We start from the raw sequence: 57,671 nt of genomic DNA on the forward strand, positions 1-57,671 counted from the left end.
CCGCGACCAAGGAAACGATCATGGAATACGCGACCGGAAGCGCCAAGGGGGGTAAGGGTCATGAATAAGAACGCCGTTCTCAATTTCATCAAGAACAACGCGACCCTCATCGCGCTGCTCGTGCTGGTCATCGGCCTTTCCTTTGCCGACGATTCCTTCTTTACCGCCCGAAACCTCTCGAACCTGGCCCGGCAGGTGACGATCATAGGCATCATCGCCGTCGGCATGACCATGGTTATCCTGATCGCCGGCATCGATCTGTCAGTCGGTTCCGTGGCCGGCCTTTCAGCGATCGTGGTCACGACGCTGATGCAGAACGACATCAATGTCTGGATATCTATCGTCCTTACCCTGGCTGTGGTCGGCGGGCTGATCGGCGCCTGGAACGGCTTCTGGATTGCCCACTACAAGATACCACCTTTCATCATAACGCTCGGCATGCTGACCATCGCGCGCGGCTTGGCGCTGACCATCTCCGACGGCAGTTCCGTGCCGGTCACCGACAAGATGTTTCCGCAGATCGGCGGCGCCTACATCCCGCCAATGGCCTCGACGGTCATCATCGTCGCCATATTCGCGCTGATGCTCTACACGACCTTCCGCGGCGCCGCGCGGGCAAGAAAGGTCGGGGCTGAGATCGATACGATCCAGATCGTCTCCAACCTCGTCATTTCTGGCGCTGGCCTGGCGCTCGCTCTGTATGTGTTCGGCAGCTATGACGGCATTCCGGTTCCGGTGGCGATCTTCGCCGTTATCGCAGCCGCTGGTATCTACATCCTCGGCCAGACCCGCTTCGGCCGGCGCCTCTATGCGCTTGGCGGCAATGAAGACGCGGCCAGGCTGTCCGGCATCGACGTCTACAAGACCAAGCTGATCGTCTACATAACCGTCTCGGTGCTGTCGGCGCTTGCCGGCATCCTGCTCGCCTCCCGCCTCAACGGCGCCTCGCCAAATCTCGGCACCATGTTCGAACTGGACGCCATCGCCTCGGTCGTCATCGGCGGCACCAGCCTCGCCGGCGGTTCGGGCACGATCGGCGGCACCGTCATCGGCGCGCTCATTATCGGCGTGCTCAACAACGGCATGAGCCTGCTCGGCGTGTCGACCTTCTACCAGCTCATCATCAAGGGCTTCATCATCATCCTCGCCGTCTGGTTCGACGTCTTGCAGAAGCGCAAGTGACCGAACCGGCCTGCCGCGGGCGCTGACTCCCTGCGTCCGCGGCAGGGCACCACAGATGCCCGAACGATCTGGAGGAAAAGCCATGAAACCTGCTTCAGAAACGCAATCCATGACGATCTTGTGGCGAATCGCGGCCGTTATCTTCGTTCTGGCCATTACGGCGGCGGCTGTAATGGCCCAGGATGTGAAGCCGAAGGTCGCCTTTCTTCTGAAAACCATGCAGGAGGAGCGCTACGAAACCGACCGCAAGCTGTTCACGCAGCATGCCGAGCAGCTCGGCGCCGACGTGATTTTCGATTCCGCCAACAACGACGAGGAGCTCCAGCTCAGCCAGTTCGAGAAGATACTCGATGGCGGTATCGACGTCATTGTCTTCCAGCCGGTCAACACCGGTACGGCCGGCGCGCTGGTTGCGATGGCCAACCAACGCGGCGTGCGCGTCGTCGGTTACGATTCCATGCTGACCGGCGGCCCGCTCGACGTCATGGTGATGCAGGACAGCTGGGCGGTGGGCAAGCTGCAGGGCGAGGCGATGGTCGAGTGGCTGAAAGCGCACAAGGGCGGCAAGGCCGAAGGCAACGTCGCCCTCATCATGGGCCAGCCGGGCGATTCAAACGCCCAGGCGCTGTCGAGCGGCGTGCTGCAGGTCATTGCGCAGAATCCGGGATTGCACCTTGTCGCCCAGCGCTCGCATGAAGGCTGGTCGCCGGACGCCGCGCGCGAGACCGCCGAGGCGCTGCTGGTCAAATACGACAACAAAATAGACGCCTTCATCTGCAACAACAGCGGCATGGCTTATGGCGTCATGGGTGCGTTGCAGGCTGAAAAGCTGGCTGACGGCTCGAAGGTGTTTGTCGCCGGGGCCGATGCCGATTTGAGAAACGTCCGGCTGGTGGCCGAAGGCAAGCAAAGCATTGACGTGTGGAAGAAAATCGAGCCGCTGGCCAACCGCGCCGCCGAGGTGGCCATCGCGCTCGCCAAAAACAAAGACAAGCCGGTCACCGAACTCGTCACAGGATTCACGCTTCGCAACAATGGTGCCGTCGACGTGCCGACGATCGTCACCCCGGTCGTGGTCATCACCAAGGACACAATCGACTCATCGCTGATTGCAGAAGGTGCCTTCACGCGCGAGCAGATTTACTCTCAATAGCCGCCGCAAGCGGCATCGACTTATCGCGCGCAATCGTTTGGTGAGGGGCCATGGCTGAGACTTTCAAGGTGGCGGTGCTGGGTCCGATCCCGCGCGACCGCATCACGACCTACCAGAACGAGAGGTTCGAGAAGTATGGTTGCGCGCTCTATACTGTGGCTGCGCTTTCGGCACTGCTCGGCGACGCGGGCGACGTTTTCCCGATCTGCCATGTGCGCCAACGCGACGAAAAGCCTATCAGGGAAATCCTGTCCCAATTCACCAATGTCGACGTCTCGGGCATCACCTCGAAACTCGACCAGGGCGACGTGGTGCAGCTCGACTATGTCGACCAGAACAAGCGCATTGAGCGGCAGACCGGCTTCATGGATCCGATCTTGCCGGAAGATATCGACAGCGTGCTCGATGCCGATGCGTTCGTCTGCGTTCCGATCACCGACTACGAAGTTAGCCGCGCGACGCTGAAATACATCAAGGACAATAGCCGCGGCATCGTGCTTCTTGACGCTCACGGCCCGACCAACACGCTCACTCGGAAGGGCGAACGCTTCCATCGCTTCTGGGTCGAACGCGATAGCTGGCTACCTTACATCGACATTCTGAAGATGAATCTTGAGGAGGCCGGTTGCAGCTGGTTCGCGTCCGAATACGAGGCGGCCGAGCTCGAAAATGTCGGTCAGCTTGCCATGGACGAACTGCCCAGATTCGCGCAGCACTGCCTTGACCGCGGCGTCAAGGCGCTGTGTGTGACCCTCGACCAGCACGGTTGCGTCGTCTACTTCAAGGATGCTTCCGGCAAGATTCGAGAACATGTCGTCAAGCGCGTACCGGTCGATCACGTCGTCGACACAACCGGGTGCGGCGATTCCTTCGCCGGCGGAATGGCATTTGGCTATTTGAAGCATCGCGACTTCATCAAGGCCTGCCAGTACGGCAACGCCATGGGCGCGCAGCGCTGCGTCGGTTCGCAACTCGCCATCTATAAATCCCTCGAAGAGACCGACCGTCAGATCTTGGACGCCTACGGTTTCTGAGAGCGGACAACCTTCAACTTCCTTCGCTTTTGGAGTAGACGATGCGTGACCAATTGAATGCGGGCGAGTGGCTTGTCGAGGAAGAGGGGTTCGATATCGGCAAGGCCAATGTCTTCGAGACGCTGTTCACACTCGGCAACGGCTATCTCGGAACGCGCGGCACGCTGGAGGAAGGCTTCAAGGGCGAGGTTTCCGGCACCTATCTCAACGGTGTCTTCGACGCGCATGATTCGCCGGTCATCGATCTGGTCAACGCGCCGGACTGGCTGGCATTCGCGGTGCAAGTGGACGGCATCCGTCTCGACGTGCAGTCCTGCAAGGTTGTTGATCACAACCGCGCACTCGACATGCGCCAGGGCGCCCTGTGGCGCAGCACTGTGTTTGAAGACGGACATGGCCGCCGCACGCGGATCGAAACGTTGCGCTTCGCGTCGCTCGACGACCAGCACTTTTGCGGGCTGAGAGTTGAGATCACGCCCGAAAACCACGACGCGCCGATCATCGTGGAAAGCGCGCTCGACGGCCGGCGTTTCAATCTGGAACGCATGCCGGCCTATGTCGGCAAGCCAGAGTTCCATCCGGAAGTGAAGTGGGAGAAATGGGCCAAGTCGAAGCATCTGGACGAAGTGACCAAGGATCACTCGCCCGAGGCCATCTATCTCGAGATGCGCACCATCGATACAGGCATCACGATCGGTTACGCCGCGTCTACAGTTTCATCGTTGGCGCCGCGCCAACGGACCGTTCACCAGAGCTACGAACGGATCGGGGAGCAACTGGAGTTTGCACTCGGCATTGGCGAGACGGTGCGGCTAGACAAGCTGGTGACCATCTACAAGTCGCGCGATTCTACCAATGGAAGGGTAAGCACGCGCTGCCTTGAAGCGCTGGCTGCGCACCGCGCATCTGGCTTCGACGTCGCCTTCGAACTGCACCGTGCAGCGTGGCTCAGGAAATGGGCCGATTGTGATTGCGTGATCCTTGGCGATGCGGAGGCCAACAACGCCGTGCGTTTCAACATTTACCATCTGCTGATTGCAGCCAACGAAGGCGATCCAACTGTCAACGTCGGCGCAAAGTCCTTGTCGGGCGAGGGGTATCGAGGTCACATCTTTTGGGACACTGAGATATTCATGCTACCCTTCTTCCTCTACACGCAGCCGGCTACGGCCAAGGCACTAATGCTCTATCGCTATCATACGTTGAAGGGCGCACGTGAGAACGCCCTGCGGAACGAATTCAGCGGTGCTCAGTTCCCTTGGGAGTCGGCCGATACTGGACTGGAGACCACGCCGAAATGGACACCTGACGGCGTGCACCGCATTTGGATGGGGGAAGAGGAAATCCATGTCACGGCAGACGTGGCTTACGGGTTGCTGACTTATGTGGCCGCAACCGGAGATATGGAATTCATGCTCGATTTCGGCGCCGAGATCCTGTTCGAGACCAGCCGCTTCTGGGTTGAACGGCTAGAGTATGTGGAGATGCGTGACCAGTATGTGTTGACTCGCGTCATGGGCCCTGACGAATTCCACGAGCACGTTGACAACAACGCGTTTACGAACCGCATGGCGCAATGGCACCTGGTACAGGCGGCGCGGGTGCATGCCGAATTGGCACGGCATCATTCGAGGGCGCTCATAAAGATTGCTGGCAAGATCGGGCTTCATCCAGATGAAGTCGAGCGCTGGCGGGAAATTGCCGACAAGATACTGATCCCCTTCGACGCCGACCGCGGTCTGATCGAACAGTTCGAAGGCTATTTCCAGCTCAAGGAGGTGCCGGTCACCGAATGGGACCAGAACGGTATGCCTTGCTATCCACAGGGCTACCATCACTTCAACGCCGGCGAGACGACGCTGCTCAAGCAGCCGGACGTTATCATGTTGATGTACGTCTTGTCCGACGAGTTTGATGCTGCGGTCAAGAAGGTCAACTACGACTTCTACGAGCCGCGCACCCTGCACAAGTCCTCGTTGAGCCCCGCAATCCATTCGATCATGGGCATCGAAGTTGGCGATCCGGGCCAGGCGCTGCAATACTTTCACCGGACCGCATTCGTCGACCTTACCAACAATCAGGGAAACACCCACGAGGGCATCCATATCGCCGCCGCCGCCGGAGCTTGGCAGATACTGGTCTTTGGATTCGGCGGTTTCCGTGTCATGCACGGAAAGATGACGTTCAGGCCATGGCTGCCACAACAATGGCAGGAACTGCGTTTCCGGCTCAAGTGGCACGGCAATACGGTCGATGCGAAGATAAGACACGGCGAAGTCTCCTTCCAATTGCAGGCACCTGACGGTGCAAACGAGACCATCGTGGTGTTCAACGAGGCGGTTGCGCTCGCTGCAAACAAAGAGACTTTCGTCCGCTTCCCGGCCATGGCAGTTGCCTGATGAGCTTGCGAGGGATTATTCTCGACCTCGACGGTGTCATCGTCGACACGGTGCCGGCACATTATGCCGCTTGGCAGCGGCTGTTCGCCGAGGAAGGCTACCACTTCGACGAGCAGGTCTATCACGACAAGGTCGATGGCCGGCGCCGGGAAGATGGTGTGCGGGGGGTCATGCAGAATGCGGACGCCGAACGGATCCACGCCGCTGCGGAACGAAAGGACAGCTACTTCATAGACCTGATCAATCAGGGCGGGTTTCAAGTTTTCGAGAGCTCAGTGACGTTCATGAAGATCTGCCGCGCAGCAGGCATTCGTCTTGCCACCGCGTCCAGCAGCAAGAACGTCCGCTACATTCTCGAGAAGGTCGGCATCATAGACATGTTCTCTGCAGTCGTCGGGGGTGACGACGTCGAGCACGGCAAACCCGATCCTCGCATATTCCTGACTGCCGCTGCGCGAATCCACCTCGATGCGAAGAGTTGTCTGGTGATCGAGGACGCGAGTTCTGGCGTCCAAGCCGCCAAGGCAGGAGGCTTTTTCTGCCTTGGCATCGATCGAACCAACCGGCCATGGCGTTTATCAGGGGCGGATATGATCGTCAGAGACCTGAGTGAGGTTGATCCGCAGGAGCTTATTCAAATTTTCGAGCGAGACGCGAGACGATAGGCATTTGGCCTGCTGCCGGTTCAGTGGACAGGCACTTAAGCGAACATCGCTATCTCCTCGAACTCAACTGGGCTGAGATAGCCCAGTTGAGTGACGCCGCTTGGGATTGTAGAAGCGCTCGATGTAGTCGAACACGTCCGCCCTGGCTGCATCCCTCGTCCTGTAGACCTTGCGGGCCGTCCGCTCGGTTTTTGAGCGACGAGAAGAAGCTCTCCATCGCCGCATTGTCCCAGACGTTGCCGGACCTGCTCATCGAGCAGGTGGTGCCATGGTCGGCCATCAGCCGCGGGAACTGCGCGCTGCCCTGATCGGAATGATGCAGCAGACTGTCGGGCTTGCCTCTCCTCCAGATCGCCATGATGAGGGCGTCGGTGACGAGCTGGGCCGTCATCTCGGCCTTCATTGACCAGCCGACGACGCGGCGCGAGAACAGGTCGACTACTGCGGCGACGTGCTTCGAGACGAATTTCCATTCAGATGGCCACCATCAGCGAATCGGTGGTTGCGCCTCTCTGCAACCAACATACTTTCCTACGCCTCTGCGTCGTTGCTTTCGACGATGTGACGAGGCGAGCAGAGCAGAGCAGAGGGCCGGCGATGCTGCATCGCCGGCCCTCTCGATTGTGCCTCCCGCAGTACCTATGCGACTTCCTGGACAAGATGGCCGGGGCCGACCTCGCGGTAGACGCGTTTTGGCGGAATGTAGCCGGACGGACGGATAGGGCTTTTGATCTCGTCGACCGATAGCGCGCGCCGCAACCCACGCCGTGCCGGATCCGGTACGGGAACCGCCGTCATCAGCTTCTTCGTGTATGGATGCTGGGGCGAGTTCAACACGGAATCGCGTGGACCTATCTCGACTATCTCGCCAAGGTACATGACGGCTACGCGGTGGCTCACCCGTTCGACCACCGCCATATCGTGAGATATGAAAAGAAAGGCCAGCTTCAGGCTTTGCTGCAGGTCCATCAGCAGGTTGCAGACCTGCGCCTTGATCGACACGTCCAACGCGGAAACAGACTCGTCGGCGATGATCATCTTGGGATCGAGTATCAATGCCCGCGCCACGCAGACGCGTTGCCGCTGTCCGCCCGAAAATTCGTGCGGGTAGCGCCGCATCATGTCGGCCGACAGTCCGACCCGTTCCAAGAGCGCCGCTGCCTTGTCGGCTGCCTCCGACTTCGAGCCCAGGCCATGCTCCAGGAACGGCTCCATGACGGCGTTGCCGACGTTCATCCGCGGGTTGAGGCTCGCGAACGGATCTTGAAACACCATCTGCACGGACCTGCGCATCCGCCGCAGGCTCGAATGGCCAAGCGCAAGCACATCCTGCCCGTCCAGCGTGACGGAGCCGCTGGTTGGTTCCGTCAGCCGGATCACCGACCGGCCCGTCGTGGATTTCCCGCAGCCGGACTCGCCGACCAGCGACAGCGTCTCGCCTTGCAAAAGGTCAAACGACACGTCCTCGACGGCGTGGACCGCACCGACCTTCTTGCGGAACAGTCCGGATCGGATGTCGAAGCGGGTCGTCAGGTTCCGCACGGTGAGCAGCGGCGTCTTGGAATGGTCGACGGTTCCAGATACTTCCGCATCCGGGCCGGCCACGCCGGTCGCAATGTTGATGATCGGAAATTTTCGCGGCAGGGGAGCACCTTCATGGAACCCAGTGTCGGCACTGCCGAAATCAGCGCCCGCGTATACGGATGCTGGCCGCGATGGAAAATCTGCTCAGTCGTTCCCGTCTCGACGCAGTCGCCGCGGAACATGACGATGGTGCGGTCGGAGATTTCCGCGACGACCCCCATGTCGTGGGTGATGAACAGGACGGACATGCCGTCCTCGTCCTGAAGGTTCTTAATCAGGTCGAGGATCTGCCCCTGGATCGTCACGTCGAGCGCCGTCGTCGGCTCGTCGGCGATCAGGAGTTTCGGCCTGCCGGCCAGCGCCATTGCGATCATCACCCTCTGGCGCATTCCCCCCGAGAACTGATGCGGATACTCGTCGTAGCGCGATTTCGCGTTCGGGATGCGGACCTTGTCGAGCAACCGGAGCGTCTCAGCCTTCGCGGCCTCGTTCGAGACTTTGTTGTGGCACGTTATCGCCTCCGAAATCTGCATGCCGATGGGAAGGATCGGATTGAGGCTGGTCATCGGCTCCTGGAAGATCATCGCGATCTCCTTGCCGCGTACTTCGCGCATGCGTTCCTCGGGCAACGACAGGAGGTCGCGTCCGCCCATCAGAACGCGCCCGGTGACCTGGCTCGTGGTCTGGGGCAGCAGGCGCATGAGGGAGAAGGCGGTGACGCTCTTGCCCGAGCCCGACTCGCCAACGATGGCGACCGTCTCGCGCGGGGCGACTTCGAAACTGAGGTTTCGCACCACTCTCCGCCATTCATCTCCGGAGCGAAACGCCGTGCTGAGATTCTCGACCTTCAGCACCGGAGTGTCGGCGGAGACATTCACTTGATTGGACCGTGTCATAGCCATTTCTCAACTCCTGTGTGCGCGCGGGTCCATCGCGTCGCGAACCGCGTCGCCGATGTAGTTAACGCTCAAGACCGTCAGCGAGATCGCCAGACCCGGCCATATGACGCGCGACGGGGTCAGTTGAATGAAGTTGGTGCCGTCGTATAGAAGGCGTCCCCAGGTGGGAAAATCCGACGGGAAACCAAGGCCGAGGAAGCTCAGCGCCGACTCGGCGACAATAGCCGTCGCGATCCCAAGCGTAGCCGACACCATGATCGCATTGGCCACGTTCGGCAGGATGTGCCGCCGGAGGATGTTGATTTCGCGCGTGCCGCCGCTCTTGGCGGCCAGAATGAACTCCTGGTTCTTGATCGACAGCACCGCGCCGCGCACGATGCGGGCCGCATGCATCCAACTCGTGATGCCCATGGCGACGACGAGCAGGATGAATATGCCCGCCGAAGGGCCGAAGGCTGCCCTCAGCGTATCGCGGAACAACATGATCATGACGAGCAGCAGCGGCAGGACGGGGAGGGCGAGGAAGAGATCGGTCACGCGCATCAGCAGGTTCTCGAACCGGCGGAAATAGCCCGAGACAAGACCGACCGTGGTGCCGACGAGTATGGACAGGAACATCGCCGTGAAGCCGACGGCGAGGGTCACGCGCCCGCCCGTCAGCAATTGGGCGAGCGTATCGCGGCCCAGATTGTCCGTGCCGAGCAGATGCGCCAGCGACGGCCCCTGGTTCTTGCTGCGCACATCTAGGGTGGCGGGATCGATCCAGTAGACCAGCGGTCCGACAGCGACCGCAAGCACGATGAACAGGAAGACGCACAGGCCGACGACTGCGGCCTTGTGGCGGCGGAACCGGACCCAGAATTCGCCGAACCGTGACGGCGACTGTTCGGCGGGGACGGCTGCGGTTGCGATGACGGTGTCAGTCATAACGGATCCTCGGGTCAAGCACGCCGTAGAGCACATCGGCAATCAGGTTGAAGAGCACGATCAGGAAGGCGAAGATGAAGGTCAGCGTCTGCACGAGCGGCGTATCGCTGCCCTCGATGCCGGTGATGAGAAGCTGTCCCAGCCCGTTCACGCGGAAGATCTGCTCGGTGATGATGGCGCCGGCGAAGATCGTGGGGATGCCGAGCGCGATGACCGTGACGACAGGAATAAGGCTGTTGCGCAGGACATGCGTAAGCAGCACGGTCCGTTCCGGAACACCCTTGGCGCGCGCGGTGCGCACATAGTCGAGATTGAGGTTCTCCAGCATCGAGGCGCGCACGAAGCGGGAAATCTGCGCCGTGTTGTAGAGTGTCAGCACCGCGACGGGCATCGCCATCTGCTTGACCTGCTGCAGGAAGCTTGACCAGTCGGTCACCTGGAGGCTGGTATCGTAGACGGAAGGCAGCCATTGCAGCTTGATGCTGAAGATGACGATCAGCACGAGGCCGGTGAAGAAGGTCGGGACCGAGAAGCCGACCATGCAGACGAACGAGCCGATCTGGTCGAAAAGCGAATATTGGCGATAAGCCGAGAGCACGCCGATCGGGATCGCCAGCAGGACCGCGAACAGATAGGACAGCCCGACGACCTTCAGGGTCTGCGGCAGGCGCTCGACGATCAGGTCGACGACCGGGCTGCGTGTGACGTAGGAGGTGATGCGAAGCCGCGAGCCGGCGTCGCCCACCTGAAGGCCGGTCAGCCGCTCGAGCAGGTTCAGCGGTTCGTTGACGCCGAACTGGTAGAGCCATTTGAAGTAGCGGATGATGAAAGGCTGATCGAGGCCGAGAGACACCCTGATCTGCTCGCGCACCTCCGGCGGGATGGAGAGCGGCAGGTTCGCCGTCGGATCCCCGGGCGCCAGGTCAAGCAGCGCGAAAATGATGAAACTGATGACAAGAAGCGTCGGAATCGCGAACAACGTCCGTCGCAGGATAAAAACTAGCATTGGCCCCTCCCGGTGTTGAGAGTCTGGATATTGAAGTCGGACGGGCCGGATGTTTGCCGGCCCCGTCCGTGCTCGGCGGCTACTTCTTGCGGGACCAGTCGGCCACGTTCCAGAGCTGGGAATCCCAAGCGTTCATGCGCACGCCTTCCAGCGTGTTCGACCGCGCCGAGACGTCGCCCCGGTGGATCAGCGGAATGAGTGCGCCGTCGTTGGAGAGCTTCGAATTGAGCAGGCGGCTCAATTCCGCCCGCTTTTCCGCGTCCACGGTCGTCGCCAGGGCGTCGACGAGCTTGTCGTAGTCGGCGTCGCAGTAGCGCGGGATATTCTTGCCCTTCCAGCCGGTCGCCGGGCCGGGAATATCGCTGCACCTCCAGCCAGCGAAATATTGCTCCGGATCGATGCCTTCGTAATTGTTGGCATACATCTGGACGTCCGAGTAGAACTTCGGGAAGGTGTCCGGGCTCGATGGATCGTTTCCGAAGAACACCGCCGGCGCGACGTTGCGCAGTTCCGCCTCGACGCCGATCTGGACCCACATATCCTTGACCAGTGCCTGGACGGCCTGGCGGACGGAGTTAGTCGAGGACTGATAGAGGACCGACAGGCGCACGCCGTCCTTCTCCCGAATGCCGTCGCCGCCTTTCGCCCAGCCGGCTTCATCGAGCAATTTGTTCGCGCCGGCGACGTCAGCCGTCTTGCACCACTCGACATCTTCCGGAACGTAGGCCGCCGGAGCCGGGACGATCGCACAAGCCGGCCTACCGGATATGCCATAGCCGATCTCGACCAGCAGATCGCGGTCGATCACCATGGACAGGGCGCGCCACACCGCCGGGTCCTTGAGGAACGGGTGCGGGCCGGCCTCCTTTGTCGAACGTTTGTCGCCGAGCGAGGGATCAACTGCATAGGCGTTGAGTTCGATGCGCTCAACCAGCGACCCGAAGGCGCTAACGACCGTGCCCTTGCCGCCTGCCTGCATCTGATCGAGCAGTTCCGGCTCGAGCAGCAGGTTCCAGGCGTAGTCGTATTCGCCGGTTTCGAGCACGGCGCGTCCGGCCGCCGCAGCGTCGCCGCCGCCCTTGATGACGGCGGTGGCGAAAGCCGGCTTCGTCGGGTCTCGGTAATGGGGGTTGGCTTCATACGCAACGGAATCGTTCGCCTTGAAATCAGTCACCCGGAACGGGCCGGTGCCAATGGGCTTGAAGTTGGCATCGGTGCATTCGGGCGCCTTGGCGCCGAGGCAGTCCTTGAACTGCGCGGCCTGGATGACGGGCGACTGGGAGCCGACGAACGCGACATAGGGATAGGGCTTTGGAACGCTGAACGATATTTTCACCGTCAGCGGATCGACGGGTTCGACGTCTGTCACGTCAGCGAATTTCGCCATCGCCTGGCAGCCGCCACCCGGCGCAAGACAGTATTTCCAGGTGAAGACGACGTCCTGGGCGGTGAAATCGGTGCCGTCCGACCACTTGACGCCCGGTTTGAGCTTCCATGTGATCGATTTGAGGTCGGCCGCGATGCCCCCGTTCTCAACGGTGGGGACCTCGCTTGCAAGACTCGGCACGATCTTGCCGGTCTCGTCGAAATGCGCGAGCGGTTCGATTACCATGGACGAAGCGTGAACATCCTTGGTTCCGCCCGACAGATACGGGTTGAGGATCGAGACGGCCTGCCAGTACAGAATGCCGAGATTGCCGTCCGCTCCTCGCTCCGCGTGTGCGCTGGTGGCCACGGCCGCAAGCACGATTGCCGTGCTGGCCAATAGATTTCGACGGATCATCATCCGGTCCTTCCCATTGTTTCAGTTCCAATTGAGCCTGTTCGGCTCGTTCCCAATCGGCCGTGATTTTGGGGCAGACAACTACGCACGGCGTTTTTGTGTCGCCACGGTCCGATCTAAACGGTACAAGCAATCTGCGCATTCGAAAAATGCATAATATTCATTCCAAAAGTCCATACAGGAATACCCCATGGCACGTCGGAAGCTGCCGCCATTAAACGCACTCGTGACCTTCGAGGAGGTCGTGCGCAGGCGATCCTGCTCTCTGGCCGCGGCCAAGCTGGGCAGCACGCAAAGCGCTGTCAGCAAGCAGATCAGATCGATAGAGGAGTTCGTCGGCTTGCCACTGTTCGCACGCACAAGTCTCGGCATGATCCCGAATGAAGCCGGTGCTCAGTTGATCGACGACGTTCAGCCGTTGCTGGATGCTTTGGAACACGCGATCGATCGTGCCTCGCAGGAGGCAAAGCATCGAAAAGTCGTGATCGTCCGGGTTCTTTCGACTTTGTGCAACCAATGGCTTTTCCCTCGAATGAAGGATTTCATCGCGAGGCATCCCGACATCGACATTCAGTTTTCCACACTGCGCATCGACACCAGGGACCGCGGCACGTCAGAACTCGAGATCCTGTTTGGCAGTGGGCCATGGCTGGATTGTGATTCTGCGCCCCTCGTTGGACGGAAGTGCATCCTGATCGCCCCACCGTCAACGAGCCCGGATTTGTCGTTCGCGGAGCTGATTGGCTTGCCGCGCATCGTTCACGCGCAGGCGCGCGATGCGTGGTCGGATTTTTTCGCTTGTAGAAAAGCTGTGGACCCGTACGAAATGAACCCGGTGTCGACTTACGACATATATCAAGTCATGCTGAGCGCGGTGCAGATCGGGATGGGCATCGCACTGGTGCCTTTATGCCTGGTCGAGGAGGAACTTGCGCGCGGCGAGGTTTTCAATCCCGGCGGCCTTTCATACGAGAGCAAGCAATTCTACCATGTGATTGTCCCGCATCGGGCGAGGCCGCTCAGCGAGCCCGCGCAAATTCTGCATAAATGGTTGCTGTCTCATGCGGAGCCGTAGGCGAAACCCAACTTTTGATCTGAAGGATGGTTTTGCTTGCTGGACGCGGATGCCCGTTAATTTCGCCATTCCAGGCTTTTTGCCGATGTCTCCGATGCGAGACCAGTCCACGTTCCACGGCAACGTCTTGATTACCTCGCGGAAGACCGGTCGTTTTATGGTGCCGAAGGGCTGGCCGATGAAGGGTAAAAGCGGCAGGAAGGCTGCGGTCACGGAGGCGAGGGAAGAAGCGGGGGTAGCCGGCAAGGCATTGAAGGAACCGCTTGGTGCCTATTCCTACTGGAAGCGTCTTTCCAACCGCTTCGTCAATGTGACGGTCACGGTCTATTTGCTGGAGGTTGTCGATACCCTTCCGGATTGGAAGGAAAGCGCCCAGCGTAAACGCGCATGGCTCTCGCCCGCGGATGCAGCGACGCTGATCGATGAGCCGCAACTTGCCAGCCTCGTGAGATCCATGATCGTGCCGTCATGAGGTGACGCGAATTTCGCAGGGCCTTGCTGGCGAAAAGCGCTTCAACGCCATCGATCAAAGCGACTTGCCCTCCAAGGCGTATCCACCGAGCCGGACAGTGCGGATGAGCTCTCCGCGTGAGGACTGCTTGAGCGACTTTCGCAGCCGGCTGATATGGATATCCACTGTGCGCGGGCCGACATAGACATTGCTTGGCCAGGCCACCCGGATTAGTTCGTCGCGGCTGTGCACTTTCTCCGGGTTTTCCAACGTGTGACGCAGCAGTCTGAACTCAATCAGACCGAGCGGGATCTCACTGCCGTTGCAACGCACGTGATGCGTGTCGATCTGCATTTCGAGGTCGCCGTAGTTCAGCGATTTGCCTCCGCGAAAGGAAGGATCCATATGCCGCTGATAAAGCTGAACACCGCCGCGAAGTTCACGGCCCGCTCGAAGTCATCAAGCGACCGGCACCCGAAGCCTGTGCCCTTAACAACGCCTAGGTCAGTTGCAAATGCCTTGACAGGACGATGGCCTTTTCCGATCGGCGAATGTCCGCTTACCGACTTCCGTCGTCTGAAAGCCGACGGTCTACTTTCGGCCCTCAAGCGGTCATAGCCATCGGCAATGACGAGACGGCGCGGATCCACGATCAAATCCATGTTCATCTGAAGTCTCTTCAGTTTTCCTAGTAAATCACGCGGTGGCGCATCGAGCTACTTTCCCTTCGTTGGTGGGGAAAGGAGGCGCTGCCCCCTCTCCCCTGCAAGGAGAAAATCGGTCTCCCGTCCTTCCTCCGCTCGGCCAGGGCCGCGCTCCGTGCAGGATCGACACGGATCCGCATCCGCGGATCGGCGCCGCCCCTTCGGCTCCGCCTTCGGGCGGGCGATCCCTGTTCCAATCACGAGGCTCCCCACGGGATAAACTCAACCCGCGGGCCGATTCGTCGGGAGCCACCTGGTGATCCAGCGCTTCGAGCGCCAAGAGGGGACGAGTGCCCCGATGGATTGGCTGCGATCGACGCCCCGTGGGGAGTTGCGCCTTCGAGCGCCAGAACAGGGCCGGCGAGCATCGTAGCTGCCCGTTTGAGCAGGAGAAGGAAATGATTGGAGACATATCCGCATTCGTAGGCGTCGACTGGGCATCGGCGACGCACTACGCCTACGCACTGGATGCCGACGGAAGAAAACTCGGCCACCGCTCGTTTCCACATAGCGGCGAGGGACTGGCCGAATTAGCCAACTGGATCAGAACCACGACCGGCCATGAGCCGGACCGCGTCGGCATCGGGATAGAGGTCCCGCATGGGCCTGTCGTCGAAGGCCTGATGGATGCTGGCTTCCTCGTCCATGCCATCAATCCCAAGCAGCTGGATCGTTTGCGGGATCGCTTTACCATGGCGGGTGCCAAAGACGACCGGCTCGATGCCTTCGTCCTGGCCGACTCCTTAAGAACGGATCGCAAGCTTTACCGCTTTCTTGAGCCGATGCACCCGACCGTCATCGAACTGCGGGAATGGTCGCGCTTGACCGAGGACCTGTCCGCCGAACGCAATCGGCTTGCCAATCGCTTCCGTCATCAGCTTTGGCGCTATTTCCCGCAGGTGCTCGAGTTGTCGGAGGATTGTTCAAGGCCATGGGTTCTTGACCTGTGGGAGTTGATCCCGACCCCTGCGAAAGCGCGAACGGTCAGGGCAGCGACGGTGGCGAAGCAACTTAAACAGAGCAAGGTGAAGAAGTGGACGGCGGAGACTTTGCTGGCCCAGCTCCGTCGCACCCCGATCGTTGTCGCCGCCGGCGTCGCCGAAGCATGCGTTGCCCATTGTCAGCTCATCCTGGCGCGCCTTCGGCTGGTAATGGAGCAGATGAAGACCGCCATGAAGCAGCTCGAACGGCTGTGTTCGGCGGTCGCCGAACTCTCACCAACCAACGGGAACGCTGGCGAGCCGTGCAGCGATCCGGAGATCCTGCGATCGATGCCTGGAGTCGGACCGATCGTGCTCGCCGCGCTGCTGTCCGAGGGGCATGACGCGATCGCGCGTCGGGATGTGCGGGCGCTTCGGGCATTGGCCGGCGTGGTCCCGGTGACGCGGCGCAGCGGCAAGCAATACATGGTCGTCATGCGCCGAGCGTGCCCACATCGACTGCGCACGGCCGTCTATCATTGGGCGCGGGTTGCCGTCATGCGCGATTTTCACAGCCGGAACCGGTACGCGGAATTAAGGAAACGGGGCCATTCCCATGCGAGAGCGCTTCGGTCGGTTGGCAGCCGTTTGGTCGGGGTTGCGTGTGCGATGTTGGAAACCGGAGAGCTATTTGATCCCAATCGCGCTCCTCAGGCCACTGCCTGAATTGTCTTCGTCGAGGCGCGGAGCTCCCAAATCGCGCAGCGTCTCGACGACGGCTTTCGTTTGCATGCCGTTCGTTCGTTTCTCGCTCAGCAACGAGCCAGTTGCGCCAGAAGCGGCCGTCGCCGGACCGGCCCTCCAAAATGGTTCGAACCAGCCAATTCAGGACGTCCACCCTAATCTCTCCACCCGATTGTAGAGGCTGTTCCGCACGCGATTTTCGGTTTGCCCTTCCCGATGATGTTGCCAAAACGAAGCGGACGCTACTTCAGCCCCGCCTTGCGCAATCCGTCGAGATAGATGCCGATCTGGTTCTGGTCGCGGAGATAAAACATTCGCTGGCGTAGGAATTCTAGGCTGACCTCGTGCTCGTCGCGCTTCAGTTCCGCCAGCGCCTGGGCGGCCTCGTCGACGCGCCCCAGATGGCCGAGGGCAGAGACAAGAACGGCACGCGCCAGGAAATGCGCATTTGGCACCTGCACCGATTCGATCGCCCATTGTGCGGCTTGCTCGAAATCGAGCCGGAACAGATGCGCCATCGCCCCGTAGTTCAGGAAAGCCCAACGATATGGATCTTGAGGGCTCAATCGCACTGCTTCTTGGAAGCAGGGCAGCGCCGTGTCCATCTGCCCAGCATAAGTAAGCGAATCGCCCAAGGCACAATGGGCCTGGGCCATGGACGGATTGAGATTGATCGCCGCGTGCAGCTCGGAGAATGACCGTTCATACTCGCCGCGCGCCAAATAGACCCGCCCGAGCGCAAAACGGCAGACCGCGTCGCGAGGATCGAGCCGGCTTGCTTCGCGGGCAAGTTTGAGCGCCTTGTCCAGGAGCCCGGCACCTGGATCAGCGCCGAAATAGATGGCGTTGATTACCAGTGCATATGAAAGCCGCGCCATGGCGGCCGCAAAGCGTGGATCGCGTTCGAGTGCGCGCTCAAAGAGACGCTGCGCCTCACGGTTGGTTTCGCCGCTGAATTCATACTGCACCGAAAGCGCGCGATGGTAGAAATCCCACGCACTCATTTCGCCCTCGTCCAGCGACCGTGTTCCGGCGCCCTCAAGCATGACGAGTTCCGCCTCGATGGAGGCAGCGACGGTCTGGCTCAGATCGTCGACCGTATCCTGCAGATTTTCGCCCCTGTGGTCATACCGGTGTACCCAGAGATAGCGGCCCTGCTCGAGCCCGATCAGCTTCACGTTCAACCGCAATTGCTGGCCCAGTTGCAGGATCGATCCGTCCACGGCGTGTCGCACCAATTGGTCCGCGGCAATGCGTTGCATATCGCTTGTGGTCAGCCGCCTTGCTTCGGCAACCGGACTGGCCTTGACGTCGAGCCAGCGATATTTGGATAGCGCTGCTGCCAGTTCCTCAGACAGCATAGTGGCAAGCGCTTCGGTTTCTGAAGATTTAGGTTGGGCTGAAAAAGGGAGAACCGTGATGGTTGTTTGCCCATGTGTCGGCCCCGGAACGTCGGCTAAATGCGGCTCCGGCGCCGATGAAATATCGTCCGGCCCGGTGAACCCGGCCCGGCGGATTTCGGCAAGCAGTTTTTGAGTGTTGGGACTTGGCTCAACATGCAATTCGCGTTCAAGAATATCGCTGCAGTTCTTGTACTGCTGGATTGCGGCGGTGCGCTGCCCTTGCTGGGCATGGATGCGCATCAATAGCCGGTGCGAAGACTCTCGCAGCGGATCTAATATCACCAGCCTTTGAGCCAGAGCGATGGCCGCGTCCGGTTCGCCTTTTTGAAGCAAATATTCAGCACCGCGCTCGAAGGCCGGACAAGCGAGGGTTGCCAAACGCCGCCGCTCAATCAACAGCCAGTCCTGGAAGTCCTGTTCGCGCACGTAAAGATTGCTCAAGAATGCACCCGGATAAAGACTGGCGGCTTCGAGATCGGCTTCCGGTTTGCGCTGAGCGACGAGACTCGAAAAACGCTCAACATCCGTCGTCACGAGTTCTGAATTCAAGCTGACCTGGTCGTTGAAGGTGGCGACGACCTCGTTCGACCCGTAATCGAGTAGTTTGCGCAGTTTCCAAACGCTCTGGCGCAAGCTCTGCCGTGCCTGTTCTGTGAAGCGGTCGCCCCAGAACAGAGTCATGAGTTGGTCGCGGTTCGGCGGCATGTCGAGGTTGAGGGCAAGATAAGCCATTAGGCCCTGCAGCTTGGCGCCGACTACAGGAATGTGATCGCCGTCCGGACCGCGGACTTCCAGCGAGCCGAATAGTCGAATTGCGATCTTACCCATGCGCGGCTCGTTCCTTCTGCGCGCGAAAACGGCATGTTGCGCAAGCGGCAACCGTATTCCTTCGGTGGCGACGCAAATTCCCATCAGTCGGTGGCTTAGACGCAAATTCCCATCAGCTACTTGACGGGAGTTCCAATTTTAACGCGTCATTAACGCCGAATTCCCGGCTAGGTGCGCACCGACATAGTAACGGTCAGGTCACCGTGATGCCAGCCGAGGGGTCGAATCGAGTGAAGCCGCCATGCTGAAGGCTCTTTCGGACGTCCCACAATCTGCCCCGGCTCAGAGAGGAAGCTCAAACATGACCTTGTCAACCCGCACAGCGCCCGCACAGCGCAAGCCCGCCAGCGGCGTCGCCAGTTCCATTCTCGATACGATCGGCAACACGCCAACTGTACGGATCAATAAACTGGCGCCGGATGGCATCGAAATGTTCGTCAAGCTCGAGGCTTTCAACCCGCTAGGTTCCGTCAAGGACCGGCTGGCGCTTGGCATCATCGAGGCGGCCGAGCGAGACGGCAGCCTGAAGCCGGGACAGACAGTTGTCGAAGGCACAAGCGGGAACACCGGAATTGGCCTGGCAATGGTGTGCGCCCAGAAGGGCTATCCGCTCGTTGTCACCATGGCCGAGAGCTTCAGCATCGAACGGCGCAAGCTCATGCGGTTCCTTGGCGCGCGCGTGATCCTAACGCCAGCGGCCGACAAAGGTACTGGCATGCTGGCCAAAGCAAAGGAGCTGGCTGAAAAGTACGGCTGGTTTCTGTGCCACCAGTTCGAGAACGAAGCTAATCCGGATATTCACTCGCGTACCACGGCTGAGGAAATCCTCGCCGATTTCGGACCCAACGGGCTCGACTATTGGGTCAGCGGGCTCGGCACAGGCGGTACGTTCAAGGGTGTTTCGCGCGTCCTCAAAGCCGAGAGCCCCAGAACGGTGATCGTTGCCACAGAACCTGACAATTCCCCGCTGATCTCGAGCGGAATTGCCCAGACATACAACGACGATGGCACGCCGGCGTTGAGCCAGCCCGGATTTCGACCGCACCTCATGCAAGGCTGGACGCCGGACTTCATTCCAAAGCTAGTAAAGGACGTCATCGATGCAGGCCATATCGATCGCATGGAACTGGTCAACGGTGCCGAGGCGATGCGGCTTGCGCGCGAGCTCGCGGCCAAGGAAGGCATTTTTTGCGGCATTACCGGCGGCGCGACTTTTGCCGCGGCCCTTGCGGTCGCCCGCGCTGCACCAGAGGGTTCGCGCATCCTCGCCATGATCCCCGACACCGGCGAACGCTATCTTTCCACGCCGCTGTTCGAATCGATAGGTGCGGATATGAGCCAGGAAGAGCTTTTTATCGCGGGCAGCACACCTAGCCACCGATTCGACGGTAAGAATGCGGTCGCGCCCGCCGCGGTTGCGGTGGCCGATCCGACTCCCGCCGCGGCCGGATTCGTCGAAATGGTGACGAATGACAAAAGCAATCCGGTCGTCCTGTTCGCGCTCGAATGGTGCGAGTTCTGCTGGTCAGTCCGGCGCCTGTTCAAAGCGATCGACGTCACCTACCGCTCGATTGATCTGGACTCAGTCGAATACCAGAAGGATGGTTGGGGCGGTGACGTAAGGGTCGCGTTGCGTAAGGTGACGGGTGCGCCGACCATCCCCCAGATTTATGTCGGAGGAAAGCACATTGGCGGGTGCACTGAAACCTTGGATGCATTCAATGATGGCAGCCTGCAGGCACTGCTTAACGCTAGTCGCGTCTCCTTCGATGCCGACAAGGTGCTGGACGCCTACGCACTGCTGCCCAACTGGCTGCATCCGCGCTAGATGTTGCCATCAATGGCCAAAGATGGATTTACCGTTGCCGGGCTGGCGGCCGCCATCGCCGCCGACTACCGGCAGAACCCGCAACGCCTCCACAGCTTGGCGGGAGTTGAGGAACTGCGGGCCGGCTTCGACATCGGCCTGCCCGATATTGGCCGCCCGTCCGATCAGGTCATCGACCACCTTGTCCGCGCCGCCGGGCCCGGTCTGGTGGGCAATACCCAGCCAGGATTCCATGGCTGGGTCATGGGCAGTTCCCATCCGGCCGGCGTCGCCGCAGACTGGCTGACATCGGCCTGGGGACAGAACGCGGCCATCTATCATACCTCGCCCGCCGCGGCGGTAGCCGAGGAAATTTCAGCCAAATGGCTGCTTGATCTCCTCGATCTGCCGCGAACGGCCGCCGTGGGCTTTACGTCCGGCGCGACAATGGCCGGTTTCATTGGCCTTGCCGCCGCGCGCGGCGAAGTGCTGCGCCGCGTTGGGTGCGACATCGCCCGCGAGGGGCTGCAAGGTGCGCCGCTGATCAAGGTGTTCATCAGCGACGAATCCCATGCCTCGAATTTCGCGGCGCTGCGTTATCTGGGCTTTGGCGAGAGCAATCTCGTTCGCATTCCCGCCAATGTCCAAGGCGTGATGGATGTTGCAGCCCTAACGGAGGCCCTCGGTTCGGGGTCCAATGGTATAGACCGCGCCCCGAAAATCATCGTTTGCCAGGCTGGACACATCAATAGCGGCGCCTTCGACCGGTTTGACGCTATTGCCGATATTGCCGGACGCTCCGGCGCATGGCTGCATATTGACGGAGCCTTCGGGCTTTGGGCGCGGGCCGCACCGGATCTCAAAATGCTGGCCGCCGGCGCCGAGCGCGCCGACTCCTGGGGGGTGGACGGCCATAAATGGCTGCAGCTGCCCTATGAGAACGGCTTCGCCATTGTCAGCGACCCCGTGGCATTGCGCCGGGCCATGGACATCGCCGCAGGCTATTTGACCCATTCCGCTGATGATGGGCGCAATCCGACCCATTTCGGCCCGGAACTCTCGCGCCGGGCGCGTGGATTCGCTGTCTGGACCATGCTGCAAACGCTGGGGCGGCATGGCATTATAGACGTGATCGACAACCACTGCCGGGCGGCGAAACGACTGGCGGGTCGGTTGGTAGACGTTCCTGGCGTGCGAGTTGAAAACGACGTCGTTCTCAATCAGCTGGCTCTGACATTTGGGACGGAAAGCGACGAAACCGCCCAGCGAAACCGCGCCACCCAGGCGGTATGCGACCGGCTCAATGGAACCACGAATTATTTTCTGCGCACGGCGGCGTGGAATGCAAGAACCATTCTGCGTGTTTCAGTGATTGGCGCAGGCGCAACCATCATGGCCATGGACCAGCTGGCGGACGATATTCATGATGCCTGGCGCAGCTTTTTAGCCGAGCGACATCAGGGTGCCGGTTGCTGCTGATTTCTGCGTAATCGTCAGTTCGGGCACTGACTTGCTCGCGTTGCCGAGGGGGACTTCCGGCTGCCTGACAGGTCGCGCCATTTGCGGACATTCGCTGAGCATGCCGCTAATCGCCCTGCAGCGATAACGGTAGGTAGGTGTGGTGCAAGCTTCGCGGGTTACTCGACGGAAAGCAGAAGCGTATTCGTTTCATCGTTGGTTATTCCAAGTCGCGCTTCGATGGCTGACGGAGTGCCCTTAGCAGAGGCGAATGAGGCAGGGCTATCGCGTAGGTCATGGAGTCTAAATTGGGATTCTTGGCCGTTCAGCTGGCGGTCAATACCGCCCCGTGCTTTGCGTCCGAGACCTTTCGCAAGCTGACAGCCAGAGCGACGCCACTGACGATGACGAGCAGGCCGCCGAGGATAATGCGCGGTGTGGGCAACTCCGAGAATATCAGGATGCCAAAAAGGCATGCCCAGATCACAGTCGAATATTCCATTGGACCCACAATCGATGCCGGCGCGAATCGGCAGGCTTCGAAAAAAAACAGCTGCGCCAGATAAATCTGGAGTCCAAGAGCAAGCATGAGAACACTGTCAAGCAGTGTTTGAGGGGACTGCCACCGCGTGAACGCGGCACTCAGCAGAATGAAGACAATGCCGGTGCTGAAAAGTTGAACGTCCGAACTTTCGCGCGCGCCGCTTTTCCGGGTGAGGACCACAGCCATCGCCCACAACAGGCCAGCTCCCAGAGCGATCAGAGAAGGAACCGGACTGACATCGCCTGCCGGATTCGCGGCGATGACCGCGCCGGCAAGACCGAGGAGAATGGCAATCCAGTGGAAGCCGCGGATGCTCTCGCCAAGCAGTACGGCCGCGAGTAACACACCGATCAGCGGCGACGTGGAGTATAGCGTGGTGACGTTCGCAAGTGGCATGAGGCCGGCTGCAACGAAGAAGCCAAGCGCCGATAGGAAGTGAAGGACGGCGCGCAACGCAGTAGGAACTTTGTAGGGACTCGCAATGAAGGCCCTGACCGTTGCCTGCCGCCCCAGGGCCAGCGTTATGACGAGCATCACAGCGCTGCGAGCGAAGATGAGCTGCCACAGCGAGTAGCTCTCGCCCAACCATTTCATGGTTGCGTAGTGCAGCGAGTACATGGCGTAGCAGGCAAGGGCTAACAGGATGCCCAGCATTTTTCGATCTGCGACGTGGTTCATTTCATGCGCCTCCCGTTCCGGGTCTCCTGTCATCCACCGCTTTGGGGCGCGCCGGATTTGTCGAACCTGGTGGCGAATCCAGTTGGCCTGCCGAGCGGATGGTGGTATGGCTAGCAGGTAGTAAACTGGTCTACTAGCCATGCCCAAAGAAAATAACCCGACCCGCGACAGATTAATCGCCGAGGGCCTCAAGTCGCTGATCCTGAACGGTTTCGACGGCGTCGGTTTGAACGCCATCCTCCATTCGGCGGGCGTTCCGAAGGGCTCTTTCTACTATTTCTTCAAGAGCAAGGAGGAATTTGCCGGCGCGGTTCTGGACGCCTACGAGCGCCACTATGTCAACATGCGCAATGAAATATTCAATGACACTTTCTGCAGCCCCCTGTGGCGGCTTCGAAACTATTTCGACGCTGTCGAGCGTCTCCACCTGGCCGAAGCGCCTCTTGGGGGTTGCCTTTTCGGGGTTCTCAGCCAGACCGCCGCCGCACGCACCCCCGAGTTCCGGGCAAGGCTTGCCCGGGTGTTCTCCAGGTGGGAGGCTCAGTTGCGCGAATTGCTGGAAGAGGCACAGGACATCGGCGAAGTCGATCCAAGCCTTGATGCTAAGGATGCGGCAGCCTTCCTTATCGATTGCTACGAGGGAACGCTGGTCCGCATGAAAGTTGACGGCGATCGAAGTTCTTTCCGCAGGTTTCGACGCCTCGCTCTCGAGCCTCTCGGGATTAACAAACAATCACAGTGACCGAAGTTGGCAGATATTGTTGAACGCGTCGGTCGGAATGATTGCGCGGCCCTTTTTTTGATAGCGGGCAGCGCGATCCGTCCACGTGCGGTGGTCGGCCGCACCGCGTGAGAGCAACCTGGGAAGGTCGGATTAGGGTCGATAGTGTTGAAAAAGTCGGCGACCAAGTCCATTGGGACGCTCGGGTAGAATATCGTTTCGCGAGGGGTCTAATTGCGAATCGTGATTCCAGAAAAAGCCCCGCCAAGAATGGAATTCTGTCAGAGAGGCCCGCTTCGCAGCCCGGCGGACTTTTTCAACACTATCGGTCATGGGCGTGAATTCGACCACCGTAGAACGAACTTCTGCTTTGGATGTGGAACGTTGCCGTTCGTCTCGTCGATGGAAACGAGCAAGTAGCGCCATCTGCCGACGTTCGATCAACTGGACCGCAACGTCCGCATTGAGAGAGCATTGTGGCCTTTGATGGGTCGCCTCAGCACTGGGCAGGTAAATTTGCTGGACGATGGACCCTGTAGGTGTGATGGTGACGCGGTAGGAAACGGACCAGCAATTTGAGGTTCCTGTGTCAATGGATTCGGGACACTCCCAAAGACGGTTGGCCGTCGTTTTGGCCGCAAAAGTGGTGAACACCATGGACGCCGACGAGGCAGTGACCCTCGCGGCGCTCAATACACGTCGTCCTGGCCTTAACGACGAGTATCAGGACCGAATCTTCAAGCTGACTAGTGATAGACTGCTCGCTGAGTTTCCGCGCTTTCAGGATCGAACCCCAAGACATGTCGGAGTGAGAGATCGCAAACATCCCTTAGAGAATGCTCATTCTGAAGACATCGGGCCTGAGGTATGAGATGGAGGTACACGAATGGCAAAGACATTCAATCAGATGGTCAGTGAAGCACTGGCTGCAGTTCCGGCGATCAGTCCAACGGAAGCACGGCAGCGGATCCAGCAAAACCCACGGACCCTTGTAATTGACGTACGCGATGTTGCCGACATCAGCGGAACGGGCATCATCCCCGACGCGATGAATATCTCCCTCGGCACATTAACTTATAAGGCCGACAATGAAGTGGACGAAAACTGGCGCGAGCCCGCACTTCGCGACCGCAGCCGCCCAATCATCACGACCTGCGAGGTTGGTCCAATGGGTGCGCTGGGTGGCAAGCTGCTCAAGGATATGGGCTTCGCGAACGTAACAATTCTTGAGGGCGGCACACAGGCATGGAAGGACGCGGGCTTTCCTACGAAGCAAGTCTAAGTGGACCTGAACGCAACTAAGCGCCCAACCCTACTTCGCTTTCGCCGGCGAGAATGGCCGGCGAGAATTCAGTTGCGGCTCCAGCCACAGCCGTCATGGATCGATCTAACCAATCGAATGTCTACTCTGGTGCAACGCGTCTGATTGTGCGTTCCAGAAATTCGTCCGCAACCTCGTCGTAAGCCGTCACTGCGCGGACGACGAGCGACCGACACTGATGACTCATTCCGGGAAGTGCGCCTATAACTGTCAATCACCACGGAATCGGGACCCTGGTTTTTCATGTAAAAGGGACCCTGGTTTGGGGTGGTGAAGGGCACGCCGGTTAGCGCCCGATCAGGCGAAGCTGGTCGGGGTTGCACAGCCTGATCGGGTGCGGCTGATTGGCTTTTCGACTTCAGCTTTGAGATCGGCTTTTGAAGCGCCAGGATTCGTTGCCAGTCTCGGCGATCTCGCAGTGATGAGTGAGGCGGTCGAGCAGCGCGGTTGTCATCTTGGCGTCGCCGAAGACGCTTGGCCATTCCCCGAAGGCGAGATTGGTGGTGATGATGACACTGGTGCGTTCGTAAAGCTTTGAGACCAGATGGAAGAGCAACTGCCCGCCGGCCTGGGCGAACGGAAGATAGCCGAGTTCATCGAAGACGACGAAGTCGAGCCGGGTAAGATGATCGGCAATGCGGCCCTGCCGGCCGGCACGGGTCTCGGTCTCGAGCCTGTTGACGAGGTCGACAACGTTGAAGAAGCGCCCGCGTGCGCCGTTGCGGATGAGAGAACGGGCAATGGCGATCGCCAGATGCGACTTGCCGGTGCCTGTCCCGCCGACCAGGACGACATTGCGCTGATCGGCGACGAAGGCGCCGGCGGCGAGGTCGCGGATCAGGCTCTCGTTGACCGGCGTGCCGGCAAAATCGAAGTCCTCGATATCCTTGGCCAGCGGAAGCTTGGCGACGGTGAGCTGGTACTTGATGGAGCGGGCCTGCTTCTCCGATATCTCGGCCTGCAACAGATCGCCGACGATCTTCGGCGGTTCGTGCTGCCGCTTAATGGCGACGCCCATGATCTCGTCATAGGCCGAGCGCATCCCGAAGAGTTTCAACGCCCCCATCAGTTCCAGTACTTCGGTGCGTTCCATGGCTGTTCGTCCTCCTGAGGCTGTCATAACGGGCGCAGTCGGCGATCGGCTCGTGAGCCAGCTTCAGCGCCTGTGGAATGGAAAGGATCGTGCCCGGCGCCGGATCGCGGCTGCGGGCCAGGATGTTGAGGATCACCGCCGCCGACGAGACGCCGTGCTCAATGGCTTCCTGGCAGGCGGCCTCGACCGCGCTCAATCCGTCGGTCAGCACGCAGGTGAGGATCGACACCATCTGCCGGTCGCCGTCATCAACCGCCTTGAGCTTGCGGCGCACCTTCTCCATTGCCGACGGCAGGACCCAGCCAAGGAACGGCGCGCCGTTGCGCAATCCGCCCGGCTTACGGGCCAGCACCGGCACGTAGTGCCAGGGATCGTAGATGACCTCGTTGCGGCCGAAGCAGCGGGCATGCTCGCCCACGACCACGCCGTCCTGGCGGATAATGATCCGGTCGGCATAAGCATGGATCTCGACCGGCCGGCCGACGGCACTCGACAGCACCGAGTATTTGTTGTTGTCGAAGCGCACCGTGCAGGTCTTCGACACCGACGCGGGAATGCAATGGAAGCCGTCGAAGCGACCGGCATAGGGAATGAAGCTGGCGCGCTCTTCTTCGAATACGTCCCAGACCGTGCGCTCGCCCTGTTCGGGATGCCGATGCGCCTTGGCATAGGCAACGCATTTGTCGGCCAGCCAGCCGTTGAGATCCTCCAGCGTCTTGAAGCGCAGCCTCGGTGTGAAGAAGCGCTCGCGCACCAGCCCGACCTGGTTCTCGACTTGCCCCTTCTCCCAGCCGGCCGCCGGCGTGCAGGCCTCCGGCTCGACAAGGTAATGCCCGCACATCTGCGCAAAGCGGCGGTTGTAGCGGCGATCCCTGCCGATGAAGATCGCGTCCACCGCCGTCTTCATGTTGTCGTAGATGCCGCGCGTGCAGGCGCCGCGGAAGAAGCTGAACGCCCGGTCATGGGCGTCGAACACCATCTCCTGCGTTTCGCGCGGATAGGCCCGCACGAAGAACATACGGCTGTGGCAAAGCCGCATGTGCGCCACCTTCACCGTTACCGTCACGCCGTCGAGTAGAACGATCTCGTGGCTCCAGTCGAACTGGTAGGCCTCGCCCGGCGCAAAGCTCAACGGAATGTAGGCTTCGGCCGCGGCGCTGCCGCGATCCGCCTCCCAGCTCTGAGCATGTCGCCACACCGAACTGTAGCTGCCGTCATAGCCGAGGCCGCGAAGCTCCTCAAAGATGCGGATCAGTGTCAGCCGCTCCCGCTGAGACTTGGCCGCATTCGCCGACAGCAGCCGATCCAGCTCGTCACGCCAGGCGCCCATCCGGGGATAAGGCTGATGCTTGCGCTCGTAGCGGAACTCTGTCTCCTCGGAACGCAAAACCTTGCGCACCACCTTCCGGGAGATCTTCAGCTCCCGGCAGATCGCTTTGATCGACTTCCCCTGCACCAGCGACAGCCGGCGTATCTTTGCAATCGTCTCCACAACCAACATCCAAAACACAAATGCCTCCGACCAAACCGGAGGCATCTTGATGACCCCACGTTAAGGGGTCCCGTTTGGACGAAAATCACCCCTTAAACAGGGTCCTCATTCCACGAAAAATCACAAGGAAGAAGGTCGAGATGCTGTTTGCCCACCTCAAGCGCATCCTGAAGCCGGATCGCTTGCGACTACGAGGACCAAACGGTGCTCGAGACGAGTTCCATCCGAGACGCGGCCGACTTTTTCAACGATATCGACCCAAAGCGGATGTTCTCCGGTGGCTAGTTGCGCATAGGCGCGAGTGCTACGCTATAGCAAACCCACGTGTAGTGCCGGAGGCATCGTGGCGCGCCCGGAACGAAAGCTTGTGGCGGTTTTGGCAGCAGATGTAGCTGGCTACTCGCGTTTGATGGGGGCCGATGAGGCCGGGACTCTCTTCCATCTGAAGGCACTGCGCGCGGAAGTGATCGATCCAAAGATCGCGCAGTTCAGGGGTCGGCTGGTCAGCACCGCAGGCGACAGTCTGCTGATCGAGTTCGCCAGCGCTGTCGATGCGTTGCAGTTCGCAGTCGAGACGCAAGAGCGCATAACGGTACGCAACACTGATCTTCCGTCAGAACAGCGCATGGCCTTGGCGTTGGTGCATGGATCGTTTTTAAGGATTTGCCGATAGGCGAGCGCGATCACCAACGAGATGATTTTCGCCCGATGCCCTTCAAACACAATGCCACCCGCCGTCACCGAATACCGAAGATGAAATACAAGGTGACGAACTGGCCGGCGTACGAGGCGGGCCTGCGCCGACGCGGCAGGTTGACCCTGTGGGTGACGCCGGAAGCACTGGCCGGATGGCAGGCGCCACGACGAAAGACCCGTGGTGGCCAATTCCGCTATTCCGATCTTGCCATCGAGACGGTCCTGATGCTGGGTTGTGCGTTCGGGCTTCGTCTGCGCCAAAGCGAAGGGCTGATGCTCTCGCTGCTCGATCTGATGGGCCTTGATCTGCCTGTTCCCGATCATACGACGCTGAGCCGCAGGGCGCAGACATGGGCGCCGCAGGTCAGCCGGCAGAGCCATCCAGAGGATGGCCCTTTGCATGTTCTGATCGACAGCACCGGCTTGGAAGTCTATGGCGCCGGCCAGTGGCTCGAAGTCAAGCATGGCGCCAGATCACGGCGTGCCTGGCACAAGCTGCATCTGGCCCTGGACGCTGATAACGGTGAGATCATCGCCCACAGGCTGACCGATCAGGACGCCGGCGATCTCTCGCAAGTGGCGCCGCTGCTTGATCAGATCGACAGAGAGATCGGCCAATTCACAGCCGACGGAGCCTATGATGGCGGCCCCACCTATGGTGCTGTCCTGCAACATAGCGCTACCGCAAGAATTGTCATTCCTCCACGAGTCACGGCGACAGAAGGTATCGGACCACCCGATCAAAGGGATCGCCACATCAGAGCAATCGCCAATGACGGTCGGCTGAAATGGCAGGCTGCCACTGGTTATGGAAAGCGCTCTCTGATCGAAACGGCCATCGGACGGTACAAGGGGTTGATCGGCCGACGTCTGCGAGCCCGCTCCTTTGCCGCCCAGCAGGCGGAGGTTGCCATCGGCTGTGCTGTTCTCAACCGCATGCTCGCCTGCGCACGCCCGGAGTCCGTTCGCTGCACAGCAAACAGCGCATAGCCGGCGAAATCAAAGACCCAATTGCGCCGCATGCCGCATCCATGCACCAACGCCGATGAAGACCCCAGGGCCGCTGCCATTTGCGGTTCTCTTTCGCCTTGATCCTTCACTGATGCCGACGCTCAACGCGCGCCATCTCAACAACGTCTGGCGACGGCACATGGTGACTCTTCCCGTGGGAAGCCCGGCTACCAGCGACTCATTTGTCTCGCTCGATCAGGTGCGCCACACTGACTTCTACGGTGAAATACTCGAGCCTTGGGACATCGGGCATGGAGCCTTCTTCGTCATCGACGACACGCCGAAGTTCCACGTCTTGTTGAATATCTGCCGCTCGACGACGCGCGGACCGTTCACGTCGACAGAGCTTGAGGCCTCGCAAGAATTGCTTCCACACTTGAGGCGAGCGATGCAGCTGCGGCTTCTCCTCGAACGGAGCCGCGAACAGGAAAAGCTTGCGCTGGAAGCGCTCGACCAACTTGCAGCGGGCGTGCTGATCCTCGACAGCCAGGCGCGTGTACTGTTTGCGAACATGGTGGCACAGGAGATCGCCGCAGCGCGGGACGTACTGGTCCTGACGGACAGGACGGTCAGGTGTCGACAACGAGAGCAAAGCGACGTCCTACGAAGGCTCGTAGGATCCGCCATCGCGGGAGGGCCTGGCGGCTCGCTTCTGCTGAGCGCTCCCTCGCGCCGGCTTCCCGTGTCCGCGTTCGTCACACCTCTTGTCGGCACGCTCGCGATGTCCCTTGCAGCCCAAGGTCCGCAAGGCGCCGCCGCGGTTTTCCTTTCCGACCCCGAACGCCAAGCTGTCACTTTAACCGAACATCTGCAGGCACTGTACAAGCTCAGTCCGACAGAGGCGCGCGTTGCCTGGTTGATCGTGCGGTCCCAGAGCATCAGTGACGCCGCCAAATCGTTGGGACTCGCGCCTGAAACCGTGCGCACACATCTCAAGCACATCTATGCCAAGACCGGCGTCAATCGCCAGAGCGCACTGGCGTATTTGCTGGGGGCGGCAGCGGTTGCCCGCGTCCCGCAGGCACCATCCCCCGTTCGGGTGATGGTGCTGTCCTGATTAGCGAGTTAGTATCCCAATCTGCCGGGGGCATGAAAACTTGCAGTCACGTGGAGGTCGTGTTGCCTCTACGTTGCGTCGCTCCAAGAAACGGCGACAGGGAGGAACCAGTGAAACGTGGAGTGATCGCTGCGTTGATCGCAGGGTTGGGAATTACATTGTTATCGCTGCCCGCATTCGGTGTGAGCGGAACACTGCAAGTGACGAAGGAATGCTCGAAATACACAGGCGGGGCTGGCTCCTTCTGCACAATCACGGTCTCGAACTGCGATGCGATCCCGGTCGGCTCGAAAATCGTCTACGCAAAGGCTGCCACTGAAGCTGGCGGACTGGACACCGATATTGTTATCAATACTCCAAATGGCGACACCGGCTACGGCCATGTGGTCCTCGATGGCGCGACAGAGACCGGCACGGTGACGCTGAAGGGGGGTACCGGGCAGTTGGCGAAACTAGCAGGCGACCTCGTGGTCGCTCCGCTCGCTAAACCCACCTACAGTTGGGCGGGGCCGTACTCGTATTAGGAGCGACCGGCGTCGGCAAGCGGCGCGCGGAAGTCACGGTGGAGGAGTTCGCGCGCGTATTGGGTGAGCTCAGCCGCCAGGGGTCGAGCACGTCGCGCGCGAGGACCAAGTGGACATGTGAGCCGTGCGGCGAAGGATCGACCTCGCTGAACTGCCGCGGCGGCGTGCCGTCATCCGCTTCCATTTCCGCGACGATCCCCCCACCGAAGTGTCCCCACTACTGGTTTGTGGTCGAGCCAGACGCGGACTTGCCCGAGCTATGCTCGCTCGAACCCCGCCGGGACGTCGACCTTTACGTCGAGACCGGCGTTGTTTTGCTGGGGGCCATCCTGGAGGGCCGCTCTAGCATCGAGCGTGAGAAAGATGAGAAAGAAAAGGGCGGCCTTTTCCTGAGCGGCTACCCTGGCCATGCCCGCAGCATGGACCGTTGGCTGCGGACCTCGGTCTATGCGACGCTCGAGCCTTCTGGGCCTGTAGAACCTTCATTAGCCGAACGATGTGTCGAACCGATGCGATCGCGATCGTTCCTGTAAGCATGGCACTATCAAAGCCGATCGTGAATGGCTTGCCGCCCAAGTCTGGAAAAGTGGGCTGGGAAGGGTACATTGGGTGTCGTCTTGATGGACCGATTCAGCGGCGGGCAATATTTGAACTGTTTGTCAGTAAGGTTGTGACCCACCAGTTTTGGTTGATCATGAGGCGGCCGCTGGCCGCGAGGCCCCCAGTGGCGACAGGACCCACGGCTTCAAATTGAAGCTAGTCACCTGTCACCTGCCATTTGTCATCGGGATTGAAAAGCTTCATCCCTCTGGCCACGGTCTCGGTGTTCGGGCCGAGGTCGGCCTCGTAGACGATGCCTTGCTGATTGACCACAAAAGTTTTGACGCCCGTTTCGGCATATTTCACAGGCCAGGCCACAAGCGCGAAACCTGCGATCATGTTGCCGTTGATGACATAGTTGTAGGCGCCGCCGGCGATATTTTTACCTTGGCCGGGCAGGATGCGGAAGCGATAGCCAAAATAGCCATCGCCTTTCTTAGCCTTGCCCACGGTCGCCTGGGTGATCAACTCGCCTACGGGGCTAACGCCATGGATCTCGTCTGTCGGCCAATATAGTCCGTCGGCCTTGCCGTCGCTGCTGACCAGCTTCTGGGCGTACTCCAGCGCGCCATCACCATCGCGGTCTGCAGCAGCGTAATCGCGCTGAGCGTCCACGTAGGAGCGGACCGTTTCGATTGCTGCGATCTCATTTTCGCCGACGCGCCTGTTGATGATCTCCTCGATGCCGGCATGGGCATCGAAGGCCCATTTGCCGTCTTTACCCTTTGCGAGAGGAAATGGCAGGGGCCATAGCTTGTCGCCAATATCGAGTTCCTTGCGATCGCCCACATCGCGCACAATCACCGTCTTGGCGGCACCCTGCCGGATCTGCGCGTAGGTGTCCATCACGCCTTCGCTGGTCCTCAGCTTCGCGGCATCCAGTCCAAGCAGTCCGGCCAATCCATCGAAGTCGTCCTTCGCCAGAACCGATTTGAACGCTTCCACTGCGGCTGAGGGATCATCGAAAAGCGGTGGAGCCTTTTTGGCCACATAGCCCGAGAGGCTGTTCTCCTCCTGCGCATTCGCAAGATTTAGAGAACCCATCCCGATGCTCAAGATCATTCCGGCTCCGAGCAGCGAGTATAGAACGGCAGTCCTGACGCAGTTTTTCATGGTCGTTTTTCCTCTGGCCAAAGTTTTAACCCCTGCGCCCGCCACCGCCTTGCCTGCCGCCGCCGGACCTGACCTGCTTGTGCCCGCCGCCGCCACGTGCTCCGCCTCCCATGCTCTTAGCTCCCCGGTTGGACGAAATCTTCTGAGTTTTTCCTGAGCTGACATTACCGAGACCGGAAGGCTTCTTCGGCCTGTTGTCTGCCTTCGTTCCGGCCTTCGGCTTGCCAACCGGGCGATCGATTTTCCCTGACGCCTTAGCGGCGCTGTCTCTGTTTTGTCCCGAAGCAATCGAATTGTTACCGGTTGGCCTTTTGAGATCCGCCTTCGCTGCCGGATAATTGCCGGGCCAGGCTTTCAAACCCTCTTTGATTTCCTTTTGGCGGACGTCCTTCACCTTGCCCGAGTTTCGGGACAGCGTGTTCACCCGGTCCCTGTTGAGATCGGACGCCTTGTTGCGCAGGTCGTTGCGATCGTTGGTCTTGACCCGATCGCGCATGCCCGCTTTGTCGATCTTGGCGAATTGATTCTTGTCGAAGTTTATTTTCGAACGGTCGACATTCTTCCAGTCGACATCGTTGAAATTGACCTTGCCATTGATGTTGTTGAAGCAATTGTTGCAGTCGATATCGATATCGTTGCCGTTCCAGCCGCCGCCCCAGACACCCCAGTTGTCCCAGTCCACTGCCGCAGCAAAAACTGCGCCGGTGACAAAGGCCGCAAAGTAGGGCGCGGTCGGATAGTAGTAGCTTGGGTAGGGGTCTGGATAATAGGAAATCGGAGCAACCGGGTAGTCGGCGGCATAGAGCATTTCCGGTTCGTACCGTGGAACATAGATCGCGTCCGCGCTAGCGGACTGGATGACGACATTGTCGTTCTCCTCGACCACCTTGATCTTGTCATCAGTCTTGATCACGCCCTTGGCCACAGCCTCGTCGCGCAACTGCTGGATGGCGACGAGCACGTCTTTTTGCTGATAGGTCAGTGCCTCGCCAAGCGTTTGGGTCCATTCCAGATCGTCGCTCATCATCTTGACGACCTCAGGATAGTTGAGCAGCGAAATGACGCTGCCGTCCCAGCTCTCTTTCGGTTTCAAGCTTTTGTTCTTGGCGACCTGATCCAGGAACCGGCTCGCCTCCACGATCTGCAAGGGATAGAGCGACGCTTCGGAAATGACTGCGACAAGCTCATCGGGATAGAGCGCAATTCGCGCTACCAGGACTTCGAGTTCATCCTCGTCGAGCGGTTCTGGAGCTTGGGTTCCCGCTGCGCTATCGGCAGCAGCGGCTTTATCCTGAGCAATCGCGAAAGAGGGCGGACCGGAGCACATCAAGAACGCCATTATGGCCACAGTGCCAACAGGCCACCGCGGAAACTTGATCTCCATTGTCGTCCCTCCAAGTTGTTTCAACCTGGTTGTCAGCGACGTTCTGTCGCCGAGTCCAAGCGAATGTTTTTGCCTCGGTGCGACCTTGGCGCATTACTTGCCGAAGGGCAAGGTAAGTAACTGTATGCTAGGGGCAGAACTGGGGAACCGTGCCTGCAAATCAGCCGCCGTCGAGGTCGGCTTTGGATCGAATGTCCCCGCAAGAGACAGCGTTCGAAGGCGCGGCAGATGGCCGGCCTGGATTCGACCATAGGATCTCCTCAAGCCTCAAAGAATGCCCCCCGGAAAACTTCCACGTAGCAAAAACATGCGGCCCGAGCGATCACAGCACTTCATGACAGCACCGTGTCTTCAGCGCTTCGCCTCGGTCCTGGCCAAAGCAACGCCGCCATGAAGATCGTATAGGCGATGGCCACCAGTATGTAGTTGACCCGCGTGGCAAAAGACTCCACTGCCGATCCCGGAAGCGGCGAGACGCCCGTTCCGAACAGGATGAGGAAGATTGTAAGCGCGCCCGCGTAGAGCTTGGCGGCAGGGTTGCTCAGCGCGGCGCGGCCGCCAAACACCAAGCCGGCGAGCAGCACCAGCACAAACAGCGAGGGGGTGGTGGGACGAACCTGCAGCAATGCGAACGCAAAGGATGCAACCACGCCACCGAGGAGATTGACCACAACGAGGCCGAACGCCGCCCTTGCGCTCGCGATGACATCGAGCTGCGACAACAACGATGCAACGGTGATCGGAATGACGATTGCCGTGGCGAGGCCGTCCCGCGTCAGGCAAGCGAGCACGGCGATCAGCAGGATGGCGGTGTTGGCGACAGCGAAGCGAGTAGCGCGAGGGTTTGCGGCTGGAGCCGGGGCCTGAACATCGGCGCTGCCTCGGTCGGGTATGACCGCATGGGCAATCCACATCAGGATCGCTCCATTGACCACGCCCTGTACAAAGATCGACAGGATGGAATCGCCGAGATCGCGGTTGAGCACGGTCAGCAGCGGCACCATCACACCGACCACCAGGACAAGAAAGATCGCCCCGCCGCCCTTGCCGTTCGCCTGCAGGTAGAAACAGACGAAATAGACGAGCCCGAGCAGAAGCAAAAGGACTGGTGGCCGATCACCTGTCAGTACCGCGACGGCCTGCAGAAGCGCGCCGGCGACAACAATGAGGATCGCCATTCCCAAGGCCTGTTTCAGCGGCAGCGGGCGGGAACTGGAGATCAGGAACTGAGCCGCGAACAATGGTCCCAGAAAGGGGATGATCGCCCCCGACAAAACCGACCACGTGAAGCCGACGGCTACGGCCAGCGCGATGCGCAGGCCCTTGCGCTTGGCATTGGCATGCGCAAGCTCGCCATCAGCTGACATAGGTCAGGACCGACAACACGCGCATCCAGATGAGGCCGATCGCGTTCGTCACCGGATTGTCGCCGGTATAGATCACCACGTTCGCCTGCGAGCCGTAGCGCACGCCCTTCGGCCTGCCTTCGTCGAGGACCAGGCGGACCGGAAAGCTCTGTGGCGTTCTCACCCATCCGCTTTCGGTGGTAATCTTCGGCAGCCCCGTCTTGGGGTCGACACTTCCCTGGGCCACGCCCATCCCGACGCTCTCGACCGTCGCGCCGAAAACCTGGCCGGGCAAGAGGTCGAACAACACGTCCGCGTGGTTCCCGGCTGCGACGTTCTCGAGGCTGTTCTCCTTGAACGCCGCGGTGATCCACACCGTGCCGACGTCGATGAAGGTCATAGCACTCTGGCCGGCGCCGACCACGCCTCCGACGGAAAGCTGCAGGTTGGTGACGACGCCCTCGGCCGGCGCCAGAACCGTGGTGCGCAAGAGATCAAGCTGCGCGCGTTCAAGCGCGGCTAGCGACTCCTTCAGCTGCGGATTGTCGGCGCCGGCGGGCCCAAGCTCTTCCTGCGCCTGCTTGAGGTCCGCTTCCGCGGCGACGACCGAGGCATTTGCCTGGTCCACCGCCGCCTTCGCCTCGTCATACTTCGCCATGGCATAGACGCCGCGCCTGACCAACTCCATGGCCCGGTTGGCCTGCTCCTGGACGTTGTCGCGAACTGCCCTTGTTTCCCACGCTGCAGGCACAGCACTCATGGCTGTTCACCGTGGCGGCCATGGGTTGATACCCGATTTGCGGGCGGCGTCGGTGTTCAGCACTGCTGCTCCTACCTCTCCAACCAAGCGATCCACGAGTTCCTGCCATTCGGCTCGTCTGGCTTCGCGCAATTCCAGCGGGGCCTCGTCGACCTTCGAAAGCGCAAACTCTGCATCCGCGAGTTCCTCGCAGATGTCGCGAAAGGTCTCACTTCGGTCCATCAGCCGATGGATCGTCAATTCAAACTGGGGGTATCGGCGTACTGCCGCCGAGACCGCTCGGTGTCTGTCAGACGATCCGCCTTTTGTGTTCATGACGCCAGTTCATCGACCTGACGGAATCATATTGCAAAGAGAGGGCAGCAGAAGGTAAGTTACGTGGGTAAGCATGTAACCGCACAACAACAAGAACGCGGTTGCAAGGGATCAAGTGACGACATGGCGATCCAGGCGGAAACGCCCGCACCGGGGGAGCGTGAGCTCCCCATCGACAGGTCGGAGAACGCCATCGCCTTGCGCAGCACTTCGGCAAAGCGCTCGCCTGCCACGTCGCGGACGCCGCTGTTGTCGATCGAGGTGACATCGGGGCCGGACAGCGCGACGGACGTGCTGCGCGCCAGACGAGCCAGCACCTCGCCACGCGATTCGCGGCCGCGCATGGCCCAGCCGCTCGGCGAGGATTTCCGGCGTCGCGGTGATCTCGACAACGGCCAGATTGGCGTAGCGGTCGCGCAACGCCGGGATGATGGCGCGGGAGACATTGGCGACCCTGAGCCCCTGCCCCTTCAACTCCCCGACAATGCGCTGCTTGTCCTCGGGCAGCAGTTCGGCGCGCACCTCGATGCCGAGCTGCTTGCCGATGGCAGCCGCCGTGCGCTTGTTGTCACCGGTCAGCATGACTGTTTTGATGCCCGCATCGGTCAGCGCCTTTAGACCCGCCAATGCGTCCGGCCGGGGTTCGTCGCGCATGGCGATGAAGCCGGCAAGAGCGTCGTCGATGAGCAGCAGCACCGACACCGATTTTCCTTCATTGTTCAGGGCCGCGATGCGTACAGCCTGGTCAGCTGGCAGCGAGGCCTTTTCGCCGGCAGCGGCCGGCGAGCCCAGAAACAGGCTCTTGCCGCCGACGCGGCCGACGACGCCCTTGCCGCCAATTGCCCGAGCCTCGGCAGCAGGTGGCACGGGAACCTTGTCAGTATTGGCCCTTTGCAGAATGGCCAAGGCCAGCGGATGGCTGGAACCGGTCTCAAGGGCCGCCGCAAGGGACAGAATGTCCCGTTCACTGGCGCCGACTGCAACGACGTCCGTGACCTGCGGCTTGCCGAACGTCAGCGTGCCAGTCTTGTCGAGCGCCACGGCGGTGATGCTGCCGAGCCCTTCCAGCACCGCGCCGCCCTTCATCAAAAGGCCGCGCCGGGCGCCGGCCGAGAGCGAGGCCGCGATCGCCGCCGGCACCGAAATGACCAGCGCGCACGGGCAGCCGATGAGCAGCAGTGCCAGGCCCTTGTAGATCCATTCGCTCCAATCGCCGCCGACGAGCAGCGGTGGTGTGATCGCCACGAGCGCCGCAACGGCGACCACGCCGGGCATGTACCAGCGCGACAAGCGGTCGATGAAGCGCTCGGTCGGCGCCTTGCTTTCCTGCGCCTCCTCGACCAGCTTGACGACGCGCGCGATCGTGTTGTCGGCGGCGCCCGCCGTCACCTTGATGCGCAGCACGCCGTCGCCGTTTATGGTGCCGGCAAATACTGTGTCGCCGACCCCTTTGCGCACCGGCACGCTTTCGCCGGAAACAGGCGATTCATCGACGGCGCTCTCGCCTTCGCTGATCTCGCCGTCGGCCGGAATTCGGTCGCCGGGCCGCACGAGGATGATAGCGCCCACTGACAGGCTATCGGCCGGCACCTCGCAGGTCTTGCCGTTCAGCACCGGAGTCGTCAACAAAGACTGGGCGCACAACAACGTCTCCATGCCGAAGCTACCGGCTTTTCTTCAATCCGGATTTGACACGGCGGTTGCAAGTGTCGGATAGGCTGTTTATCTCGCTTTGTCTGATTTATCTGCATTGGAGAGAAAGCGTGGCCGACGAGGAAACAAACAGCGCGATTATCGAACTAACAGCTGACGTTGTTTCGGCATTTGTGTCGAACAATCCTGTGCCCGTCGGCGAACTCCCTGCTCTGATTGGCCAGGTTCACCAGTCGTTGAGCTTATTGCAGTCTGGCGCTCAGTCCCAACCGGAGGCAGAGCCGTTGAAGCCCGCAGTGCCAATCAGAAAGTCGGTCACGCCGGATTTCATCATCTCGTTAGAGGACGGTAAGAGATTCAAGTCGCTGAGAAGGCACCTGCGCACGAGCTACGGTCTGTCGCCCGATGAATATAGGGCCAAGTGGGGTCTGCCCTCCGACTACCCAATGGTCGCACCAAACTATGCTGCAACTCGCTCAGCTATGGCGAAGCAGATCGGCCTAGGGCGAAAACCTCAGGAAGCGGCAAAGGCGGTGGCCAAGAAGCCAGCAAAGAGGAAATCCTAAGCCTAGTCGACCAATCTTACCGATCCCGAACCGGACATTTATGAAGCTTTCTCGTTCTTGGAACTCTGGTTCGTAAGACAGTCCCTAACGCCCACAATCGATGCGTCCGGTGCGCTTTCCATGTTGGCAATGGATGACCGTCTCGATACGCTTGGCCTGCTGATCTTGCCGCTGAAGTGACCAAGCGATCAGCACGCGGTCATCCTGTCAGAAAAGGGCTCTCTATGGCTACCGGTACGGTAAAGTGGTTCAATTCGCAAAAGGGTTTTGGTTTCATTCAACCTGATCAGGGCGGCCCGGATGTGTTCGTGCATATTTCCGCCGTCGAGCGCTCCGGTTTGCGGGGTCTCAATGATGGTCAGAAGGTCAGCTACGAGCTGGTGCAGGACAAACGTTCCGGAAAGACGTCAGCCGATGAGCTCCGCGTGATCTGACGGAGGCTGACCGGGCACGCGGCGGTCGGTCCTTCCCTTCCACATCATCGAGCGGAGAGGAGCCTGCATGTGCTCTGGCAGGTCGAGCTCGCCGCGCGTCTCGACCTCCATAAGATATCGGGCCTTGGCCAGGCGATCGGCTTCCCTGACCGCAGGATAGGAGCAGATGACCAGCAACGCCAATTCCTCAGCTCGGCTGGCTCTATCGTGGTCGCGGCTGCTGCCGCCCTTTTCGTGGAAGGGTTCGGGTCCACTATGTCCGTATCGGTGCCGCCCTGAAGCTTCCTTAACACCACCTGGCGGAAAATCCATCTTCGTGACCACTACCAACGGTAGCTCAGGGTAGCGCCGCTGCCACCATTGCCGTTCTGCACGACATTGGCGCTGTTGCTGCCTCCGAACTGGAAAATGCCGTAAGCGTCGTCATCACCGTTCTGCTGCAGGCTGGCGGAATGGCCGTTGCCCTTCTGCTGGATGATGCCCAGATTGCCGCGGCCGTTCTGGACGATGCCAGCCGCGTTGCCGTGTCCGGACTGACGGATGCTGGCGCCGTGCAGGCCGCGATATAGCGAATAGACGCGCAGGCCGGTCGCCAGAGCGCTGCCGTCACGCGCGTTGGCCGGGGGCATAGGTCACCGAAACCGAGCCGCCGGCGAAGGTCGGTGTGGAAAGTGCCAACTGACCGATGCTGCCGGCAACGAGAGCGGCGGTAAGGGTCTTGAACATATTGCAGGTCATCCTGGTTCTCCATTTTCCGGTTGCCTCAGCCCATGGCCACCTTCTGATTTCGCGGCTGAACCTTGCCGGAGTCCGCCGTTCAGATTGCATTCAGCCGCCTTTTCATGGCTGGCTTGCTTAAAAATGGACGCCGGTCGCCCGACGCCCTTTTTGCAAAACCCGGCCGGTGCGATCAGGTCGCACCGCCGATCCGGTCGGTGCAGCCGATGCTCTTGCCGTCGACCGTGACCTCAAGCCTGGCGTCATAGACGGCGCCCTTCGCGTCGAGCGTGACGGCGCCGAGCGTGGCAGGCCTGCCGGGCGCAGCGCTGAAGGCGCCGCCCTGCTCGATATTGGTGCCGCCGGTCTGGCCGGCGCTTTCGACATGGAAGGAATAGGTGCCGCTCACCTTCCTATCCGCATAGGCGAGTGCCTCCAGCGAGACCATGTCGCCTTCCGGCGTGACGCTGATCTCGCAGCGCGCTGGCCCGGTGGACTGGTCGGCGATGGCGATGGCGTCCTCTCGGCATTACACACTTGGAGCAGATCCGCAACGACATCGGGCATGGTCAGAACTTACAGGCATAGACGTGAATGGATTTGATCGCGATCAATTCGACCCTTCGAAAGTGAATTTAAGGTCCGGACCCGCATTGTCCCCAGCTGGTTTTTAACGTGCTCTCGTCCTAATGTTATGGGGTCCAAGGCGGAAGCCCTTGCCAAACAGATCGGCGGCAACAAAGTGCGAGTAGAGACGATCACGCGGAAAAAACTCTAGGTGCTCACAATCTCAGAAGGCGCGGACGAACGCGCCCACAGCGTCGGGTTGTGCTGAGAGCATGTGACTGCCGCAATGCACATTCGCACCGCAAGCGCGTGCAGCCCGCAATAGAGCGGTTTCCTTCGGTGACATGATGACCTCGGCCACCATGTGGCTGGAACGAATTGAACCGGCCGGAATAGGCAGATCGTCCCCTTCGCGCATGCTGCAAAGCGGCACAAGAAAGCCAGAGCCACGGCTCGGATACGATACCTCAAATCCGTGGATCATTTCTGGGTTTTGACCAAGGCTCAATGCGCCCGGTGGTACCATCACCGCGAGCGTCCGCGTCCAGGAAGCGGCCGGAGCCGGACAAGCATATCGGGCTTCTGGAGACCGTCTGCACCAATCAGAAGGGCAGCCAAGTTCTGACCGGCACTGCCACTGTGATCGCTCCCGAGCGGACGATCGAGTGGCCTCGGACGCGGAAGCGGCGCTGCCGCCCAACACCAACCCGTCCCTACGGGCCTAGCAGTTCTTGGCGGCCCCCGCCGATTTCGAACCTTCGCTTCAGATGCAGAAGGCCACGCTGCAACAAAATGCATTCATCCGCGGCAGCCTGCCTAATATTTCGGCAGGCCTTCCAGCAATATTAAGTAAAATTGGCCGAGCTTCACGCTGAAATTGTATTAGCAATCGCTTATTCTATTCGCTCTTAACAGTTGATCGAAGAAAGCGATTTTTCTCTGTACTATATGGTACTATATGGCCATTTCTTGAAACGATAATTTGCGCCATACGTTCAAGCTAAAGCGGCTACTTGGACTCGGATCGGCGTCTCGGGCGGCGGGGCACCACGAGGAAGATTGTTCGATGACCACCGTCGTGAACGCCAAAGGCGTCCCCCTACCCTACACCGGCGCGTCCACCCACTGGTTTTCCGCGACCGGGGCCGGACCGGAACTACACGGCACCTCCGGCAACGACTCCTTCTGGGGCGACACCAGCGTCAACGTCACCATGTATGGCGGCGCGGGCAGCGACTATTACCACCTCTATTCGACGATCAACCGGGCGGTCGAGCTGCCCGGCGAGGGCATCGACACGATCGACACCTGGATGAGCTACAAGCTGCCCGACAATTTCGAGAACCTCGTCGTCACCGGCAACAACCACTATGCGTTCGGCAATTCGCTCGACAACATCATCAAGGGCGGCACCAGCAGCCAGACATTCGACGGCGGCCTGGGCAATGACGTGCTGATCGGCGGTGGCGGCGCAGACACCTTCATCATCACCAAGGACCACGGCAGCGACCTGATCACCGATTTCGGCGCGGACGATACCATCCGCCTCAATGGCTACGACTTCATGTCATTCGACGACGTCAAGGCACACATGATCCAGGCCGGGTCGAACCTCCTGCTCAACCTCGGCTCCGACGAGGTGCTGGTGTTCAACAACACCACCGCCGACAAGATGCAGGCCAGCCAGTTCGAGCTGCCGATCGACAAGTCCGGAATGACGCTGTCCTTCTCCGACGACTTCAACACGCTGAGCCTTCACAATAGCCAAGGCGGCACGTGGGACACCAACTTCTGGTGGGGCGCGCCGAACGGCAGCACGTTGACCCAGAACAACGAACTGCAGTGGTATATCGACGCCAATTACGCGCCGACGAGTTCCATCCACCCGTTCAGCGTCGATAGTAACGGCGTGCTCACGATCACCGCGGCGCAGGCGCCGGCGGACATCAAGCCGCTGATCAACAACTACGAATACACATCCGGGCTCCTGACGACGCACGACACCTTCTCGCAGACCTATGGTTATTTCGAAATGAAGGCCGACCTGCCCGAGAACGCCGGCGCCTGGCCGGCCTTCTGGCTGTTGCCGGAAGACGGTACGTGGCCGCCGGAGCTCGACGTCGTGGAAATGTACGGCCAGAACCCGAACCAGCTTCTCATGACCGCGCACACGAATGAGACGGGAACGCACACCAAGGTCGGATCGACGGTGAATGTTTCGGACACAGACGGCTTCCACACCTATGGCCTGTTGTGGACGCCGGACAAGCTGGTGTGGACCTATGACGGCGTGCAGGTCGCGGAAGCGGCGACGCCGTCCGACATGCACAGCCCGATGTACATGCTGGTCGATCTTGCGGTCGGCGGCCAAGCCGGCGCGCCTCCGGACCACCTCGCGACGCCAGCCCAGATGAAGATCGACTACATCCACGCCTATACGCTGGACGATCTGCAGCAGAGCAACCTGAACGTCACGGGCGAGCACACGGTCTAGGCGGCCGGCGCCATGTTGCGGGAGAACGATCCGCCAGGGAAACGCGGGATGGCCAGGCAGTCGAGCCTGCGGCCGGTGTTCAGGCGCGCCATCGCCGATGTCGGCGTCTTCTCGTTGCTGATCAACATCCTGCTGCTGGTGATCCCGCTCTACCTTCTGCAGGTCTATGACCGCGTCCTGCCCTCCTCCAGCGTCGAGACGCTGCTCTACCTCTCGGCCATCGCGATTCTCGCGCTTGCCTTTCTCGGCTTCCTGGACGCGGTCCGCGCCATCTACACGCAGCGCGTCGCGGCCACGGTCGACCGTAAACTGGGCGCGAGGACATTCGCCACATCGCTCGACGCGAAATATGATGGCGGCGGCCTGTCGCCGCTGCGCGACCTCGCCTCGGTATGCGCCTTCATCCGGTCGCGCGGCGTGGCGGTGCTGTTCGACCTGCCCTTCGCGCCCGTCTTCCTTGCCCTGCTCTATCTCATCCACCCGGTGCTGTTCTGGCTGACGCTCGCCGGCGCCGTGCTGTTGCTTCTCCTGGTCGTGGCAAACCAGCTTGCCATTGGCAGGAACGACACCCTCTCCACCGAACGTTCGGCGCTCGCCAGCCGTGCCGAACAGGTATTCGCCCGCAACGCGGAAACGCTGCGCGCCATGGGCATGATTGAAAACGCCGCGCGGGTCTGGGGACGCTACGTTGCGGAAGCGCTTGTCCTGTACGACCGCTCCTCGAGCGCCAACGCGATTTTCAGCGGAACGTCCCGGGCGCTGCGCATGGTGCTGCAACTGGCGATTCTCGGTGCCGGCGCGTGGCTGGTGCTGGAGGGGCAGATGACGGCCGGCATGATCTTCGCGTCCTCGCTGGTGTCGTCGCGCGCGCTGCAGCCGCTCGACCAGTTGATCGGGTCCTGGCGGCAGATCGTCGACGCCAAGCGATCGTGGAAGCGGCTGGACAAGGCGCTTTCGGCGCATCCGGCAGAAATGCGGAAGCTGACTTTGCCGGATCCATCCGGCGCGATTTCGGTGCAGGAGGTTTTCTTCATGGCGCCGAATGCGACTTTCGGCACCGAGCCCATCCTCAAGCGGCTGAACGTCACGATCGGCGCCGGCGAAGCAGTGGCGATCATCGGCCCGAGCGGTGCCGGCAAATCGACGCTGGCGCGGTTGCTTGTCGGCGCCGTGCAGCCGACCGGCGGTTCGATCAGGATCGACGGCGCGGACCTCAGGACCTGGGACGAATTCCAGCTCGGAAGAAATATCGGCTACCTCGCGCAGGAAGTGGAGCTCTTTCCCGGATCGATCGGCGACAATGTCGCCCGCTTCGCCCCCGATGCTGACGATGCCGCGATCGTCGAGGCAGCAAGGCGTGCGGAAGCGCATGAGCTGATCCTGGCGCGGCAAAACGGCTACCAGACCATGATCGGTCCGCCGGGAACGCTTTCCGGCGGCGAGCGCCAGCGGATCGGTCTGGCGCGTGCCTTCTACGGCAATCCACGCATTCTGGTGCTCGACGAGCCCAGCACGCATCTCGACGGCAGCGGCGAAGCGGCGCTCGAAGCGGTGCTCGCTGCCGCGCGCGCCACCGGCGTCACGACGATCGTGATCACCCACCGCCCTTCGATCGCGGCGGCCTGCGACCGCGTGATGCTCTTGCGTGGCGGTGCAATCGAAGCCTTTGGCCCAAGCGCCGAGGTGCTGCGGAAGTCGGTCGTGAGCAAAAGCGCCCAGCAGAACACCGTGGTGACCGGGTCGTTCGCGCCGACGATCCGCACGCGCGGCATCCACCTCGGATCGTAAGCGATGACACAGAGCCTCACCTGGGACAGCCAACCCCGCACCGACATAAGGCGCGTGGCTTTCATCGGATACGCGGCGATCGCGCTGCTTGTGGGCGGCTTTGGCTGTTGGGCGGCGAGCGCGCCGCTCGCCGGCGCGGTAATCACGCAAGGCACGATCTCGGCAACCGGCGGCAACATCCTAATCCAGCATCCAGAGGGCGGCATCATCAAGCAGCTGCTTGTCCACGAAGGCGACCGCGTGCAGCAAGGCCAGGATCTGATCCTCCTCGACCGCACGGCCGCCGAGGCCGACCTCAACCGGCTGACAAGGCAATCGATCGCGCTCAAGGCGAGTGCGGCGCGACTGGAGGCCGAGCGCGACGGGTTGGACGGGCTGGCGCCGATCACCGACGCCGCGCCGGCGCCGTTCCAGCAGGATTTCCAAAACCTCATCCGCGAACAGCAGAAGGAATTCGACGCCAGGCTCGCCCGGTTCCGGTCGGAACAGTCTATCCTGGCGCAACGTGTCGTCATGCATCGCGAGTCGGTCGTCGGCTTGAACGCCCAGAAGCTCGCCATCGAGCAGCAGGCCGAGGTGGTGAAGAAGGAGCTTGGCATCAAGACCAACCTCTTGGACAGGGGCCTTACCAATCGCACCGAATATTCGCAGCTTCTGCGCAGCGAGGCCGATCTCATCGGCCAGGCCGGCGCGCTGGAGGCAAATCTTGCCGCGGCCAATACGCAGATCGTCGAAGGGCAGGAGCAGATCGAACGCGCGACCACGCAGCGCGTGGAGGAAGCGCTGACCAAGCTCGACGAGGTCCGCACCAACCTCGCCGACGTCGAGGAGCAGATGCGGGCCGCCGAGGCGGTACTTGGGCGCACGACGATCAAGGCGCCAACAGCCGGCATCGTGGTGTCCTCGACCTATAATTCCAAGGGCAGCGTGATTGCCCCTGGCGAAAAGATCATGGAGATCCTGCCCACCGCATCGGGCCTTATCGTCGATGCACGGCTGCGGCCGAAAGACATCGATCAGGTACGCGTCGGTCAGCCGGCGAAACTTCGATTGTCCGCCCTCAACATGCGCCTGACGCCCGAGGTCTCGGCCACCGTAATGCAGATGTCCGCCGACCGGCTGGTCGATCAAACCACGCACGAACCCTATTTCCGCGCCAAGCTGAAGATTGCCGACACCCTGCCGCCCGGCGTCAAGGCCGACCAGCTCTATCCCGGAACGCCGGTCGAGGCTTTCATCAGCACCGGCGACCGCACTTTCTTCGAGTATCTTGCGCGGCCGATGATGGATTCCTTCTCGCGGGCGTTTGCGGAAAGGTAAGCATGTTGCTCTGGCCCGGCGCTTCCTGGCGCGTTGTCACCGGCTCGCGCGCATAGGCGTATCGGTGTCAAAAAGCCGACATCGCGTTTCTTAAAGACGCCCAAATATTGATCGGAGGAATAGGCATTAGGATTGTTCCAAATTCGTGAATGCACGAACGCCGTTGTCGTGACACCAGCCAAGACTATGCTCGCCATCACACTGGGTCAGATCACGACTATTGCCGTGGTCCAGTGCCATGTCACCAACTCTGGTCGCTTCGCGTTACGCGCGGCAACGAAGTGCGAAACGCAGCGAGGCCGGGTATGGGGAAAGGCGGTAGCGCTCTCCCGACTCGAACCCCCGACGATCGATCCGGTCCCGCACGTTCATCAGACGAGTCTCGGCCAACCCAGCCCTTTTCCAAGTCGTGGTATCCTATTCGCCGCACATTGCCTGCCGCGCTCCTATTTGCTGCAGGCCGGCTCGCCCGGATGCCCACAGGACGGCTTCTTTCCGGCCTGTGGCTGCTGCGGCTTGAAAGGTGCGGGCGGCTGACGTCGCTCTTGCATCTGGACCTGGGGCCTTGGCTGCGCTTGGAACTCTCTTTTCCGGGGCCTGGAGAACACTTGAGCATTCGGCTGTTCCTGCAGCTTGAATTGGCGCTGCGGATTTTCGTTGGGCCTGTTGACTTTGAAGTTGCGCTGGACGTTGACCTCACCGCCAGCCGATCCACCCCCGATGGCCGGAAGCTTGCGGAACTTCCTGCCCTTTTCGTTCCCGGTCGCCGAGCCTTGCCCGTTCGGGTTCACGACAATCGCCTGGCCGGACGACAATGGCTTGCCCTCGGGCAGGCCTTGCCTGCGCAGCAGCTTCCTGGGTTTGCCATTGTTCTGGTCGGAGAACACAGTCGGATTGTTTCTCTTAAACCTCTCCTGGGCGCTCAGGCCGTTCCCGGCCGGTGCGCCATTGACGGTCGGAAGCTTGCGGAACTTCCTGCCCTGCCCGCTCTGCTGGCCCATGCCTTGCTCTCCTGTCACAGCGGCACCGGCATTTCCGGTAGCTTGCTGGTTCCTGCCCGCCGCACCTTGCTTGCGCAGGAACTTCCTGGACTTGTCATTGGACAAGGTCTGGCTGTCGGGCAGCGGCGGCTTGCCATTGACCAGCGGCAGCGTCTTGCCCTTGGCCCCAGGCAGGGCGTGTTCGGTTGAAAGCTTGCCGGCAGGCAACGTCTTCGACAGCGGTGTCGCTCCATACGGCTGCTGGCCCGTGCCCTGCTCTTCCGTCACGGCGGCGCCGGCATTTCCGGTAGCCTGCTGGTTTCCGCCCGCCGTGCCTTGCCTGCGCAGGAACTTCCTGGACTTGTCGTTGGCCAAGGTCTGGCTGTTGAGCAGCGGTGGCTTGCCATTGACGAGCGGCAGCGTCTTGCCCTTGGCCCCAGGCAGCGCGTGTTCGGTTGAACGCTTGCCAGCGCGCAGTGTCTTCGACTGCAGCGCCGCTCCATTCGGCTGCTGGCCCTGCGGTGGCCCCAGGCCGAGCTTCGCCGGCAGGCCGACCGGGCCCTGCTTGGCCAGCGCGGCCTTTTTCTGCAGCAGCGGCGGCAACGCGACCTTGGCCGCAAGCGCGGTCGCACCCAGGCCCGCGGCGGCGCCGAGCTTCTGGCCGGTGGTGAGACTCCCCGGGGCGTTGCCATTGGCCTGCCCCGGCTGATTGTTGGTCTCGTTGTTGATCGTCGTGTTGTTGAAGATCGTGGTGTTGTGGATGTTGTTGAAGATGATGTTGTCCGGCGGCGGCACGATGTTGTGCGGCGGGTTGACCCACACCGGCACCGGCACGAAGACCGGTACCGGCAGAACGAAGATCGCGACTGGCGGCGGCGGTGGCGGCAACACGATGAAATCCGGCGGCGGCGGCGGAAGGAAGATCACCGCCACCGGTGGCGGCGGCGCGAAGTCGAAGTCGGGATCATCGAAATATATCACGAGCCGGTCGATATAGACGATTTCCTCCGGCGGCGGCGGCGGCACGTCATAGACATAGACGGTGAAATCCTCCGGCGGCTCCAAGGCGGCATCGAAATGCGCGAGCCGGCGGCGCGCATCCCAGGCATGCGGGCCATGTGGATAACGCTCGAGATAGGACCAGTAGGCTTCCGGCGTGTCCCGCAGCCAGGTCTCTCGCCAGGTGATCGCCTCGCGCCGCGCCCCGATGATCGCGTGCACGCGCCTGGCCATCGGGTCTTGAGGATAGGCAGCGAGAAAGTCCTGGTAACCGCGCAGCGTGTCACGCTCGAGAGCCGCGGCATAGGCGTCGTGTGCATCAAAGTCGCGGATCTCCTTTGTCCGCATCTTGCCGACCTCCGCCGCTGAAACCTGGGGCGGGGGAGCATCCGGACCGCGTTCGAAGAAGACGAAGGGCTCGGTGATCTTCGAAGCGCTCCAGGGCAGCTCGCCGCCCTCGGTCACTTCGTTGACGCGCAGCCGCGTCCTGTCGAAGACTTCGTCCAATGGCAAACCGCCTTCGCGCATCATCTCGGCCAATGCCTGGGCATAGGCGCCATAGGGCCCCTTGCCTCCTGGCGCGACCGTCCCTGGAGCGGCGTTGAAGGCGATGAGCATGTTCGGATCGGGATCGACCAGCGCGAGGCCACCGGCAAGTGGCTGCTTCGACTGCGCGAAGGAATTTGGCCGCGCGGCATCGAGCACGATGATGTTGACCTTGGTCGGCAACGCGGCGAGCGGCTTGGTGAGATCGGAGACCCGCACCGCCGCGATCGGCACATCGGTGGCATTCGAGATCTGGGCGTCGACCGGCACGAAATAGTTCTCGCCTTCGAACTGGACGCCATGTCCGGCGAGATAGACAAAGACCACCGCGTCCGGACCAGCGGCCGAGACCTTGCCGAGGAAATCACGGAACGAGCCGCGCAGCGACTCCTGGTCAACGTCGCGCGCGCCGACAACATCAAAACCAGCCGCCTGCAAGGTCTGTGCGATCAGGCCGGCATCATTGGCCGGCGTTGCCAGCTCTCCGGACTGATAGCTGGCATTGCCAATCACGAAGGCCAGGCGCTTTTCGCCCTGGGCGAGAGCCCCGGTCGCGAAACAGACCGCAAGGATGGTGAGCGCGACCAGGAAGCCGAGGAATTTCTGGAGCGTGCGCATTACAATCCGCCATCCATACGAACAACAACGCCGCAGAAACGGAAATCTTCCGAAAACAGTGCGAGCCAGAATCTCGCGCGGATTTGCGGCACAAATTCGTCCAAAAAAAAGTGGTTTTGGGTTACCCTTACGCGATGCGACCTGAAAGCAGCTAGGCGTGGAACCCGAGGCGCAGACCAACTCCCTGGCTGCTGCCCTGCAATTGCGCGAAGGAGCCGACTATCGTCCCGCTCCGGCCCCCGATATCGCGCCGCACCTCCCAGCTCCGATGAAACAAGACGACCGCCCATCGGTCGCCGTGCTGCCATTTCAGAATTTGAGCGGCGATGCCGAGCAGGAATATTTTGCCGACGGCATCGTGGAAGACATCATCACGGCATTGGCTCGCTTCCGCCATCTGTTCGTCATCGCCCGAAATTCGAGCTTCACTTACAAGGGGCGGGCCGTCGACACGAAGCAGGTCGGGCGCGAACTCAACGTGCGTTACGTCGTCGAAGGAAGCGTGCGCCGGTCTGGCGAGCGCCTGCGCATCGGCGGGCAGCTGATCGACGCTTCGACAGGCGCCCATCTGTGGGCCGATCGTTTTGACGGACCGCTGGTCGACATATTCGATCTGCAGGACAAGGTCGCATCGAGCATCGTTGGGGCCATCACGCCGAAGGTGGAGGAGGCAGAGATCGAGCGTGCCAAGAGGAAGCCGACCGAAAGCCTCGACGCCTATGACTATTATCTCCGCGGCCTGGCTGTCTTTGACCGCACGGCCACCAGCAGAGCGGCCATAGATGAAGCTTTGTGGCTTTTCATGCAGGCGATCACTCATGACCAGGAGTTCGCCGTAGCCTATGCCAGGGCGGCGCGATGTTATGTCACCCGAAAGAGCAACGGCTGGATGGTCGATCGCACAAAAGAGGTTGACGAAGCTATGCGATTGGCGAGGAGGGCAGTCGAGCTCGGGCGGGATGACGCGATCGCGCTGTCTTACGGTGGATATGTGCAGGGATACATTGGGGGGGAGCTTGAGGACTGTGCGGCCTGGATCGACCGCGCCCTCGTTCTCAACCCGAATTTGGCCGCTGCCTGGGGCTACAGCAGTTGGGCGAAGGCCTGCCTAGGCGAGCCGGACGAAGCCGTCGAGCACGCCGCCCTTGCCATGCGTCTAAGCCCGTTGGACCCGCGCCTGTTCGCATGGCAGTTTTGCACAGCGCTGGCGCACTTCTGCGGTGGGCGCTACGATTTCGTGGGCAAGAATGTCCTTGCTGTCCCAGCCGAGCTACGCGAGCGCGATGCGGGTCATTGCGGCCAGCCATGCGCTTGCGGGACGGCTCAGGAAAGCACAGGAAATGGTTGCCCATCTGCGCGACCTCAATCCCACCCTCCGGCTTTCTGATCTCGCCGACGTGCTGCCGCCGTTCCGTCGGCCGGATGATCGCAACAGGTATATCGAGGGCCTGAGGCAAGCCGGGCTGCCGGAGTGACTTGTACCGCGAGATCGAGCTAGCGATCATTTCCCGAAGTCGACTCCGGGATCACAATCGGCTGTAGGAGCAGCTGGTTTCGTGGCCTAAGTCCGCTCAGGGGGCTAAGACCGCTTTTCGCGTAGGTCTGATTTGCGGCGCAAAGCTGCCGATTTTTCGCGCCCAAGATTGACCAATTCGCGTCAAGAGCCAACCTTTGCCGGCGGACAATCGATGTTGATAGTGTGTGGTATTAAAGATTTTAATGCAGCACATTATCCTAACATTGTGGCGAATTAAACGGCGCGCGATTATCGAGGCCCGGAAAGGCCGTTAATGGGCCGGAAGCAGAAAGTCTGCCTGTGGGGCAGGAAAGGACAAAAGCGGACGTTGAACCCTCGAAGGTCCGATGTCTTAAAGTGACCCTTTCGGGTCTTTGTCGCCGACTTTCGAACGCTATCGGGTCAGCTCGGTAGACAGTCGTCCGGAGCGCGTCTTTTTTGGGGTTCTAATCCACCGATGGAAAAGAACCGCCCACCCGGGGCGGTTCCAGGTCTCGTCAGGAATTCCGATGACTTCGACCGCGCAGTCACCCGAAAGATGGAACCTGCTAGGGTCAACTGTTCGCCCCGAGCTTGATCGTGAGTTTTCCAAGCTTGCCGGTGAACGGGAACGGCGACGTGTAGTCGGCATCGTCGACTCCGGTTCCGGTGTCTGAGCCGACGTCGAAGGTCTCGCTCGCCTCGAGTGCGAACGGCAGGGTATTGGGGAGCTGGCCGCTCGCCACTTCGGCGCCGTCGACCTTCATTACCGCGGTCCCGCCTTTGCCGAGGCCAGGTCCATTGTAGGTGAAGACGAAGTCGACGGTGTGCGTGCCCGCCGACAGAGGCTGGGGCGCCTCGATTCGCGGCCGTGCGAGGTCGAGCAGATTGTAGACGAAGACAGGCTTGCCCTTGAGGAGGTAGAGCGCCCAGCCGGCAAAGCGGCCGCCCTGGGTAACGAGCATCCCTTCGCCGCCGCCGTCAGGCACTTCGATTTCGGCCGAGATCGAGAAGGATTTGTTGAGAATGCTGGGAGCTGTTCCGAGCGGGGTGCCGACGAGCGGGCGTGTGTAAACGAACTTGTCGCGGCCTGCGACAATGCTCGGCCGGGGCGCGATGAAGCGCGTGAGCGCCGAGGCATCGAGCGGCAGGACTTGATACTTTGCCGCCTCGATCCAGAACATGTCCTGGAGTTCCGTGAGCTTCGTTGGATTGGCCGCGGCGACGTCGTTGTTCTGGGTCCAGTCGGTGGTAAGGTCGTAGAGTTCCCACTTCGCATCGTTGACCACGTCCTTCGGGTCCGGGGCGGTGCCGTTCCACGGCGCGCGGAACGGCACGGTCGATGCTATCCAGCCGTCGTGGTAGAGCGCGCGCTCACCGAACATCTCGAAATACTGCGTGTGGTGCCGGGACGGGGCGTCAGCATTGGCCTTGTCGAAGGTATAGGCGAGGCTTACCCCCTCAATTGGTGCCTGATCGATGCCATCGACAACGTCGGGTGCCTCGATTCCCGTCACTTCGAGGATGGTCGGAACGATGTCGATGACATGATGAAACTGGTTGCGGATGCCTCCGGCGTCGGTGATGTGACCGGGCCACGAGATCACCATGCCGTTTCGCACGCCGCCGAGATAGCCGGCGACCTGCTTGGTCCACTTGTAGGGCGTGCTCATGGCCCAGGCCCAACCGACCGCATAGTGAGGATAAGTCTCGGCAGAACCCCAAGCGTCGTAGAACGGCATTTGATCCGCGACAGAAACCTCGACGCCGTTGAAGAAAGTCATCTCGTTCGGTGTGCCTACCGGCGAGCCTTCCGCGCTGGGGCCGTTGTCGCCGCTGATATAGATGATGAGCGTGTCATTGAGCTTGCCCATGTCCTCGATGGCCTTGACCACGCGGCCGACCTCGTCGTCGACATACGCAAGGTAGGCTGCATAGACCTCCATCTGCCGCTCGAAGAGCTTCTTCTCGTCGGCCGAAAGTTCGTCCCAATTCTTCAGAAGGTCGTGCGGCCAGGGCGTGAGTTGGGCACCCTGCGGAATCACGCCCAGTTTCTTCTGATTGGCGAAAATCTCGTCACGGAGGGCGTTCCAGCCCATGCCGAACTTGCCCTTGAACTTGTCAATCCACTCCTGCGTCGGATGATGAGGCGCATGGGTGGCGCCGGGCGCGTAATAGAGGAAGAACTTCTTGTTCGGATCGAGGGCGTTGATCTGCTGGACATGGGCGATGGCGTCATCCGCCATATCGGTGATCAGGTTGTATTGAGGGTTGCCGACATAGGGGTAGATGCGCGTAGTGTTGCGATAGAGATCAGGCTGCCACTGGTTGGTTTCGCCGGAGTTGAACCCGTAGAAATACTCGAAGCCCATGCCGACCGGCCACTGGTCGAAGGGGCCGACCTGGCTGGTGACGAAAGCGGGGGTATTGTGGTTCTTGCCGAACCAGGATGTGGCGTAGCCATTGGCTTTCAGGGTTGTCCCGATTGTCGACTTGTCCTTGGTCATGATGCTGTTGTAGCCCGGAAACCCGGTAGCGGCTTCGCCGATCACGCCCGTGCCGACGGAGTGGTGGTTTCTTCCGGTGATCAGCGCGGCGCGGGTGGGCGAGCACAGCGCAGTAGTGTGAAACTGCGTGTAGCGCAGACCCGCGTCAGCGATGCGGTCAAGGTTCGGCGTGGGGATGACGCCACCGAAGGTGCTGGGGGCGCCGAACCCTTCGTCATCGATCAGAACCACGAGGATGTTTGGCGCCCCTTCCGGTGGCACGACCTGGGGCTGCCAGTAGGGCGTGGATGTGGGCGCGTCGAGGTTGATTAAGCCTCCGAATCTGCCCGGCGGATTGGGGACGCGCAGCGGGTTGATCGGTGCCGTAGCTGCTGGCGAGCCGAGCGGGGCTGCCTCCTGTGCACTAGCCGGGGCTGCTAAGAGTGTCAAAACGGCCAGCGCCGCTCCGCATGAGACGATCTTCATAGTTTTCATCGCAAATCTCCCCCCTTCGCTGATCGCCACATGTGCAACCACCAGCAGAACGCATATGCTTCGGGGCAACCTATACCCACTCACGCGGCCTGTCAGGATTGTATTTTCAATCTCTCCGGGTCGATCCAGAATTTCACGAGAGGCTATCAGATGGGAACACCAGCCCCAGCTTCTCCTCACTTGAATTTGGGTATCGCCTTCACACTTCTTGGCCCATTAGACTATCGAGAGACGACGCATCCTGACATTCCCACAAACCGTCAGTGTGTGTCCAAATACTGATCGAGTGGCAGCAGCAGGTTCTGCGCGCTGGCCAATTCATTGGAGAGTGTTTGAGCTGCAGCGATCATCTCGGCCGGTAGGCCGCGAGCCGCTGCAAGGTTCTGCTTGGCATGGTTTTCGGGTGATTGGTCTCGCGAAGCAGACAGCAATAGCAGCGCCACACCGGCGAAGCCCACCAAGAAGGAGCCAGCCAAGAAGGAGCCAGCCAAGCGGGCACCAGCCAAGCGGGTGAAGGCCTAAGGAGACCCTGCCTCAGACGAGGGCACGACGTCCAGTGATCTTCTCGATGTTGATGCGGAAGAAGAGGTGGGGCGGACTGGCCACCTTGTCCTCGGAGTGAAGTGTCTCGCTGCCAGGTTCCCACCAGTTGGGGCGCGCCTTCTGCAACAGCGACCATGCATGGTCGCGCTCATTCTGCCGTGGGCCAGCTTCGGCGAGTTCTTCGTAGCGACCGAAGGCAATGACACTCCACCAGCTGCGAGGGTCGTGAATCTCGTCGACTTCGAAGCAGACCTGAGGATGTTCCCGCATCGCCAGGACCTTGTGACCGATCAGGGAGAAGCTGTAGATGTGGCCGTTCTCGTAAACGAAGCTGATCGGCACGACGTACGGCATCCCGTCTCTTACGCAAGCGAGGTGCCCGACCCTGCTCGCGGCCAGGTGCATCCTGCATTCTTGGGCGGTCATCTCAGTGATGGTCACGGGACTCCCCCCGGTGAAGAGCGAGCTTCACTTTGTGCATCTCGGTCTTCTTGCTTCCACTGGGTTCGCGATCGCTCGCGCTATACGCCATGTTCCATGCGCCACGCCGGCGGCGAAGGGTGCGCCGATGCAGGCTGCGCCGGGCTCAGGCACCTCCTTGTTTGGCCGTCTCGAGAAATCGATCGGCGAAGTTGGCGAGCGCGTTCCAGTCGGTGAATTCGTGATCGCGCTCGGGGCTCGGATCGCCGCTCTTCATGACGACGAATTTGACGAACTGCTCCTGAAAGTAATCATACTTGGTGAAGCGCAAGGCACCCCCGAGAAGCAGGGTCATGCGTGGCTGCCACCCTGTCACGGAGGCGAAGCGATCCACGTAGTTTTGCGCTTCCGTCTTTTGGCCTTCCAGCGCCGCCGAGAGACTGACGGATATCAGGGCTGAAGGTTTGGTGCTCAGCGCTTCGTGATGCGCAAATACGAAGTTCGCGACGGATTCCTGATGGTGCTCCTGGTGGACCGACGCTGCAATGACGAACGCGTCGAAGTGTCCGAGCTTCAAATCGGATGCAAGCTCTGCGCTATCCACCAACTCGACCTGGTGCCCGCGCTCGCGAATATGCGTTGCCGTCCGTGCGGCAATCTTCTCCGTCTGCCCTTCGGTCGTTCCATAGACAATCAGGACGTTCACGATATCCCTCCGACAGCGGATGAGACATTCATAGGGACGACCGATACGAGCCACCCCGGCATGCCGGTACCTCAATGCTTCGCAACCGCAATTGGCCGCATTATAGCCCATGGAACAGGCTCCACGAACTGCTTTTCGCTGCGACCTGGGTGCTTAGAGCACCAAGAACCCGATCGTGGCCAGAGCCATGATCAGCACCGCAAGCCATCCGACTACGACCATCCACCGCGGGGCGGTCAGCCTTCCCATGACGCGCGGGCTACTGGCCATCATCACCATGATTGCCATGAGTGGGACCGCAAGTATGCCATTGATGACCGCTGTCCAGTAGAGCGCGCGGATTGGATCGAGTGCGGTAAAGCTGACTACAACGCTGCCGAGGGTCGCCGCGGCAATCGTTGCATAGAAAGCTTTGGCCTCACGGGGCCGCCGATCCAGTCCCTCCGGCCAGCGGAACATCTCGGCGACGGCATAGGCAGCCGAGCCGGCAAGCACCGGGACGGCCAGCATGCCGGTACCGATGATGCCGGCGGCGAAAACCGCGAAGGTGACTTCGCCGGCAATCGGCCGGAGCGCCTCTGCCGCCTGCGCTGAAGTCTCGATCTGCATAGTGCCGTTGGCGTGGAGCGTGGCTGCGGTGGCGATGATGATGAAGAGAGCGATGAGATGGGAGAATGTCATGCCAAAAAGCGTATCTGTTCGAATGCGGGCGAGCTCGGCACCTGCCGTACGCGGATGACTGCTGAGCCGTACAAGGTGGCGACGATGCAGCTCCTCCACTTCCTCACCGGCTTGCCAGAAGAAGAGGTAGGGGCTGATCGTCGTGCCGAGAACAGCCACCAGGGCCATGGCATGGTCGCGATCCAAGGCGAATTGCGGAATGAGTGCGCCGCGCAGCGCGGCTGCCCACGGCACGTCCACAGCCAGCACCACCGCGACGTATGCAAACAGCGAGAGGGTTAGCCACTTCAGGATGGTCACATAGCGCTTGTAGGCAATGAAGATCTCAAGGCCGGCGCAGAGCAGTCCGAAGGCGGCGGCGTAGAGGAACTGAGAACCACCGACGAGAAGCTGCAACGCCGCACCCATCGCCGCCAGATCGGCGCCGATGTTGATGAAGTTGGCGACGAGCAACAGGAGAACGGCAAAACGCATCACCCAAGGCGGATAGTGTCGCCGCAGGTTCTGTGCGATGCCCTGACCGGTGACGGCGCCGATACCCGCACTGATCCCCTGGATCACGACCAGGAGGGGGTAGCTGAACGGTATTGTCCAGCAGAGGGTATAGCCGAATTGCGCGCCAACCTGGCTGTAGGTGGCGATTCCACTGGGATCGTCGTCCGCTGCGCCGGTGATGAGGCCGGGCCCCAACGTGTGCAGGAAGCTGGTGCGCCGACGCGGCGAGTTTCCGGGCAACATTGGTGATTGATGCTCCATCTCAGTTTCTCGTCCGTCGCCGCAACGCGTCCCGCTCCGGTGTCGTTTCAGTTCGCATTTGGTTCGATGGCAACGGTCGCTGGTTCCGTCCACACGATGAAAACACCTAGCCATGCACTGATACATTGGAAGCGGGTTCTTATGTACTCCTCATGTCGAATGGCAGGCTGTTGTGCGTAATGGGACCGCGTTCGCAACGTCCGCAGTTTGTTGATGAACGGACCTTAGGGGTACATCCGCGAAGTGACACTAATGGCGCTAGTTGACCGTTCCGGCAGCCGGCTCAAACGCCAAAGTTTGACCCTTCTCAGACATTGAGCCGGGTCAACCGCAACGACCAGAGTGGGCGCAACTTTGGCGTTCGCTAAAGCGAGGTTGGCGCTCCGTGCCTCTAAGACGACCAACTCGGCGTAGGCAAAGCATGTTTAGCCGCGACGCAGCCTTTGTTCGCGCGCGCGAATCCTCCTAACAGGTCCGGATGTGGTCGTAGCCGTCAACGCTCCGAAGGCGTGACATTCTGATTCATTCGGAAGAGATTTGCCGGATCATATCGCCGCTTGACTTGTGCCAGGCGCTGATAGTTCGCGCCATAGGCGCTCCGCACGCGGTCGCCTTCGTCACCGGGCATGAAATTCACATATGCCGTTCCAGCAGAAAACGGTGCCGCTTCCTGAAAGACCTGCCTTGCCCAGCCGATATGCGCGACATCTCCGGATCGCTCTTGCCAGCG

General features: G+C 60.8%; 44 protein-coding genes and 7 pseudogenes (2 of these 51 only partly in view). 24 read left to right on the forward strand and 27 right to left on the reverse strand.

Annotation, left to right across the window (positions count from 1 at the left end; all coding sequences use genetic code 11):
• The 6 genes from ACSQ3Z_RS34695 to ACSQ3Z_RS34720 form a co-directional block, all read left to right on the forward strand.
• Positions 1–68: the 3' portion of a sugar ABC transporter ATP-binding protein gene (locus ACSQ3Z_RS34695; protein ID WP_436175629.1), read on the forward strand. It extends 1,489 nt beyond the left edge of the window; 68 of the gene's 1,557 nt are visible here — the last part of the coding sequence; its start codon lies off the left edge, out of view; the stop codon is at positions 66–68.
• Positions 61–1,182 (forward strand): sugar ABC transporter permease, encoded by a 1,122-nt coding sequence (locus ACSQ3Z_RS34700; protein ID WP_436175630.1) that lies wholly within the window; start codon positions 61–63, stop codon positions 1,180–1,182. Before ACSQ3Z_RS34695 ends, ACSQ3Z_RS34700 begins: the two co-directional genes overlap by 8 nt.
• Positions 1,183–1,264: 82 nt before the next feature.
• Positions 1,265–2,335: a substrate-binding domain-containing protein gene (locus ACSQ3Z_RS34705; RefSeq protein ID WP_436175631.1), complete on the forward strand. Its 1,071-nt coding sequence runs from the start codon at positions 1,265–1,267 to the stop codon at positions 2,333–2,335.
• Positions 2,336–2,385: 50 nt separating this feature from the next.
• Positions 2,386–3,369, forward strand: coding sequence for a carbohydrate kinase family protein (locus ACSQ3Z_RS34710; RefSeq protein WP_436175632.1), 984 nt, complete (start codon positions 2,386–2,388; stop codon positions 3,367–3,369).
• A 41-nt stretch (positions 3,370–3,410) separates the two neighbouring features.
• The gene (locus ACSQ3Z_RS34715; RefSeq protein ID WP_436175633.1) at positions 3,411–5,768 is read left to right on the forward strand and encodes a glycoside hydrolase family 65 protein; all 2,358 of its coding nucleotides are present in this window, start codon (positions 3,411–3,413) and stop codon (positions 5,766–5,768) included.
• Entirely contained in the window at positions 5,768–6,433 is a 666-nt protein-coding gene (locus ACSQ3Z_RS34720; protein ID WP_436175634.1) for an HAD family hydrolase, read from the forward strand. Before ACSQ3Z_RS34715 ends, ACSQ3Z_RS34720 begins: the two co-directional genes overlap by 1 nt.
• A gap of 35 nt (positions 6,434–6,468) precedes the next feature.
• On the opposite strand, the pseudogene ACSQ3Z_RS34725 reads toward ACSQ3Z_RS34720, so the two are convergent.
• The 5 genes and pseudogenes from ACSQ3Z_RS34725 to ACSQ3Z_RS34745 form a co-directional block, all read right to left on the reverse strand.
• Positions 6,469–6,884, reverse strand: a pseudogene (locus ACSQ3Z_RS34725) (IS3 family transposase); the annotation flags it as partial.
• A 188-nt stretch (positions 6,885–7,072) separates the two neighbouring features.
• Positions 7,073–8,913: pseudogene (locus tag ACSQ3Z_RS34730) on the reverse strand (ABC transporter ATP-binding protein).
• 9 nt (positions 8,914–8,922) lie between these two features.
• The gene (locus ACSQ3Z_RS34735) at positions 8,923–9,843 is read right to left on the reverse strand and encodes an ABC transporter permease (protein ID WP_436175635.1); all 921 of its coding nucleotides are present in this window, start codon (positions 9,841–9,843) and stop codon (positions 8,923–8,925) included.
• Positions 9,836–10,849, reverse strand: a complete 1,014-nt coding sequence (locus ACSQ3Z_RS34740; protein WP_436175636.1) for an ABC transporter permease — start codon at positions 10,847–10,849, stop codon at positions 9,836–9,838. Before ACSQ3Z_RS34740 ends, ACSQ3Z_RS34735 begins: the two co-directional genes overlap by 8 nt.
• A gap of 79 nt (positions 10,850–10,928) precedes the next feature.
• Positions 10,929–12,635: a peptide ABC transporter substrate-binding protein gene (locus ACSQ3Z_RS34745; RefSeq protein WP_436175637.1), complete on the reverse strand. Its 1,707-nt coding sequence runs from the start codon at positions 12,633–12,635 to the stop codon at positions 10,929–10,931.
• Between the two features lie 187 nt (positions 12,636–12,822).
• Here ACSQ3Z_RS34745 and ACSQ3Z_RS34750 point away from each other — a divergent pair, with 187 nt between their 5' ends.
• Positions 12,823–13,707, forward strand: a complete 885-nt coding sequence (locus ACSQ3Z_RS34750) for a LysR substrate-binding domain-containing protein (RefSeq protein ID WP_436175638.1) — start codon at positions 12,823–12,825, stop codon at positions 13,705–13,707.
• Between the two features lie 85 nt (positions 13,708–13,792).
• Positions 13,793–14,179 carry an NUDIX hydrolase gene (locus ACSQ3Z_RS34755; protein ID WP_436175677.1) on the forward strand — a complete coding sequence of 129 codons (387 nt, stop codon included), beginning with the start codon at positions 13,793–13,795 and terminating at the stop codon, positions 14,177–14,179.
• A 54-nt stretch (positions 14,180–14,233) separates the two neighbouring features.
• On the opposite strand, the gene ACSQ3Z_RS34760 is transcribed toward ACSQ3Z_RS34755, so the two are convergent.
• A complete protein-coding gene (locus tag ACSQ3Z_RS34760; protein WP_436175639.1) occupies positions 14,234–14,512 on the reverse strand; it encodes a winged helix-turn-helix domain-containing protein in 279 nt (92 codons plus the stop codon).
• A gap of 17 nt (positions 14,513–14,529) precedes the next feature.
• On the reverse strand, positions 14,530–14,826 hold the full coding sequence (locus ACSQ3Z_RS34765; protein WP_436175640.1) for a hypothetical protein: 297 nt from the start codon (positions 14,824–14,826) through the stop codon (positions 14,530–14,532).
• 434 nt (positions 14,827–15,260) lie between these two features.
• On the opposite strand from ACSQ3Z_RS34765, the gene ACSQ3Z_RS34770 reads away from it, so the two are divergent.
• The gene (locus tag ACSQ3Z_RS34770; RefSeq protein WP_436175641.1) at positions 15,261–16,508 is read left to right on the forward strand and encodes an IS110 family transposase; all 1,248 of its coding nucleotides are present in this window, start codon (positions 15,261–15,263) and stop codon (positions 16,506–16,508) included.
• 260 nt (positions 16,509–16,768) lie between these two features.
• Here ACSQ3Z_RS34770 and ACSQ3Z_RS34775 read toward each other — a convergent pair whose 3' ends face one another.
• The gene (locus tag ACSQ3Z_RS34775) at positions 16,769–18,757 is read right to left on the reverse strand and encodes a BTAD domain-containing putative transcriptional regulator (RefSeq protein WP_436175642.1); all 1,989 of its coding nucleotides are present in this window, start codon (positions 18,755–18,757) and stop codon (positions 16,769–16,771) included.
• 301 nt (positions 18,758–19,058) lie between these two features.
• On the opposite strand from ACSQ3Z_RS34775, the gene ACSQ3Z_RS34780 reads away from it, so the two are divergent.
• Together ACSQ3Z_RS34780 and ACSQ3Z_RS34785 are read left to right on the forward strand one after the other, a co-directional pair.
• Positions 19,059–20,585 carry a pyridoxal-phosphate dependent enzyme gene (locus ACSQ3Z_RS34780; RefSeq protein ID WP_436175643.1) on the forward strand — a complete coding sequence of 509 codons (1,527 nt, stop codon included), beginning with the start codon at positions 19,059–19,061 and terminating at the stop codon, positions 20,583–20,585.
• Positions 20,586–20,597: 12 nt separating this feature from the next.
• Positions 20,598–22,043 carry a pyridoxal phosphate-dependent decarboxylase family protein gene (locus ACSQ3Z_RS34785; protein WP_436175644.1) on the forward strand — a complete coding sequence of 482 codons (1,446 nt, stop codon included), beginning with the start codon at positions 20,598–20,600 and terminating at the stop codon, positions 22,041–22,043.
• A 304-nt stretch (positions 22,044–22,347) separates the two neighbouring features.
• Here the strand turns inward: ACSQ3Z_RS34785 and ACSQ3Z_RS34790 are convergent, their stop codons facing one another.
• On the reverse strand, positions 22,348–23,244 hold the full coding sequence (locus ACSQ3Z_RS34790) for a DMT family transporter (RefSeq protein ID WP_436175645.1): 897 nt from the start codon (positions 23,242–23,244) through the stop codon (positions 22,348–22,350).
• 139 nt (positions 23,245–23,383) lie between these two features.
• On the opposite strand from ACSQ3Z_RS34790, the gene ACSQ3Z_RS34795 reads away from it, so the two are divergent.
• Positions 23,384–23,986: a TetR family transcriptional regulator C-terminal domain-containing protein gene (locus ACSQ3Z_RS34795; RefSeq protein ID WP_436175646.1), complete on the forward strand. Its 603-nt coding sequence runs from the start codon at positions 23,384–23,386 to the stop codon at positions 23,984–23,986.
• An 865-nt stretch (positions 23,987–24,851) separates the two neighbouring features.
• A complete protein-coding gene (locus tag ACSQ3Z_RS34800; RefSeq protein ID WP_436175647.1) occupies positions 24,852–25,247 on the forward strand; it encodes a rhodanese-like domain-containing protein in 396 nt (131 codons plus the stop codon).
• A 397-nt stretch (positions 25,248–25,644) separates the two neighbouring features.
• Here ACSQ3Z_RS34800 and istB read toward each other — a convergent pair whose 3' ends face one another.
• Both istB and istA read right to left on the reverse strand, forming a co-directional pair.
• Positions 25,645–26,379, reverse strand: coding sequence for an IS21-like element helper ATPase IstB (gene istB, locus ACSQ3Z_RS34805; protein WP_436173087.1), 735 nt, complete (start codon positions 26,377–26,379; stop codon positions 25,645–25,647).
• Positions 26,312–27,880, reverse strand: coding sequence for an IS21 family transposase (gene istA, locus ACSQ3Z_RS34810; protein ID WP_436173950.1), 1,569 nt, complete (start codon positions 27,878–27,880; stop codon positions 26,312–26,314). Before istA ends, istB begins: the two co-directional genes overlap by 68 nt.
• Positions 27,881–28,214: 334 nt before the next feature.
• Between istA and ACSQ3Z_RS34815 the strand changes: the two genes are divergently transcribed.
• From ACSQ3Z_RS34815 to ACSQ3Z_RS34835, 5 genes are all read left to right on the forward strand, one after another.
• On the forward strand, positions 28,215–28,544 hold the full coding sequence (locus tag ACSQ3Z_RS34815; RefSeq protein WP_436175648.1) for a hypothetical protein: 330 nt from the start codon (positions 28,215–28,217) through the stop codon (positions 28,542–28,544).
• 35 nt (positions 28,545–28,579) lie between these two features.
• The gene (locus ACSQ3Z_RS34820) at positions 28,580–29,557 is read left to right on the forward strand and encodes an IS5 family transposase (RefSeq protein WP_436175649.1); all 978 of its coding nucleotides are present in this window, start codon (positions 28,580–28,582) and stop codon (positions 29,555–29,557) included.
• 112 nt (positions 29,558–29,669) lie between these two features.
• Positions 29,670–30,635 carry a helix-turn-helix transcriptional regulator gene (locus ACSQ3Z_RS34825; RefSeq protein WP_436175650.1) on the forward strand — a complete coding sequence of 322 codons (966 nt, stop codon included), beginning with the start codon at positions 29,670–29,672 and terminating at the stop codon, positions 30,633–30,635.
• Positions 30,636–30,745: 110 nt separating this feature from the next.
• The gene (locus ACSQ3Z_RS34830; protein WP_436175651.1) at positions 30,746–31,159 is read left to right on the forward strand and encodes a hypothetical protein; all 414 of its coding nucleotides are present in this window, start codon (positions 30,746–30,748) and stop codon (positions 31,157–31,159) included.
• A 38-nt stretch (positions 31,160–31,197) separates the two neighbouring features.
• A complete protein-coding gene (locus tag ACSQ3Z_RS34835) occupies positions 31,198–31,692 on the forward strand; it encodes a hypothetical protein (RefSeq protein ID WP_436175652.1) in 495 nt (164 codons plus the stop codon).
• 223 nt (positions 31,693–31,915) lie between these two features.
• On the opposite strand, the gene ACSQ3Z_RS34840 is transcribed toward ACSQ3Z_RS34835, so the two are convergent.
• The 7 genes and pseudogenes from ACSQ3Z_RS34840 to ACSQ3Z_RS34870 all read right to left on the reverse strand — a co-directional run.
• Complete coding sequence (locus ACSQ3Z_RS34840) at positions 31,916–32,872, reverse strand: DUF2950 domain-containing protein (RefSeq protein ID WP_436175653.1); 957 nt, start codon at positions 32,870–32,872, stop codon at positions 31,916–31,918.
• Between the two features lie 25 nt (positions 32,873–32,897).
• Positions 32,898–34,256 (reverse strand): DUF3300 domain-containing protein, encoded by a 1,359-nt coding sequence (locus ACSQ3Z_RS34845; RefSeq protein WP_436175654.1) that lies wholly within the window; start codon positions 34,254–34,256, stop codon positions 32,898–32,900.
• A gap of 332 nt (positions 34,257–34,588) precedes the next feature.
• The gene (locus ACSQ3Z_RS34850) at positions 34,589–35,623 is read right to left on the reverse strand and encodes a DUF2955 domain-containing protein (RefSeq protein ID WP_436175655.1); all 1,035 of its coding nucleotides are present in this window, start codon (positions 35,621–35,623) and stop codon (positions 34,589–34,591) included.
• Positions 35,613–36,365, reverse strand: a pseudogene (locus ACSQ3Z_RS34855) (HlyD family secretion protein); the annotation flags it as partial. The pseudogene ACSQ3Z_RS34855 and the gene ACSQ3Z_RS34850, both read right to left, overlap by 11 nt.
• 3 nt (positions 36,366–36,368) lie before the next feature.
• A complete protein-coding gene (locus ACSQ3Z_RS34860; protein ID WP_436171170.1) occupies positions 36,369–36,677 on the reverse strand; it encodes a hypothetical protein in 309 nt (102 codons plus the stop codon).
• A 173-nt stretch (positions 36,678–36,850) separates the two neighbouring features.
• Positions 36,851–37,130, reverse strand: a pseudogene (locus tag ACSQ3Z_RS34865) (phosphonate metabolism protein/1,5-bisphosphokinase (PRPP-forming) PhnN); the annotation flags it as partial.
• A gap of 54 nt (positions 37,131–37,184) precedes the next feature.
• Positions 37,185–38,333 (reverse strand): annotated as a pseudogene (locus tag ACSQ3Z_RS34870) (heavy metal translocating P-type ATPase); the annotation flags it as partial.
• Between the two features lie 107 nt (positions 38,334–38,440).
• Here ACSQ3Z_RS34870 and ACSQ3Z_RS34875 point away from each other — a divergent pair.
• Positions 38,441–38,896: a MucR family transcriptional regulator gene (locus ACSQ3Z_RS34875; RefSeq protein WP_436175656.1), complete on the forward strand. Its 456-nt coding sequence runs from the start codon at positions 38,441–38,443 to the stop codon at positions 38,894–38,896.
• Positions 38,897–39,120: 224 nt separating this feature from the next.
• On the forward strand, positions 39,121–39,330 hold the full coding sequence (locus tag ACSQ3Z_RS34880; RefSeq protein ID WP_436175657.1) for a cold-shock protein: 210 nt from the start codon (positions 39,121–39,123) through the stop codon (positions 39,328–39,330).
• Positions 39,331–39,653: 323 nt separating this feature from the next.
• Here ACSQ3Z_RS34880 and ACSQ3Z_RS34885 read toward each other — a convergent pair.
• A pseudogene (locus tag ACSQ3Z_RS34885) lies at positions 39,654–40,068 on the reverse strand (curlin).
• A 172-nt stretch (positions 40,069–40,240) separates the two neighbouring features.
• A complete protein-coding gene (csgH, locus tag ACSQ3Z_RS34890; protein WP_436175678.1) occupies positions 40,241–40,561 on the reverse strand; it encodes a curli-like amyloid fiber formation chaperone CsgH in 321 nt (106 codons plus the stop codon).
• A 1,119-nt stretch (positions 40,562–41,680) separates the two neighbouring features.
• On the opposite strand from csgH, the gene ACSQ3Z_RS34895 reads away from it, so the two are divergent.
• Genes ACSQ3Z_RS34895 through ACSQ3Z_RS34905 form a run of 3 tightly spaced genes read left to right on the forward strand, consistent with a single transcriptional unit; the run spans position 41,681 to position 46,216 of the window.
• Positions 41,681–43,108, forward strand: a complete 1,428-nt coding sequence (locus ACSQ3Z_RS34895) for a family 16 glycosylhydrolase (protein WP_436175658.1) — start codon at positions 41,681–41,683, stop codon at positions 43,106–43,108.
• A gap of 48 nt (positions 43,109–43,156) precedes the next feature.
• Positions 43,157–44,896, forward strand: coding sequence for a type I secretion system permease/ATPase (locus ACSQ3Z_RS34900; protein WP_436175659.1), 1,740 nt, complete (start codon positions 43,157–43,159; stop codon positions 44,894–44,896).
• A 3-nt stretch (positions 44,897–44,899) separates the two neighbouring features.
• Positions 44,900–46,216 carry an HlyD family type I secretion periplasmic adaptor subunit gene (locus ACSQ3Z_RS34905; RefSeq protein ID WP_436175660.1) on the forward strand — a complete coding sequence of 439 codons (1,317 nt, stop codon included), beginning with the start codon at positions 44,900–44,902 and terminating at the stop codon, positions 46,214–46,216.
• Between the two features lie 446 nt (positions 46,217–46,662).
• Here the strand turns inward: ACSQ3Z_RS34905 and ACSQ3Z_RS34910 are convergent, their stop codons facing one another.
• Positions 46,663–49,359: a caspase family protein gene (locus ACSQ3Z_RS34910; RefSeq protein WP_436175661.1), complete on the reverse strand. Its 2,697-nt coding sequence runs from the start codon at positions 49,357–49,359 to the stop codon at positions 46,663–46,665.
• Positions 49,360–49,504: 145 nt separating this feature from the next.
• Here ACSQ3Z_RS34910 and ACSQ3Z_RS34915 point away from each other — a divergent pair.
• A pseudogene (locus ACSQ3Z_RS34915) lies at positions 49,505–50,834 on the forward strand (tetratricopeptide repeat protein); the annotation flags it as partial.
• Positions 50,835–51,429: 595 nt separating this feature from the next.
• Here ACSQ3Z_RS34915 and ACSQ3Z_RS34920 read toward each other — a convergent pair.
• From ACSQ3Z_RS34920 to ACSQ3Z_RS34945, 6 genes are all read right to left on the reverse strand, one after another.
• A complete protein-coding gene (locus ACSQ3Z_RS34920) occupies positions 51,430–53,835 on the reverse strand; it encodes an arylsulfatase (RefSeq protein ID WP_436175679.1) in 2,406 nt (801 codons plus the stop codon).
• Positions 53,836–54,095: 260 nt separating this feature from the next.
• The gene (locus tag ACSQ3Z_RS34925; RefSeq protein ID WP_436175662.1) at positions 54,096–54,326 is read right to left on the reverse strand and encodes a hypothetical protein; all 231 of its coding nucleotides are present in this window, start codon (positions 54,324–54,326) and stop codon (positions 54,096–54,098) included.
• Between the two features lie 43 nt (positions 54,327–54,369).
• Positions 54,370–54,804, reverse strand: a complete 435-nt coding sequence (locus tag ACSQ3Z_RS34930; RefSeq protein ID WP_436175680.1) for a pyridoxamine 5'-phosphate oxidase family protein — start codon at positions 54,802–54,804, stop codon at positions 54,370–54,372.
• 160 nt (positions 54,805–54,964) lie between these two features.
• Complete coding sequence (locus tag ACSQ3Z_RS34935) at positions 54,965–55,504, reverse strand: flavodoxin domain-containing protein (RefSeq protein WP_436175663.1); 540 nt, start codon at positions 55,502–55,504, stop codon at positions 54,965–54,967.
• Positions 55,505–55,657: 153 nt separating this feature from the next.
• On the reverse strand, positions 55,658–56,941 hold the full coding sequence (locus ACSQ3Z_RS34940; protein ID WP_436175664.1) for an Nramp family divalent metal transporter: 1,284 nt from the start codon (positions 56,939–56,941) through the stop codon (positions 55,658–55,660).
• A 493-nt stretch (positions 56,942–57,434) separates the two neighbouring features.
• Positions 57,435–57,671 carry the 3' portion of an FAD-binding oxidoreductase gene (locus ACSQ3Z_RS34945; RefSeq protein ID WP_436175665.1) on the reverse strand. 1,191 nt of this gene lie beyond the right edge of the window, so only the last 237 of its 1,428 coding nucleotides appear in the window; its start codon lies off the right edge, out of view; it ends in the stop codon at positions 57,435–57,437.

Origin of the sequence: Mesorhizobium sp. LjNodule214, from assembly GCF_964252735.1 — a bacterium.
Classification (GTDB): Bacteria; Pseudomonadota; Alphaproteobacteria; order Rhizobiales; family Rhizobiaceae; genus Mesorhizobium.

Excerpts from the sequence above, each read along its gene's own strand:
- ACSQ3Z_RS34745 (WP_436175637.1), bottom strand. The coding sequence starts at position 12,635 with ATGATGATCCGTCGAAATCTATTGGCCAGCACGGCAATCGTGCTTGCG.
- ACSQ3Z_RS34760 (WP_436175639.1), bottom strand. The coding sequence starts at position 14,512 with ATGCAGATCGACACGCATCACGTGCGTTGCAACGGCAGTGAGATCCCG.
- ACSQ3Z_RS34715 (WP_436175633.1), top strand. The coding sequence starts at position 3,411 with ATGCGTGACCAATTGAATGCGGGCGAGTGGCTTGTCGAGGAAGAGGGG.
- ACSQ3Z_RS34750 (WP_436175638.1), top strand. The coding sequence starts at position 12,823 with ATGGCACGTCGGAAGCTGCCGCCATTAAACGCACTCGTGACCTTCGAG.
- ACSQ3Z_RS34735 (WP_436175635.1), bottom strand. The coding sequence starts at position 9,843 with ATGACTGACACCGTCATCGCAACCGCAGCCGTCCCCGCCGAACAGTCG.
- istB (WP_436173087.1), bottom strand. The coding sequence starts at position 26,379 with ATGGAACGCACCGAAGTACTGGAACTGATGGGGGCGTTGAAACTCTTC.
- ACSQ3Z_RS34755 (WP_436175677.1), top strand. The coding sequence starts at position 13,793 with ATGTCTCCGATGCGAGACCAGTCCACGTTCCACGGCAACGTCTTGATT.
- ACSQ3Z_RS34845 (WP_436175654.1), bottom strand. The coding sequence starts at position 34,256 with ATGGAGATCAAGTTTCCGCGGTGGCCTGTTGGCACTGTGGCCATAATG.
- ACSQ3Z_RS34900 (WP_436175659.1), top strand. The coding sequence starts at position 43,157 with ATGGCCAGGCAGTCGAGCCTGCGGCCGGTGTTCAGGCGCGCCATCGCC.
- ACSQ3Z_RS34780 (WP_436175643.1), top strand. The coding sequence starts at position 19,059 with ATGACCTTGTCAACCCGCACAGCGCCCGCACAGCGCAAGCCCGCCAGC.
- ACSQ3Z_RS34910 (WP_436175661.1), bottom strand. The coding sequence starts at position 49,359 with ATGCGCACGCTCCAGAAATTCCTCGGCTTCCTGGTCGCGCTCACCATC.
- ACSQ3Z_RS34795 (WP_436175646.1), top strand. The coding sequence starts at position 23,384 with ATGCCCAAAGAAAATAACCCGACCCGCGACAGATTAATCGCCGAGGGC.
- ACSQ3Z_RS34920 (WP_436175679.1), bottom strand. The coding sequence starts at position 53,835 with ATGAAAACTATGAAGATCGTCTCATGCGGAGCGGCGCTGGCCGTTTTG.
- ACSQ3Z_RS34820 (WP_436175649.1), top strand. The coding sequence starts at position 28,580 with ATGCCCTTCAAACACAATGCCACCCGCCGTCACCGAATACCGAAGATG.
- ACSQ3Z_RS34850 (WP_436175655.1), bottom strand. The coding sequence starts at position 35,623 with ATGTCAGCTGATGGCGAGCTTGCGCATGCCAATGCCAAGCGCAAGGGC.
- ACSQ3Z_RS34825 (WP_436175650.1), top strand. The coding sequence starts at position 29,670 with ATGCCGACGCTCAACGCGCGCCATCTCAACAACGTCTGGCGACGGCAC.
- ACSQ3Z_RS34860 (WP_436171170.1), bottom strand. The coding sequence starts at position 36,677 with ATGAACACAAAAGGCGGATCGTCTGACAGACACCGAGCGGTCTCGGCG.
- ACSQ3Z_RS34700 (WP_436175630.1), top strand. The coding sequence starts at position 61 with ATGAATAAGAACGCCGTTCTCAATTTCATCAAGAACAACGCGACCCTC.
- ACSQ3Z_RS34765 (WP_436175640.1), bottom strand. The coding sequence starts at position 14,826 with ATGAACATGGATTTGATCGTGGATCCGCGCCGTCTCGTCATTGCCGAT.
- ACSQ3Z_RS34880 (WP_436175657.1), top strand. The coding sequence starts at position 39,121 with ATGGCTACCGGTACGGTAAAGTGGTTCAATTCGCAAAAGGGTTTTGGT.
- ACSQ3Z_RS34905 (WP_436175660.1), top strand. The coding sequence starts at position 44,900 with ATGACACAGAGCCTCACCTGGGACAGCCAACCCCGCACCGACATAAGG.
- ACSQ3Z_RS34895 (WP_436175658.1), top strand. The coding sequence starts at position 41,681 with ATGACCACCGTCGTGAACGCCAAAGGCGTCCCCCTACCCTACACCGGC.
- ACSQ3Z_RS34705 (WP_436175631.1), top strand. The coding sequence starts at position 1,265 with ATGAAACCTGCTTCAGAAACGCAATCCATGACGATCTTGTGGCGAATC.
- ACSQ3Z_RS34710 (WP_436175632.1), top strand. The coding sequence starts at position 2,386 with ATGGCTGAGACTTTCAAGGTGGCGGTGCTGGGTCCGATCCCGCGCGAC.
- ACSQ3Z_RS34770 (WP_436175641.1), top strand. The coding sequence starts at position 15,261 with ATGATTGGAGACATATCCGCATTCGTAGGCGTCGACTGGGCATCGGCG.
- ACSQ3Z_RS34940 (WP_436175664.1), bottom strand. The coding sequence starts at position 56,941 with ATGGAGCATCAATCACCAATGTTGCCCGGAAACTCGCCGCGTCGGCGC.
- ACSQ3Z_RS34790 (WP_436175645.1), bottom strand. The coding sequence starts at position 23,244 with ATGAACCACGTCGCAGATCGAAAAATGCTGGGCATCCTGTTAGCCCTT.
- istA (WP_436173950.1), bottom strand. The coding sequence starts at position 27,880 with ATGTTGGTTGTGGAGACGATTGCAAAGATACGCCGGCTGTCGCTGGTG.
- ACSQ3Z_RS34800 (WP_436175647.1), top strand. The coding sequence starts at position 24,852 with ATGGCAAAGACATTCAATCAGATGGTCAGTGAAGCACTGGCTGCAGTT.
- ACSQ3Z_RS34740 (WP_436175636.1), bottom strand. The coding sequence starts at position 10,849 with ATGCTAGTTTTTATCCTGCGACGGACGTTGTTCGCGATTCCGACGCTT.
- ACSQ3Z_RS34840 (WP_436175653.1), bottom strand. The coding sequence starts at position 32,872 with ATGAAAAACTGCGTCAGGACTGCCGTTCTATACTCGCTGCTCGGAGCC.
- ACSQ3Z_RS34720 (WP_436175634.1), top strand. The coding sequence starts at position 5,768 with ATGAGCTTGCGAGGGATTATTCTCGACCTCGACGGTGTCATCGTCGAC.
- ACSQ3Z_RS34785 (WP_436175644.1), top strand. The coding sequence starts at position 20,598 with ATGGCCAAAGATGGATTTACCGTTGCCGGGCTGGCGGCCGCCATCGCC.
- ACSQ3Z_RS34775 (WP_436175642.1), bottom strand. The coding sequence starts at position 18,757 with ATGGGTAAGATCGCAATTCGACTATTCGGCTCGCTGGAAGTCCGCGGT.
- ACSQ3Z_RS34930 (WP_436175680.1), bottom strand. The coding sequence starts at position 54,804 with ATGACCGCCCAAGAATGCAGGATGCACCTGGCCGCGAGCAGGGTCGGG.